The following is a 41,930-nucleotide window of genomic DNA, read 5'->3' on the forward strand; positions in this document are numbered from 1 at the left end:
GAGGTTATTTTAGGAAACAGGAGAAATTGAAGGAGAAGGAGTGAGTAGTGAGTAGTGAGTAGTGAATGGGGAATGGGGAATGGTGTTGAGGTTATTTTATAGCCTTTTAATAATTTTAAAATAAAGAACAATATGAAATTTAAAAGTGTAAATCCTTATAATAATCAAGTAGTAGGTGAGTATAGCTCTCTTTCTGAAGAAGCCTTAAAAACAAAGTTAGAGATAAGCCAAAAGGCCTTTACTACTTGGAAAAAAGTATCTTTAGCCGAACGTTGTCAGTTAATTCAAAAAGCCGGACAAGTGCTTAGAGACAACATAGAAGAATATGCCAAAATGATTACTTTGGAAATGGGAAAACCCATTAAAGAATCTAGAGCCGAAATTAGCAAATGCGCTGTAGTATGTGATTATTATGCAGCAAACGCAGCAGCCTTTTTAGCCGATGAAATCATAGCATCGGATGCTTCAAACAGCTTTGTTCGTCATAATCCAATAGGAACCGTTTTTGCCATTATGCCCTGGAATTTTCCTTTTTGGCAAGTCTTTCGTTATGCTGCTCCAACACTAACTGCTGGAAATGTAGGCTTGTTAAAACATGCGGCTAATGTGTTGGGTTGTGGTCAACTTATAGAAGACGTTTTTACCAAAGCAGGTTATCCAGCAGGTGTTTTTCAAACTTTAATTATAGCGCATGAGGCTGTAGAAACAATTATAGCCCACGAAACCGTAAAAGCAGTCACTTTAACAGGAAGTGAAAAGGCAGGGGCGTCAGTAGCCGCTATAGCCGGAAAACATCTAAAAAAGACAGTTTTAGAACTAGGCGGCAGCAATGCTTTTATAGTTTGGGAGGATGCCGATATTGATAAAAGCGTACAAGTAGCTTTAACCGCTCGAATGCTTAACACGGGACAAAGTTGTATTGCTGCCAAGCGTTTTATTCTTGTAGAAAGCATTCACGATGAATTTGTAGAGAAGTTTACCGAAGCCGTAAAAACACTAAAAACAGGGGATACAATGGACGAAGAAACAACTGTTGGTCCTTTAGCCCGAAAAGACTTAGCCGATCAATTGGATAAACAAGTCCAAAACGCTATCCAACATGGAGCAAAATTGGTTTTAGGAGGAAAACAAAACAATTGCCATTACGAACCAACCATTCTAGTAGGTGTAAAACCAGGAATGGATGCTTTTGACCAAGAAACCTTCGGCCCTTTAGCAGCGATGATTAAAGCAAAAGATATTACTCATGCGTTCGAACTTTCCGAAAAATCACAATACGGTTTGGGGGTTACAGTGTGCACAGAAAATATCGAAAAAGCATTAGAATATGCTAATGAAGTAAGTGATGGAGCCTATTTTATAAACGAATTGGTAAAATCAGATCCAAGATTACCTTTTGGAGGTACCAAAAAATCAGGGTACGGAAGAGAATTATCAAAAGATGGGATGATGGAATTTGTAAATAGAAAAACCATTTATGTGAAGTAATGAGTTTTATTGAGGTTCTTTAATTTATCAAAACGGTTTTATTACAAGGTTTAGCCAATTATTTCCCAATACAGAAATTAGCAAAAATATTACCAAGTAGCTCATCATTAGATACTTGACCTGTTATTTCTCCAAAATGAAACAAGGCTTGTCGGATATCAATTGCCATTAAATCAGAAGATAAGTTTTGGTCTAATCCAAAGCGGACTTTAGTTATTTCTTCCAAAGCTTTTAGTAACGAATCATAATGACGGGTATTGGTTACAATCGTTTCATTATTTCTTAAAGCACCTGTGTTTACAAAAGAGAGTAGGGTAGTTTTAAGTTCTTCGATGCCGGTTTTTTGTTTAGCAGAAAGAGTTATCAGTTTTCGGTTGTCTGCTGTCTGTTGGTTATCGGTTAATTGAGAAATATAGTTATTTGTCTTTTCTTCATCTAAAACATCCACTTTATTTAAAACAATAACCAAAGGTTTTATAGGGAATTTGTTCTTAATCTTCTCAATTTCAATTTTAACATTAGGCAGACTGCTATTTGACAACTGAGAACTGTCAACCAAAAGTAAAACTACTTGTGCTTGTTCAATTTTCTCAAAGGTCTTTTGAATTCCGATGCTTTCTATTACATCTTTGGTTTCTCTAATTCCGGCAGTGTCTATAAATCGGAAGCCAATTCCTTCAATGACTAATTCGTCTTCTATCGTATCACGTGTTGTACCTGCAATATCAGAAACTATGGCACGTTCTTCGTTTAATAAAGCGTTTAGTAAAGTCGATTTTCCCACATTAGGTTCCCCAACAATCGCTACCGGAATTCCGTTTTTGATTACGTTTCCAACTGCAAAAGAATCAATTAAGCGTTTTAATACGAATTCAATTCGGTTTAGTAATTCGGCAAATTGCGTTCTGTCGGCAAATTCTACATCTTCTTCAGCAAAGTCAAGTTCTAATTCGATTAAGGAGGCGAAGTTTAAAAGTTCCTCTCTTAATTTAGCAATTTCATTACTAAATCCACCACGCATTTGTTGCATAGCAATTTGGTGAGAGGCTTCATTGTCAGAAGAAATTAAATCAGCGACTGCTTCTGCTTGTGATAAATCGAGTTTACCGTTTAAAAAAGCCCTTAAGGTGAATTCACCTGCTTGAGCCATTTTAGCTCCTTTACGAAGCAATAATTGTATGATTTGTTGTTGTATGAAGGTAGAACCATGGCAAGATAGTTCCACAACATCTTCACCCGTATACGAATGAGGGTTTTTGAAGATGGAAAGTAAGACTTGATCATAGATTTTTCCGTTATCAATTATATGACCAAGGTGTATGGTATGTGTTTTTTGCTTTGCAATATCTTTTCCAGAAACCGATTCAAATACACTTGATGCAATTGATATAGCTTCATTTCCAGAAAGACGAATTATGGCAATAGCTCCAGCTCCTGAGGGTGTAGCTAGGGCTACTATAGTTTCTTGGTTTATCATTTTAAAGGGTAACAATTGAAAGGATTATGCACTAGTAGGTCAAAACCCCTAAGTTTCTGCAAAGATAAAAATAGAATCTAATAGTTATTGTAAATAAATTTTTAAATTTGTTAAAATAAAACCAAATTAATGAGACTACTTAGTTTTTTTTTGATTTTCTTCTCAGTGCTACTTTCTTTTGCTCAAGAGCGAAATGATTTATCAGCAGCGCATGCCAATTCTTATGTTAAATATGCTTCCTATAAAGCTATGCTTAAGAGTGATCGCTTTACAGTTGATTCCATCGGTTTTTTCATAGATAAAAATAAAGATACACTGATTAGGGTTTCGGGAAACAATTTTACAAAAGGGGTAAGGGTTGCTTATGAAGAAAAAGACTCTGTTTTTTTGAATCGTTACAAAGCGCTTGTTTTTAATGCTACGCACGGCAATGCCAATGATGTTAAAAAGGCAAGAATGCGCTACTGGAAAGATGAAATTAAGGTTTACTTTGATTCAACTGTTCCCAGTAAAACGGTTCGAGAAATGAAGAAAGTTTTTAAACTTTTAGACAAAGAAGTTGATTCTCTTAAAATAAAAACGGTTAATAGACGAAATCAATCAAATTATTTCATCTATTTTGTTAATAGACCAGACGCTATTGATTGGGACAAAAGAATAACTGGTAAAAGTGATGGTGGTTTTTTATCGTGGAATGGGAAGCAACAAATTTACAATACTTCTATAAAAATTAATTCTCAAATGATTTTTAATGAAGAGGAACAATTGATGACTCTTAAAAAGCATTTCTTTTGGTCGCTCGGTTTTTTTTACATTCAACCGAATAAAGAGTGTGAGAGTTTCTTTTCGAGTTGTGTTTATGTTGATAAGGTCTTGACCGAAGAAGACTTAGCACTTATTAAATATCATTATTCGTATGGAATCTGCAAAGGAACCGATATGGAAACATTCGAAGAGCAGCACAAGAGTGCTCAAAAATCTAAAAGAGGAAACTCAAAAAGCGAACATTATTTTATTCATTACAACTAAAATAAAATCATCTTTAGCGAACTAAATGTGATTTTATTCTTAATTTGTTTGTGGTGTTACATGTGGGTTGGAACGCAGATGACACGGATTGACTTTGTCAAACGCTGATGGTTATGGATTTTTTGTTTGTGGGTATAGTTTTGAGGTACTGTTTATTAATTTACTGAAAACATGATAGTTATCATGTGGTGTAAAAGAATTATTTTGTAATTTTATGGTGGATAATCTTCTAACATTTAACATTACTATTATGAAACGAATTCTTTTCCCAACTGATTTTTCTGATGTGGCTACAAATGCATTTGTTTATGCTTTAGAATTGGCAAAAATTATGGATGCTGAAATTATAGTTTTACATACTTTTCAAATGCCAATAATAGATTATCAATATTTTCCCCAAAATTACAGTCAATTATTTGATTCTTTTGAATTGGCAACCTTTGAAAGGTTTAAAGATGAAATTCCAAAATTAAGAACCCTTGCAGCTGAACGTAAGTTAGAGCACATTTCGCTATCGCATAAATTAATGGATGGCGATTTGATAAGCAATATAAAAGATTGTATTGTGGAAGAAAAAACAGATTTTGTTGTAATGGGTACAGCTGGTGCAAGCGGATGGAAAGAGTTTTTTATTGGAACGAACACTGGTGATGCTTTAACCTCTGTCAGTGTTCCTTTGTTGAGTGTTCCTTTAGAGGCTAAATATAAAAAGATAGATAATATATGTTTTACTACTCGCTACAGAGATAAAGATATCAAAGCACTAAAAAGTGTGTTGCAAATTGCAAAATTAATGAAGGCAGAAGTTAAATGTTTATATGTTCAGTCTTTGACTTCAGATGTTAACGAGGAGAAAATTGAAGCTTGGAAGAAACTTTTTGCCGATGAACAAGTTACTTTTTTTATAGAATCAAGTGAATATATTGAAGAAACTATTATTGAATTTTTAGATTTTCATGAGATTGATATTTTAGCCATGGCTAATTACAAGCGCTCTTTCTTTGTGGAATTATTTACAACTCATTTAACCGAAAAATTATCGTATAAAACCGATATTCCGATTTTAGTAATTCAAGAAGAATCATAAAATGAAAAAACCGTCTTGTTTCTACAAACAAGACGGTTTACTATATACTAGTGTTAAGGGAATTCTAGCTATTTAACATAACAGGCATTACTAACATAGTAACTGTTTCTCCTTCATCTAATCCATCAATTGGTGTTAAGATTCCAGCTCTGTTTGGCATAGACATTTCTAATTGAATTTCGTCTGATGTCAAGTTAGTCAACATTTCGGTTAAGAAACGTGAGTTAAATCCAATCTGGATGTCATCACCTTGGTAATCACAAGTTAAACGTTCGTCAGCTTTGTTAGAGTAATCTATATCTTCAGCAGAAATGTTTAATTCTGTTCCTGCAATCTTTAAACGAATTTGGTGTGTAGTCTTGTTAGCAAAAATAGCCACACGACGTACTGAATTCAAAAACTGAACTCTATTGATAATTAATTTATTTGGATTTTCCTTTGGAATTACGGCATCGTAATTAGGATATTTACCGTCAATTAAACGACAAGTCAATATGTAATTTTCTAAGGTAAATGTTGCGTTAGAATCGTTGTATTCAATTTTAACTTCAACATCTGTTGCTCCTAAAATTCCTTTTAAAATGTTTAAAGGTTTTTTGGGCATGATAAAATCGGCTACTTCAGAAGCTACTACATCTGTACGAGCATATTTTACTAATTTGTGAGCATCTGTTGCTACAAATATTAAGCTTTGCGGTGAAAACTGAAAAAAGACACCACTCATTACGGGTCTTAAATCATCATTACCAGCAGCAAAAATAGTTTTGTTGATAGCTGTTGATAAAACATCTGCAGGTACTAAAGTAGAAGAAGGATCTTCTAAAGCTACTGATTTAGGAAATTCGTCTCCTGGTGCAAATGCTAAAGCATATTTTCCAGAATTTGAACTAATTTCAACAGTATTATTATCTTCAACAGTAAAAGTTAAAGGTTGTTCTGGAAACGTTTTTAAAGTTTCTAATAGTAATTTTGCTGGTAAAGCTACACTTCCAGTACTTGTAGAATCAATTTCTAAAGAGGCTGTCATGGTAGTTTCTAAATCGGATGCAGAAACTTTAAGAGAATTATTGTCTAATTCAAATAAAAAATTATCTAAAATAGGTAAGGTGTTACTGTTGTTAATAACACTACCTAATACTTGTAGTTGCTTTAATAAATAAGAGCTCGATACGATAAACTTCATCTTCTGGGTTTTAAAAATCCTTATTAATTTTAAGGACTACAAATATAATTTTAAATTTTGAAAATACAATCTTTATTTCTTTTAGATTTTCGGATAGTCAGATTTTGGATTTTCGGATAATTGAAATTCTATTTTACGTATTTTCTTTTTCTTAAGTAGGTAAACAAAAAACCAAACAATCCAAGAAGGGCTAATGGTAATCCAATTGTAATAATTTGGGCAAAAGTGTAGTTTTCATATACTTTTTCTTTGTCTAACAAAGGTAAATCTACATCTTTACTTCTTATGTTAATTAAGCCGTTATCGTCTAGTAAATAGTTGACACAATTCATTAAAAATTCTTTGTTTCCGTAAAGTTGATTGGTAAATTTATCAAAACCAAGTTCCATTGGATAGCCGTCTTTATCTACTTGATTTTTAATAACATCACCATCTGAAACAAAAATGATTTTAGATTCTTTATTATTATCTTTAAAGTTAGGATCTTTTATAGGAAGGACTCTGTTTTTATAAACGGATTTGAATTTTCCTTCTAATAAAATAGCCATTGGCAGTAAACCTCCATTTGGATAATCTGTAGGTTTTGTTTCTTCTGTTACTAAATCTAATGCAATAGGTAATGGTGTTCCAACAGGCTTAGAATAAGCTGAACTTGTTAAAAGTACCGTTTTCTTAATGTCGTTTTTAAGGATTTCTATAGGATTTGCAAACTCAAATTTAATACCTTCCATATTCTTAACAATTGGATGGTTTGAAGCTGGATAAACAAACGGAGAAAAACGCCAAGAAAATTCTTGGTATTGGGTTTGACTTCCTTCTTGCCCTGTAGCCAATTTTATAGGTGTAGCTTGTTCGTCTTTGACTAATTGACCGTTAACGCGAATTCCATATTGAAACAATTGATCCGTTAAATTCAAATCTAAGGGATAAGCTAATATTTGGGGTTGTGTTAATAAACTATCCATATCAGCTTTAACAGCATCCACTAACCAAAGTGTTTTTCCACCATTTACGATAAATTGATCGATGACTTGTTTTTCCTCATCAGAGAAGGCTATTGTTGGCTTTGCTATGATTGCCATGTCGTATTTTTGCAAAGCTTCAATGGTCTCAATAGGCTTGTTTGCAAGAGAATCTAAGGTAAAAGTCCCAATATAATAACTCTCACGAACTGTTTTTAAGAAATCGGCTATATAAAGATCATCTAATTCACCATTTCCTTTTAAAACGGCAATTTTCTTTTGTTTTTGTTTGGTGATTTTATTCAGTGCATCTGCAAAAGCAAATTCCATGTGTTGCACAGAACTGATTACTTTTTCTTCTGTGGTAGCACCCATTAAGTTTTTTAGCAAACCTACTTTTGTACTTTTATCTCCATAAGTGGCTACTGCCCAAGGAAAAACTACTTCTTGTGATTGTTTTCCTTTATCTTCAACAGTAATACTCAAGGGCATTAAACCTCTTTCGTAAAAGTTTTTCATTACTTCCACACGTTCTTCTTCTTTTTCGATTGGATTAACAAATTGAAAAATAATGTTTGAATTGTAAGCCGTAAATTCTTCTAAAAGTTGTCTGGTTTCGTTTTGTAAGCGTTTGAATTCAGGAGGGAACTTTCCTTCTAAAAACACATCAATATATAAAGGTGAATCTACTGATTCTATAATACCTAAAGTCGTTTCTGATAAAGTGTATCGTTTGTCTTTGGTTAAATCAAATCGTTTGAAAAAGTAATTTCCAAAAATATTGATTGCCAATAAAATGGCAGCTGTGATTCCTAATTGTTTAAGGCTATTTTTTTTATTTGCTTCCATTAGCCTTTTAAAGATTTAAGTTGATAAACAGTTGCTGCTAAAAATAAGATGGTGACACTAATAAAATATAAAACATCTCTAGTATCAATAACACCGCGACTCATACTTTTAAAATGATAATCCATTCCGAAAGAGGCAAAAAGAGCACTAAATTCGCCCATAAAACTTGCAATTCCGTCAAAGCCAAAATAGAAAAAGAAACACAAGAAAACTGAAATAATAAAAGCTACAATTTGATTTTCAGAAAGGGTAGAAGTAAAGACTCCAATAGCAGTATATCCAGCAATTAGAAATAAAAGGCCAAAATAAGAACCCATTGTGCTTCCCATATCAATATTCCCTTCTGGATTTCCAAAATAGGAAATCATAACAACGTAAATTAAGGTTGGAATGATAGCAATAATAATTAGCACTAAAGCACCAAAGAATTTTCCGTTTACAATTTCCCATATAGAAAGAGGTTTTGTAAATAACAATTCAATAGTTCCTTGTTTTTTTTCATCTGAAAAACTGCGCATGGTTACAGCTGGAATCAAGAAAATTAAAATCCAAGGAGCTAATTTAAAAAACGGACTCATATCGGCAAAACCTGAATTTGGAATATTGAAGTCTCCTTCAAAAACCCATAAAAATAAGCCGTTGAGTACTAAAAAAATGGCAATCACCAAATACCCAATCGGTGAACCAAAAAAAGATTTTATTTCTCTTAAAAGTAATGCTTTCATATTTATGCTGAACTTGTTTCAGTATCGTTTTTGTTGAATTTTCGATTGTTTGATATTTCGAAAAATCTAATAATCTAAAAATCGAGTAATCGAATTGCAAATGTACTATATTAGTTTAGAAAGTTAAAACAACTTTTAAACTCTTAACCCTTTAAACTTTTAAACCAAAGATTCTAATTTGTCTACACTCCAAGCTTCTGGTTTATCACTAAATAAGGCCTTTGTGAATTTCCAAACTCCTCCAAAAAGTTCGGACTTTCTATAGTTTTCTAGATCTGATTCGTTTTCCCAATAACTATAGGTAAAGAAAATACGTGGATCATTTTTATCTTGATATAATTCTAATAAACGGTTTCCTTCGAAATTTCGTATGTGGTTTTTAACTTCTTCAAAATTTTCTAGGAAAGTTTCGATTTTATCTTCTTGAAAACGCATTTTTACAATTCGTACAAACATAAATAGTCTTTTTTTTTTCCACGAAAGTGGAAGTCTACAATATTTAATTTTTAAATTTTATAGTTACTAAATCCCTGAATCTTAATCCAATTAGCGAAGTAGCTGTTCCTAACGAATCTGGAGTTCCATTGTAAATGGCGATTTCTAAATAACCAGCTTCGTTAAATATGGCCAAATAATCACCTTCATACTTTTTTAAGGATTTATTTGGGTTAACTATAAAATCAGAATAATTTTTATGAACCCGATTAAGGGTTTTATTTTTGAATTTAATTTCAAAACTTCTGTTTTTAGCGACTTCATCAAATGCTTTTTTAGTAATGTTAGTCACGCAATTCCCAAAATGATCAATGTATATAATAGTCCCTTTTATTTCTTCAAAGGTATCAGAAATAGTCAGTTTTTGGGTATAAAATTCGCTTAAAGCTTCAATCTCTTTTCCAATAACGCTAATATTTCCTCCTTTTGCTAAATGACAGGCAACCGTTGCAAAAACATTCATATCAGAAGCATCTTCTAATCTGTCATGTATAGTAATGATGGCTATTTTTTGGGCTTTTTTCTTTTGGATTAAAGCATTTAATATGCCATTATCAGCTGCAATAAAAAATTGATCTTCCCATTGCATTACTATATGCTTTATGGTTTCAATTCGTTCGGCATTTACGCAAACGATATGCACAGTGTTTTTTGGGAAGTTTTTATAGGAAGCTTCAATTATGTAACTGGTTTCAAATATATTAAAGTAATTTATTTGATGGGATAAGTCAACTATTTTTGCTTCTAAAAATTGAGAGAGTATTTTCCCTTTCAAAGCACCAACATAATGGTCTTTATATCCAAAATCAGATGTAAGGGTAATTATTGACATAAATTTGTTTATAACTTAAAATAAAACAGGCATTATTTTGCTTAAATTTGAATGCAAAGCTAATGTATTTTTTAGCGTACCAAAAATAATTTAAAAAAGAAAGCCCTTGAACGAAAGAATCATTGAATTAATCGACATTGCTCCAAAAGAATTTTGGGGAACACAAGATGCCAATCTTGAAGCTATCAAAAAATATTATCCAAAACTTAAATTAGTTGCTCGAGGAACTATTTTAAAAGCCTACGGTGAAGAAGAGGTTTTAAACGAGTTTGAGGTGCGTTTTAGGCGATTAATGCAACATTTCACCCGATACAACAGAATAGATGATAACGTTATTTTACGTGTCTTAGAAAGTGACGCACAGGAAACTCAAGTCATGGATAACAAAGATAAAATTCTGGTACATGGAATTGGTGGAAAATTGATAAAAGCCATGACACCAAATCAGCAAAAATTAGTTGATTTAGTGTATAAAAACGATATGGTTTTTGCCATTGGTCCAGCTGGAACAGGTAAAACCTACACTGGTGTTGCTATGGCTGTAAAAGCTTTGAAGGAAAAACAAGTCAAACGAATTATCTTAACCAGACCAGCTGTGGAAGCCGGAGAGAACTTAGGTTTCTTGCCTGGTGACATGAAAGAAAAATTAGATCCATACATGCAACCTTTGTATGATGCATTGCGCGACATGTTGCCTCCACAAACTTTAGAAGATTATATTTTAAAAGGAATCATTCAAATTGCCCCTTTGGCTTTTATGCGTGGACGTACATTAGATCATGCTTTTGTAATCTTAGATGAAGCACAAAACACAACCCATAACCAAATGAAGATGTTTTTAACCCGTATGGGTAAAAATGCAAAATTCATGATAACAGGTGATCCAGGTCAGGTCGATTTACCTAGAAGAACAACTTCTGGATTAAAAGAAGCTATACTTGTCTTAAAAGATGTAGAAGGTATTGGAATTATCTATTTAGATGATAAAGATATTGTTAGACATAGATTAGTTGGAAAAGTAATTGAAGCTTATAAGAGTATTGAGAATCGTGATTAGATGAAAGATGCAAGATGTAAGATGAAAGATGAAAGATATTTAGAATTAACTTTAAAAACCATTTATGAAAATAGATGGTTTTTTTTACGGCTTAACCGTATATGTGACAAACTTATGAACACGAAAACGTTTTCGTTATTGTTTTCGTAATTAATCAATTATTTTTTTGATGATTTTATATTAATTTAGGATAATTAATAGCAAAATAATAAATCATGAAACAAAAAATTCAATTAGGCTTTTTGACATTAGGTATTGTTTTTTCTTTAACTTCTTGTGAAAAAAATGATGAAGCTTTAAACACACCTAGTTCATCTTCTAAAGATTTTAAGGTTATAAATGTTACTAAACATGACGGAAAACCATTTAGCACAGGAACATCGAGTAATGTTGAAAAATTTGTAGCTGGCCCAGGTGGTGGAGTTATGATGCAAGCTTTCTATTGGGATGTACCAGCTGGAGGAACTTGGTGGAATGTAGTAAAAGGTAAAGTTACGGCTTGGGGAAATGCTGGAATTGAATCTATTTGGTTGCCTCCTGCTTCAAAAGCACAAAATGGCCCTTTCTCAATGGGTTATGATCCAACGGATTATTATGATTTTGGTAATTTTAACCAAAATGGAACTACCGAAACTAGATTTGGCTCAAAAACAGAGTTGACAAGTTTAATTACTGCTGTTCATGGGCAATCAATGAAAGTTTATGCCGATATTGTGCTTAATCATAATAGTGGTGGTCAGTCAGAAGCTAATCCATTTACAGGAACCAATACATATACAAAATTTAATGTTGCTTCTGGGAAATTTAATCGGACTTATAATGATTTTTATAAAAATGGCTATGGTAATAATGATGAAGGAGCATTTGGAGGTTTCCCCGATTTGTGTCACGCAAATCCTTATGTCCAAGATTGGTTGTGGGTTAGGTCAGATGCTGTTGGGAAATATTATAAAAATACCATGAAATTTGATGGTTGGCGTTTTGACTATGTAAAAGGATTTGGTCCATGGGTTGTAAATCAATGGAATGCTAATGTAGGAGGATTTTCTGTTGGTGAATATTGGGATTCAAATGTAAATACCTTAGAATGGTGGGCAAATAATGCAAATAGTTCTGTTTTTGATTTTGCTTGTTATTATAAAATGAATGATGCTTTTGACGGCAATAATTTAGCTTTACTTAATGATGATATGATGTGGAAAAGAAATCCATACAAAGCTGTAACCTTCGTCACAAATCATGATACGGATGAAATTTATAATAAAAACTTGGCTTATGCTTACATTTTAACTCACGAGGGTTATCCAACTCTTTTCTATAAAGATTATGAAGAATGGTTGGATAAAAACAAATTGAATAACCTGATTTGGATTCATAACAACAAAGCTACGGGAACAACATCTATTCTATATTCAGATAACGATGAATATATAGCAAGAAGAAATGGGTATAATGGAAATCCAGGATTAGTAGTTTATTTGAATAATTCTGACAACTGGCAAGAACGATGGATTCAAACCAATTGGAGTAATGCTCAAATTAAAGATTTTACTGGAAGTTCAACTTGGCTTCCTACAACTCAAGGGGATAAATGGGTAAAAATTCAATGTGCCCCTAAAAGCTATTCAGTTTGGTCCATAAATATGTAAAATTCAAAGAGCCATTACTACATTGAAATGGCTCTTCTGTTTTTTAACCATAATTTATTGTATTTTGCGGCTCATTTAAAATCATAAAATATTGAAAACTGTTCTTATAACAGGAGCTTGTGGTGGTTTAGGTAATAAAATGTCAATGTATTTTGCGGAAAAAGGGTGGCAAGTAATTGCAACTGTGCATCATTTTGACTTGGTTGAAGGCTTAACTATTCATCCAAATATAAAGTTTTATGCTTTAGACGTTACTTCAACTGAAAGCATTGAAACAGCCAAAAAAGAAATCCTTAAAGATTATAAAACTATTGATGTTATTATTAACAACGCAGGAAAAGGATACAGGAGTTTTGTAGAGCTTTCAACAGATTCTGAAATAGACTCTATTGTAAATGTTAATTGGTTAGGAGTTGTAAAAACTTGTAGGGCTTTTATTCCAGTATTTAGAGCACAAAATTTCGGACAATTTATTAATATTACTTCTGTAGCGGGTTTAGTAAATTTACCATTAGGAAATTTTTATCATTCTACAAAACAAGCGGTTGAAAGCTTTTCTGAATGTATGTCTTATGAATTAATTGATTTTAACATTAGTGTTTGTACGGTTCAATTTGGAAATGCGCCTACTAATTTTCAAAAAAACGTCATAAAATCTAAACCAACCAATAATGTACATTATAATGCTATGATGCTTAAAATTGATACCATATTGGCTAACAAAACATGCAAGAATAATGATTTGATCGACACAATTGTAGAGAAAATATACAAAATATCCGAAAACCCGAAAAAAAGTTTTAGAAGATATGCCATTGGTTTTGATGCTAATTTTATGAAATATTTCAGAAGACTTTTATGTTACAGAGCTTTTAATTTTGTGATTAAGAAAAAGATTTTATAACAATAGAGTAAATTTAAACAGCTCTATAGTCTAAAGCCAATTAGTAATTTAATTGGCTTTTTGTTTGGTATTCAGTTATATAAACCATTTTATCCTTTAATTCTATAAATCTTAGCGAAAATCTTGTAAATCATTCTTGCTTGACCGGCCTACATTTGTCTCATTAACTAAAAGAAAAAATTATGAAAAAATTATTTTTAATTATTGGATTATTAGGCTTAAGTCCAATTTTCGCACAACAAACAGAAATTGATATTACTCCAAGTAACTCTTGGCTTAAAGCAGGATTAACTGCCGGAATTCCATTGGGAGATGCAAGTGATGTATCGTCTTTTAACTTAGGATTAGATCTTAGAGGTCAATATTTATTCAATCCTAATTTTGCAATTGGTGTAGCTTCTGGTTACAGTCATTTCTTTGCAAAAGATAATTTAGAAGATTTTGGAATTGTACCAGTTGCTGGATTCTTACGTTATTATTTTACACCTAGTGGAATTTTTATTGGTTCTGATTTAGGGTATGGATTTTTAACTAATGTAGAAAATAATGAAGGTGGTTTATATGTAAACCCACAATTAGGGTACCATAACAGAGATTGGAACATTTACGCTTTTTACCAAAATACATTTGCAGAAAACGATGTTGATTTGCAAACTGTTGGTTTAGGTGTTACGTACAATATTCGTTTTAAATAAGCGATTTTGTTTAATTTAGTTGGAAAGGAGAAAGTAATTTCTCCTTTTTTTATTTAGATATTGTTTGGCATTGGTAAACAAATTACATTTGCATATCAAACAACACACTAGTTTAAATGAATACAATTACTACTACCAATTTCAATTTTCCAAATCAAAAATCGGTTTATCACGGAAAAGTTAGAGAAGTTTATAACATCAACGATGACTTATTAGTTATGGTTGCTACAGATAGACTTTCAGCTTTTGACGTGGTTATGCCAAAGGGAATTCCCTATAAAGGTCAAATTTTAAACCAAATTGCTACACGATTTATGGAGTTGACTTCAGATATTGTGCCGAATTGGTTAATTGCAACTCCTGATCCAAGTGTTGCAGTTGGACATTTATGTGAACCTTTTAAAGTTGAAATGGTTATTCGTGGTTATTTAGCTGGACATTCAGCTAGAGAATATGCTTTAGGAAAAAGAATGCTTTGTGGCGTTGCTTTACCTGAAGGATTGCAAGAAAATGATAAATTTCCAACACCAATAATTACACCTTCAACAAAAGCGGCTAATGGTGAACACGATGAAGATATTTCTCGTGAAGATATTTTAGCTAAGGGAATTGTAAGTGAAGCTGATTATCTAGTTTTAGAAGAATACACAAGAGCTTTATACCAAAGAGGTACTGAAATTGCTGCTTCTCGCGGATTAATTTTAGTAGATACAAAATACGAATTCGGAAAAACTAAAGACGGTCAAATCGTTTTGATTGATGAGATTCATACTCCAGATTCATCGCGTTATTTTTATGCTGAAGGCTATCAAGAAAGACAAGATAGAGGTGAAGCTCAAAAACAATTATCTAAAGAGTTTGTACGTCAATGGTTAATTGCCAATGGTTTTCAAGGAAAAGATGGACAACAAATTCCAGACATGTCAGATGAATACATTGCAACCGTTTCTGAAAGATATATTGAATTATATGAAAATATTTTAGGTGAAAAATTCGTAAAAGCAGATATTTCTAATATCAATGATAGAATTGAAGAAAATGTTTTGGCTTATTTGAAAAAATAAGTTGTAACACTTTTAGATTTAAACCATTAAGAGATTTAGAAAGTTAAGTTTAGCTTAATGAAACTTAATTTCTTAATGGTTTAACTTTTCTAAGTACTTGTTCTGAAATTTACTCATAAACACCAAAGCACAAACAGCACCAATCGTTGCATAAAGCATATCCGATTGTGTGTCCCAAATATAGCCTTGAGTTCCTAAAAAAGCATCACCACCTTCACCAGTCATAAGTGAAACCGCCCATTCAATCCATTCATAAGCAGCACTTATAGCTAAACAAATGGAAACAATTATAAAGTTGAAAAAGCTTTTATTTGAAATTACATTTTTTCGAATAAACAATTCACGTATAATCAAAGCGGGTACAAATCCTTGTGCAAAATGGCCAACTTTATCATAATTATTTCGACTTTGATCAAAAACTTCTTTAATCCAATCAAATAAAGGAACTTCAGCATAGGTATAATGTCCTCCAATAAAGAGAATGATACAATGAATTAAGATAAAAAAGTAAGTGAAATTTGTAAATCGAAAGCGTTTAAAAGTCAAAACTAAAATCGCTAATCCAATAATGGCTGGAATTATTTCCAAAAAGCAAGTAAACCCTTCATTTGGATTTATGATGGTCCAAATTAAAGTTCCAAAAAACACAACCAACATTATATAGATGTTTTTCATAAAGTTTAAAAAGTTTAAGTGGTTAAAAGTTAAAAAGGGATTGACGAAAAACTAGTTTCAAAAATCCCTTTAATCTTTTGTCTGAAAATCCATTATCTGAATATCCGAAAATCTTAATTATTTAAAATAAGAAAACGTTTCATTATTTTCAATCTTCAATAATGATTCATAAATCAATTTAATTACGTTTTCAACATCATCTCTGTGAACCATTTCTACAGTTGTATGCATGTAACGTAAAGGTAATGAGATTAATGCAGAAGCAACACCACCATTGCTGTAAGCAAAAGCATCCGTATCTGTTCCAGTTGCTCTAGAAGAAGCATTTCTTTGGAATGGAATTTTATTTTCAGTTGCTGTGTCCACAATCATTTCACGTAGAACGTTTTGAGTGGCTGGTGCATAAGCAATCACAGGACCTTTACCCATTTTTAAATCACCTTCGATTTTTTTGTCAATCATTGGAGTAGAAGTATCGTGACAAACATCTGTAACAATAGCAACATTTGGTTTGATGCTTTGTGTTATCATTTCAGCACCACGAAGGCCAATTTCTTCTTGCACTGAATTCACGATATATAATCCAAAAGGTAAAGTTTTTTTATTTTCTTTCAACAAACGAGCTACTTCAGCAATCATAAATCCACCCATTCTATTGTCAATAGCACGACAAATGAATTTGTTTTCGTTCAAAATTTCAAAAACATCAGGATAAGTTATTACACAACCTACATGAACGCCCATTTTTTCAACTTCTTCCTTAGTTTCACAACCACAATCGATAAAAATATTATCAATGCGAGCTGGTTCTTCTTTAGATTTATTTCTGGTATGAATCGCTGGCCAACCAAAAACACCTTTTACGATTCCTTTTTTAGTATGAATATGAACTCGTTTTGAAGGAGCAATCATGTGATCACTTCCACCATTTCTAATTACATAAATAAATCCGTCATCAGTAATATAGTTTACGTACCAAGCAATTTCGTCAGAATGTCCTTCAATTACTACTTTATATTTTGCATCTGGATTAATAATTCCAACAGCTGTACCATAAGTATCAGTAGTAAAAGTATCCACATATGGTTTTAAATAATCCATCCAAATTTTCTGTCCTTCCGATTCATAACCAGTTGGAGATGCATTGTTTAAATATTTTTCTAAAAAAGTAAGCGAAGCTTTGTTTAAGATAGATTTTGTACTCATAAAGTTTTAATTTTTTGCTAAATTAAGAATTAGTAAGTAGACTTACACATTAATTCTATATTTTTGGTCTATTATTTGATTCAAAAAAAACAAATAATCATTTGCATGAAAAAATTAACCTACTTATTATTCCTTTTCATTCCTTTTTTGTCTTTTGCTCAAGATAAAGATTCGATAGTGACTACAACAGATACAATTCGTTATACCATAGAATTAGAAGAAGTTATTTTAACAGAAAATGGAGCTTATACCATGACTGAAGAGCAGAAGCGAATGGCAATTTTAAAACGAAGGGTTTATAAAACATATCCTTATGCTAAGATGGCTTCTGAAAAATTAGTGGCTATGAATAGTGTCATGGAAAAATTAAAAACCGAAAAAGAAAAAAAGAAATATTTTAAAATCGTTGAAAAATTTTTGACAGAAGAATTTGAAGCCAAACTAAAAAAACTTTCTAGAAAAGACGGACAAATTTTAGTAAAACTAATTAATAGACAAACAGGAAGTACAACGTTTGATTTGATTAAAGATTTAAAAAGTGGCTGGAAGGCTTTTTGGTCTAACAGTACCGCAAGATTGTTTGATATAAATCTAAAAACAGAATATCAACCTTACTCCGTATTGGAAGATTTTAATATTGAAAGTATTTTATTGACTGCTTTTGAAAACCATCTTTTACCAAGACAAGAAGCAAAAGATCCAATAGATTTAGCTAAACTTATTAGTATTTGGAAAGAAAAAACAGTTGAAATGAAAGCCGAACAAACTAATCAATAAACTCATTGATTTGATGAATTACTTCATCACTTCCTAAAATTTTTCTGTGTCCCAGTTCTTCGGTTAAAAATAAAATACTGTTTTTAGAATGTTTATGAATATTTTCTGCACAATAAGCACCAACTTCTACATCATCTTTATCGTGTATTATTAAATGAGGAATATCAAAATTTTGGATTACAGTATTAGAGTCATAATCTGACATTTTATCATTTAACTTCTTTTCAAAATAAGCCGTTAGTTTTGGAGCTAAAGTAGGTTTTAATTGTAATTGTTTAACAAAATCCTTTACAATATCAGAAATTTTATCTCCACTTCCAATCGTCACGATTTTTTTGGTTTTAAATCCTTTTTTCAACGCATTTATTATTGCCATTCCACCAAGCGAGTGTCCAATGGAATAATCAAAAGGGCCAAACTTTTTTTCTAGTGTCAAAATGCATTCAATAAATTCTAGCATCATGGATTTGTTGCCATTAGATTTACCATGACCAGGAGCATCAAAACTAATTACTTCATATCCCTTTGCAACCATTGCATCAGCAATTTTGTATAATTGAGTGCCTCTTCCAGACCAACCGTGAACTAATAATATCGTTTTCTCTCCTTTTCCATAATGATAAACGACAACTGTTTTATTTAGGCTTTCAATAAATATATTTTCTTGAGTACTTTCATCAAGCATTGGTTTTTCTCTTTTCGGAACTTTATATTTTATTGGAGTTGTGAATAATTTGGCTGCAAATCTTAAAGTTAATGCTGTTGAAATGCTTTGAAGTAGTTTACCCGTTTTAATTATGAAGGAAGGAATCTCAATTCCTTGTTTATTTTTAGAAGGCTTTTTTGACATTTATTGTAGGTTTTGAATGCAAATTTAGTATTAATTTATCAGATAAAAGTTAGATTAACGTTGTTTTAAAACTCTTTATCTATTTTTTTTTAAATTTACTTTAGGCATTATTTTTGTTAGTATTAATTTGTATTTTTATACCATTAAATTAAAACATTATGAATAATAGAATTAAAATTAGTTTGGGATTATTATTACTGGTAGTAATATCGTGTGCTAAAAATCCGTTTACAGGTAAAAGCACTATGGCATTTGTACCTAACAGTCAAATTTTCCCCATGGCTTTTCAAGAATATGATGCTTTTTTAACTGAAAATAAAGTTGTAAAAGGAACAACTGATGCTAAGCGTATTGAAACGATTGGAATGAAAATTAAAACGGCTGCTGAACGTTATTTAACAGCAAATGGAAATGCAGGATATTTAAAAGATTACCAATGGGAATATAATTTAGTAGATGATCCAACTGTAAACGCTTGGTGTATGCCAGGAGGGAAAATAGTTTTTTACACTGGAATACTTCCAATTTGTAAAGATGATGCTGGAATTGCAGCTGTAATGGGGCATGAAGTTGCTCACGCTTTAGCAAATCACGGTCAACAACGAATGAGTGCTGGTTTATTACAACAAGTAGGTCAAGTTGGAGCAGCAATAGCTGTTGGAAATAAAAGTGCAGAAACACAAGCATTAGTAATGCAAGCTTATGGAGTAGGTTCTCAAGTGGGTGCGATGTTGCCTTTTAGTCGCTCTCACGAAAGTGAAGCGGATATGATTGGTTTAACCTTAATGGCTATTGCAGGTTATGAACCGATGAACGCTGTTTATGTTTGGGAAAGAATGTCTGCAAACTCTAGTGGAGGTGCTCCACCAGAAATATTAAGTACGCATCCAAGTAATGAAACAAGAATTAGGGAGTTAACAGCTCTTGTTCCTGAGGCAAAAAAAGAAGCTGCTAAATTTGGCGTTACTTTTAAATAGTTTAAAATAAAAATGTATATTCGAAGTCCCATTTATATGGGACTTTTTAATTATATATATATGGCAAACTTAGAGAAAGGAAATAAAAAATTAGGAACCGCATGGGCTTTTTATGATTGGGCGAATTCTGTTTATAATTTAGTAATTTCATCAGCAATATTTCCTATATATTATGGTGCTTTATTTAAAATCAAAGGAATTACTTCAGTAGATTTTCTTGGATTTGAAGTAAAAAATACAGCTTTAATTAGTTTTGTAACAGCCTTTGCTTTTTTAATAGTTGCCATAATGTCACCTTTACTTTCTGGAATTGCAGATTTTGCAGGAAATAAGAAACGCTTTATGCAATTCTTTTGTTATTTAGGTGCTTTGCCTTGTATTGGACTATCCTTTTTTACTTTAGATAATTTGTATTTTGGAATTCTATGTTTCTTTTTTGGTTTAATAGGTTTTTGGGGAAGTTTAGTGTTTTATAATTCCTATTTACCAGATATTGCATATCCAGAGCAACAAGATAAGCTAAGTGCAAAAGGATATTCGTTAGGTTATATAGGTAGTGTTGTTTTACTGCTGTTAAATTTAGCGATGGTTATGAAACCTGAATGGTTTGGTTTTGATTTATCAATTTCAGAAGAGTTACTGAAATCGGGTACACCATTAGAAATTGATACAGCTTTAGAAGCAGTCAGAAATGCAGCCTCTTTTAAAGCCATGCAATATTCGTTTATTTCTGTTGGAATTTGGTGGATAGTATTTAGTCAATACACATTCTATTATTTACCAAAAAACACAGTGAATAACAAGGTTACAAAAAATGTTGTTTTCAATGGCTATAAAGAATTGAAAAAAGTTTGGCATCAACTAGAAGAAAATATAATTTTAAAGAAATATTTACGCAGTTTTTTTGTTTATAGTATGGCTGTTCAGACCGTTATGTTGGTTGCGACTTATTTTGGAGAACAAGAAATTAAATGGGAATCAGATAGTCAAAGAACAACTGGACTGATAATTAGTATTCTTGTGATACAAATTGTAGCTGTTTTTGGTGCGATTATCACTTCAAGAATATCAGAAAAAATAGGGAATATAAAAACTTTGATAATTATAAATTCGATTTGGTTTGTAATTTGTATTTATGCTTTTTTTGTAGTTAGTCCAGTACAATTCTATATTACAGCGGGTTTCGTTGGTTTAGTTATGGGAGGAATTCAATCCTTATCACGTTCCACTTATTCTAAATTATTGCCAGACACAAAGGATACTACATCCTTTTTTAGTTTTTATGATGTTGCCGAAAAAATTGGAATTGTAATTGGAATGGGAATATTCGCAACTATAGATCAAATTTCAGGTTCTATGCGAAATGCTATAGTATTTTTAGCCGTATTTTTCATTATTGGAGTTTTTCTATTAACTAAGGTCCAAAAAATTGTGACAAAAAAATAAAAAGTATATATTTGAAAAAAAATAATAAAAAATGAAAAAATCAATATTTTTTAAAAGTTTAATTGTTCTATTTACAATTGTTTCTTTTATTTCTTGTGAAACGGAACCTTTAGATCCAGCTATCGATTTAACAGCTTTAAACCCAAACAACCCTAATAATCCAAACAATCCAGTTGGATCATTTACAGCAAAAATTGACGGTCAATTATGGACAGCTCAGTCTACAGCTGCACTTATTGGAGGTAATTTAATGGCTATAAATGCAACTATTGGAGGAGACACTGGTGAAAGTTTTTCTTTCTTAATTGATGGAGTAGCTACAGGAACTTATCCTGCAAATGAAAATATATTAACATACTCTCCTGCTGGAACTGATTTTGGATGGTCTTCATTAAATTTTAATAATCCTACAGAAAATACAGGTTCAATAACTATTACTTCTATAAATACTGTAAATAAAACTATTTCTGGGACATTTTCTTTTAAAGGATATTGGTCAGATGATACTCCTAATATTGCTCCAAAAAACATTACCGAAGGTGTTTTTACAAACATTACATATGAAGATTATTTGGATACAAACAACGATACTTTTTTTGCAAAAATTAACGGAACTGAGTTTGTTGAAACTGATATTTTAGCTGTAACAGTTAATGGAGTTATTGGTATTGGAGCTGCTAACACAAATGATCAAAGCATAACCATTGGAGTAGATGAGAATATAACACCTGGTACATATACTATTACAGGTGATATTGCAACTGATATGGTTCAGGCAACCTATAAATTAAATAATACAACTTCTTTAATGTCAAATTCTGGAACGGTTACAATTACTAGTATTACCTTGGATAGAGTAATTGGAACTTTTAGTTTTAATGTAGTAAATGGTTCAACACCTTATGTTATTACTGAAGGAGCATTTGATGTAGAATACTAAATAAGTTAATTCAAAAATTAAGTCCGTCTAAGTTTTATTTAGACGGATTTTTTTATGGCATAAAACTTGACTTTATAAAGTGAAGTACTATAAATTATAAAATTTATGATTTGATATTCAGTTCTTTATGATATGCTCATAGAGAATGATTATTTCATAAACATGAAGTTTAATGACAAAATGACCTAAAATAACTATGTCGAAACAAAAAATATTTTCAATTGACAACTTGTCACTACAAGAAATTCAATCTGATGCAGAATTAATACCATTAATGACTCCAGAAGATGAGGAGGAAATGAATAATGAATCTTTACCAGAAGATTTAGCTATACTTCCTTTGCGTAACACTGTTTTATTTCCAGGTGTTGTAATTCCAATTACAGCAGGAAGAGATAAATCCATCAAACTTTTAAATGATGCTAATGCCAAAGGAAAAATAATTGGAGTAGTATCACAAATAGACGAAGACGTTGAAGAACCAACAGCAAAAGATGTCCATAGAGTAGGAACAGTGGCTCAAATAATGCGAGTTCTAAAAATGCCTGATGGAAATACAACTGTAATCCTTCAAGGGAAAAAACGTTTTGAAATAGATAAATTCACACAAGAAGAACCTTATCTAAGAGCAACAATTAAAGAAGTTGTAGAAAAACGTCCAGACCCAACAGATGACGAATTTAAAACTATTGTTGATTCAATTAAAGAATTGGCAATTGAAATTATAAATGAGAGTCCAAATATTCCTTCGGAAGCTACTTTTGCTATAAAAAACATTGATAGTAATCCTTTTTTAATCAATTTTGTTTCTTCAAACATGAATTTGAATGTTAAGGAAAAACAAGATTTACTCCAAATTGGAGATTTAAAAGAAAGAGCCCTAGAAACGCTTCGTTACATGAATTTAGAGTTGCAAAAATTAGAACTTAAAAATGATATTCAATCAAAAGTAAGAACTGATCTAGACCAGCAACAACGTGAGTATTTCTTGCAACAACAAATGAAAACCATTCAAGAAGAATTAGGTGGCGTTTCGTATGAGCAAGAAATCGAAGAAATGCGTACAAAAGCTAAAACTAAAAAATGGAATAAAGAAGTTGAGAAACATTTTGAAAAAGAACTTTCAAAATTGCAACGAACTAATCCAAATGCTCCAGATTTTGGTATACAACGTAATTATTTAGAATTATATTTAGAATTGCCTTGGGATGAAGTTACCAAGGATAATTTCGACTTAAAAAGAGCACAAAAAATCATTGATAGAGATCATTTTGGACTAGAAGATGTAAAGAAGCGTATTATTGAACACTTAGCGGTTTTAAAGCTTAGAAATGATATGAAATCACCAATTCTATGTCTATATGGACCTCCTGGAGTTGGAAAAACTTCTATTGGTAAATCTGTTGCAGAAGCGCTTGGACGTGAATATGTTCGTATTTCATTAGGTGGTTTGCGCGATGAAGCAGAAATTCGTGGACACAGAAAAACATACATTGGAGCAATGCCTGGTAGGATTATTCAGTCCATCAAGAAAGCAAAAACTTCAAACCCAGTATTTGTATTAGATGAGATTGATAAATTAAGTTCTAGTCACAGTGGTGATCCATCATCAGCTTTGTTAGAAGTATTAGATCCAGAACAAAACAGTGAGTTTCATGATAATTTCCTAGAAATGGGTTATGATCTATCTAAAGTTATGTTTATTGCAACATCAAATAGCTTGTCAACCATTCAACCTGCTTTGAAAGATAGAATGGAAATCATAAAAATGTCGGGCTACACGATTGAAGAAAAAATCGAAATAGCTCACAAACATTTATTACCAAAACAATTAAAAGAACACGGTTTAACCAATAAACATTTAACTATTGGTAAAAGAGAACTTGAAAAAATTGTTGTGGGTTACACAAGAGAATCTGGTGTTCGTGGTTTAGAAAAGAAAATTGCAGAAATGGTAAGAAATGCTGCCAAATCTATAGCAATGGAAGAAGAATATAATGTTAAAGTTACGGCTGAAGATATTATAAGAGTCTTAAAATCACCAAGATTAGAAAGAGATAAATACGAGAATAACGATACTGCTGGTGTTGTAACCGGTTTAGCTTGGACATCAGTAGGAGGAGATATTTTATTTATAGAATCACTTATTTCAAAAGGAAAAGGGGCAATGACCATGACAGGAAACCTTGGAACTGTTATGAAAGAGTCTGTAACTATAGCTTTAGAGTATATAAAAGCAAATGCCGATTTATTAGGTATAAAAGATGAAGTATTAGAGAAATACAATATCCATATACACGTTCCTGAAGGTGCAACTCCAAAAGATGGGCCTAGTGCTGGAATTGCTATGTTAACCTCTATGGTGTCTTCTTATACCCAAAAAAGAGTCAAGAAAAACTTAGCGATGACTGGAGAAATTACTTTACGTGGAAAAGTTTTGCCTGTTGGTGGAATTAAAGAAAAGATTTTAGCCGCAAAAAGAGCAAATATTAAAGAAATCATTTTGTGTAATGAAAACAAACCCGATATTGAAGAAATAAACCAAGAGTATTTAAAAGGGCTAACATTTCATTATGTAGATAAAATGAGCGAAGTAATTGATATAGCCATTTTAGACCAGAAAGTAAAAAATGCTAAGAAATTAGATTAATACTTTTAAAAATAAAAAAGAAGCGTTACAGTGAGAATATTCAAACTGTAACGTTTTTTTATTTAATAGCTAACATTGAAATTTCAATGTTTACATTTTTGGGTAAGCAAGCTACTTGAACAGTTTCTCTAGCTGGAGCGGTTTTTTCATCAAAATAAGTTCCATAGACAGCATTTATTTTAGCAAAATCTCCCATATTCATAATAAAAATACTAGTTTTTATTACATTTTCAAAAGTCATTTCGGCAGCTTCTAAAACCGCTTTCCTGTTTTCCATTACTTGTTTAGTTTCATCTTCTATAGAATCTAAAACCAATTCACCCGTTGACGGATTAATAGCAATTTGTCCAGAAGTATATAAAGTATTTCCAACTAAAACAGCTTGATTATAAGGTCCAATAGGAGCAGGAGCTTTGTCTGTAAATATTATTTTTTTCATTTTATGTTGAATTTGGTTCAGCATCTCAATAAGAATACTGAATTTATTTATATTTATCTTAAAATTCTGTCTGGCACTTTATTTTTGTCCCACTTGATGTCACTAAGCATAGAAGAGCTAATACCAATAAAGAATCCCCAATAGGCATTTGTACCATACGGAACCCAGTTGAAACTCATTCGCCAACTTTCCAAATCTCTTTCAAACCTAAACTGCGTAAAAGTAACTCCGTTTTGTGCAAAATCATATCCTGTAGAAATACCAACTTTCCAACGAGGAGCTAATTCTACATTTCCAGAAACCATTAGTGAATTATTACTAATTTCACTTTGTCTATTGCTGTTGTTATAGGTTATAGAATAAGCAAATTGCAAATCCCACGGTAATTTGGAATTGTAATTTTCTGTTGATTTGTTTTCCTCTTTATCGTCTTTATTCTTATCAAAAAGACTTTGTCTGTTGTCATTTAAATCAGACGATTTTCCAAATAAATCATCAGATCTTCCACCATTTAATTCATTTTGAGATTTAGTTTTGTTTTTTCCATCAGACCCACTACTTGTTAATGAATAATTAATTTGCATATTGGCACTTGTCATTCTAAAAAGAGAACCACCATTATCAATATTAAATGTATTTATTCTAGTTCCACTGTTATCAATAGCATATGGATCTAAATTTGTTCCGAAATTAATATTCATTTTATCTTTCAATAATGTCGTACCACCACTAATAGATAATGGTTGTAAGGCTAATGAATCTGCGGTTATATTATAAGCAGTTGAAAGGTTTAAATTACTAAGCAACATTACTTTTTTGATTTCTTCTTTCCCTGTTTTTTCATCAATTTTTTTAACTTTTGCTTCAAATGAATTTCCTACTCCAAAGCCAATGCTGCTTGATTTGTTTAAACCTGGAGCACCATAAATTCCGTTTTCAAAGCGAGTATATTCTGCCATTGTTGTTCCAGTTGCATCAATAGCATAAGTGTCATAATATTGTTCAAAACTTGGATTGTAATTATAAGAAACAGAAGGACGCATTACGTGTCTAATAGCTTGAATCTTTTTATCTTCTCCAAAATCAAAAGTTCCATAAATAGTTGTTCCTAAACTCGAATTAAAATTATAGGTTCTAAAAGCTCCAAATTCATCTACACGGGATGATACTACTCCATTTTCTGTAGAACTATATGATTTTCTAACTGTGTTAAATACCCATGTTTCGTTAAAACTTGAACTTGCACTTACACTAAAATATTTAAATACTTTAAAGTTAGTACTCAACGGAATAGAATGTTGAAACCCTGCTTTACCATCTTTAAACATTTGAGGTTTAAAAAATAAGGAATCAGAAGTCACTATTTCATTTTTACCATTAAGGTTATATTGTAAATTAATATTTTGAAAAACTCCTTTTTTAGTTCCATTTTTTGGAGCAAATGGATAAATTCTATCAACACTACCTTGAAAAGTTGGTAATGTCATATTAATTTGCTCTGTATTTGTATTTTGAGAATGCGTAGCAGTAACCGAAAGATTTACTTGAGGTAAGGTAGGTATTGTTTTAGAGTATGAGACTGAAGACGATAAGTTGTTGTTTAAAGTAGCTCCAATATTGGATAAGTTTAATGAATTTCTAAAATATTGACTACTAGAAACGTTTACCGATGCTGAAAACCTTGAGTTTGCGGCTGCTTTTTGATCTTGGCTATGACTCCACTGAATATTGTATTGCTTCGATTTTACATAATCCGGAAAACCTCTTTCGCTTTGAATCTGATTTTCATATCGAAGATTGATTCTACCACTAAATTTATAGCGCAAAGCATAACTACTTTCTGCCCGTAAACCATAACTTCCATTAGTGTAATAATCTCCTAATACAGCTAAATCATAGAATTTACTCAAAGCAAAATAATAACCACCATTTTGAAGAAAATAACCTTGTGAATTACTTTGTCCAGGAGCTGGTAATATAAAACCTGAAATGCTTTCTTCAGACATAGGAAAATATGCAAAAGGAACTCCAATTGGTGTAGGAACATCAGCAATTACTAAATTTGTTAAACCGGTGACTACTTTTTTTCCGGGAACAAACTTTATCTTTCGTGCTAAAAAATAGTATTCTGGGTTATCTACATCTTTTGCAGTGGTAAAACGGACATCCTTCATGAAAATAACAGAATCATTTTCTCGTTTTGAAATGGCTGCTTTAAAATTCAGTTCTCCTTGTTTCGATTTAGAATTCCAAATGATAGCTTTTTTAGTTTTTGTGTTAAATCGTATAGAATCAGGCTCAATTAAATTTGCACCTTGTTTAAAGGAAGGATATTGAGTATAATTTCCAACACTATCTTTTAAACGGCCAGCATTAACTTCATTAGTCTCATAATTTAGTACAATAATTCCTGCTTTTAATTCGATATCTTTGTAGTAAAGTTCTGCTTCATCATATAAAGTCATTTCTTTTTTTCGTTGATTAATCTTTTCGTAGCCTTTGGCTTTTCGGTTTACAATACCTTCAAGGATTGCTTTCTTTTTCTTAGTCGAATCTACTTTTGTAGTATCTTTAATTGTTAATAACTCATTGGCATTAACTTGTAAAGTCTCTTTTGTAGTAATCTCTTGCGAAAATGACGCAGTCGTTCCAATTGTTAGGAAAATGGAAAAAAAAACGATATGGATAGTCTTTAAATACAATGCTTTTGTGCTATTTTTGTATAATTGTGGCTTAGTTTTTGAAGGGTCAAACTTACATATATTTTTTTTAAAAATTATAGTGTTAGTAAAATTATAACATTCAATATTTTCAAATTATGAAAATTACATATACTAAATCTTTTTTTTCAGTTGTTTTCCTATTTTTTGTTTGCATAAGTTATGCCCAAAATACAAAATTTAAAGTTGTTTTAGATGCAGGTCATGGAGGAAAAGATTATGGTGCAACTTATCATGGTAATGTAGAAAAAAACATTGCCCTAAAAACTGTTTTAAGAGTTGGTGAGATCTTAGAAAAAGATCCTAATATTACAGTTGTTTATACAAGAAATAAAGACGTTTTTGTTGAACTAGACGATAGAGCTACTATTGCTAACAAATCAAAAGCAAATATTTTTGTTTCAATGCATTGCAATGCTAATGCTAATATTTCTGCTGCTGGAAATGAGACGTATGTAATGGGTATAACTAGAAATGCTTCTAATTTAGAAGTTGCAAAGAAAGAAAACTCTGTTGTAACCTTAGAAGATGATTATGAAATAAAATATGAAGGTTTTGATCCAAATTCACCTGAATCTGTAATCGGAATTTCTATTTTACAAGAAGAATATCGTGAATTAAGTGTTGAATTAGCCGCTAAAGTACAACAAGCTTTTACAAAAAAAACTACATTTAGAAACAGAGGCGTAAAGGAAGCAGGCTTTCTTGTACTAAGAAAAATAACCATGCCTAGAGTTTTAATTGAAATGGGTTTCGTTTCTAATAAAGAAGAAGGAGCTTTTTTAAATTCTGATAGTGGTCAAGGTAAATTAGCAGAAGCTATTGCTAATTCAATTTTAGACTATAAAAAAGAATACTTTATTTCATCTTTAAATACTGCTGATAAAAATAAAACACAAGAAAAGGAAGAAGAAAAGCCAAAAGAGATTATTGTCAAAAAAGAAGAATCAAAAGTTGTACGCTCGGACTCAAATAATGATATTGTTTTTAAAGTTCAAATATCGGCAAGTAGTAGAAATTTAGAAACATCTCCTTCAAATTTTAAGGGACTAAAAAATGTTACCAAAGAAAAAGGTGCTGTTATTTATAAATATTTTTATGAAGAAGCAAAATCATACGATGAAGCTAAAAAAAACTTAGAAGTAGCTAAAGAAAAAGGATTTGATTCTGCTTTTATAGTTGCCTTTAAAAATGGAGAAAAAATAAATATTTCAGAAGCCCTAAAATAAACTTGGCTTTATAGTTTATAAATAATAAATTTGCTAAAAAAGAAACATTGAAACTATCAAGAGAAATTAAAACAGCCATATTAGTTATTTCCTCTATATTATTATTTATATGGGGTTATAGTTTTTTAAAAGGAAAAGATTTATTTGTCAATTATAAAACGTTATATATTAAATACGATAATGTTGAAGGTTTAGAAACGTCTTCTATGGTTTCTATTAACGGAAAAACAGTTGGAAAAGTTATCGCTATTAATTTAGATAAAAACTGGAAATCTATTGTGGAAATCCAGATTGATGGGGACTATGATATTGCAAAATCTAGTATTGCTCAAATATATGCTCCAAGTCCTATTGGTGGCAAGCAAATTGCAATTTTACCGGGTGAAGGAACTCCTACAGTAGAAGATGGAGATTTTTTACAATCTTCTTCAAAATTGGGATTGACTGAAGAATTATCTTCACAATTAATTCCATTAAAAAACAAAATTGATGTTCTTTTAGATAATGCTAACAAGATGTTAGTTAACATGAATCAATTATTAGATGTAACAACTCAAGCAAATCTTAAAAGTAGTATTTCTGAATTAAATAAAACACTGATTGAATTTAGTCAAATGTCAAAATCGGCTAATCAAATGTTAGCAGAAAATAAAAGCAAACTAAGTTCTACACTTACCAATTTTGATAAAACTTCTTCAAATTTTGCAGCCATGTCAGATTCTTTAGCGAAAGCTAATTTAGGACAAACTGTTAAAAACCTAGAAAAAACACTTTCCTCAGTTGATAAAATAATGTCAGATGTTGAATCAGGTAAAGGAACAATGGGTAAATTGATGAAGGACGATAAAATGTACACTAATTTTACGAATGCTTCAAAAGAGTTAGAACTGTTGTTAGAAGATTTACGATTACACCCAACGCGATATATTAATGTTTCTGTTTTTGGAAAGAAAAACAAACCATACGTAGCACCAATAGAAGAAGAATTAACTAAAGAGTAAACATCATTTAAAATGAATTATATAGACAATATTTTATTTGCAATTATTTTATGTATTGGAATTGGTTATTTTGCAATGAATGTAAAAAAACTAGTTCGCAACATAAAACTAGGTAACGATGTAAACCGAAAAGATAATCCGTCAGCTCGTTGGAAAAATATGGCTATGATTGCTCTAGGTCAGTCAAAAATGATTAAAAGACCAATTGCAGGTTTTCTTCATGTTATTGTTTATGCGGGTTTTATTATTATTAACCTTGAAGTTTTAGAAATTGTAATTGATGGTTTATTTGGAACGCATCGAATATTTTCTTTTTTAGGAGGTTTGTACGGTTTCCTAATTGGTTCCTTTGAAATTTTGGCTTTACTTGTTTTAGTAGCAGTAATTATTTTCTGGGCAAGAAGAAATGTGATCAAATTAAAGCGTTTTTGGAATTCAGAAATGAAAGGTTGGCCTAAGAATGACGGAAATATTATTCTTTATTTTGAAATAGTCTTAATGACATTATTTCTTGTGATGAATGCAACAGATACCCATTTTCAAGCTAATAATTCAGGAAATGTAATTTCTCAATTTATAGCTCCATTATTTTCAAATTTTTCAGAATCTACATTACATATTATTGAAAGAACGGCTTGGTGGATACATATTTCAGGAATTTTAGTGTTCTTAAATTACTTATATTTCTCTAAACATTTACACATTTTGCTTGCTTTTCCAAACACTTACTTTTCTGATTTAAATCCAAAAGGGGAATTAGATAATTTAGAAAGTGTAACAAATGAAGTTAAATTAATGATGGATCCAACAGCTGATCCTTATGCTGCACCGGCTAATCCGGATGCTGTTCCAGCTAAATTTGGAGCAAGTGATGTAGAAGATTTAAACTGGGTTCAGTTACTTAATGCATACACTTGTACAGAATGTGGTCGTTGTACTTCAGTTTGTCCAGCCAATCAAACTGGAAAAAAATTATCTCCACGTAAGATAATGATGGACACAAGAGATAGATTAGAAGAAGTTGGTAAGAATATTGATGCAAATAAAGGTGTTTTTGTTCCCGATAACAAATCGTTATTAAACGATTATATCACTGCTGAAGAACTTTGGGCTTGTACGTCATGTAATGCTTGTGTAGAAGAATGTCCCGTAAATATTAATCCTTTATCAATTATTATTGATATGAGAAGATACTTGGTAATGGAGCAAAGTGCTGCTCCTATGTCATTAAATGCAATGATGTCAAACATTGAAAATAATGGTGCACCATGGCAATATAATCAACAAGACAGGTTAAACTGGAAAGACGAAAACTAAAAACTAACAATATTTTCATAAACGTGAGCCTTGGAAATGTTAATATAAATTTGAAATAATTAATTAACAAAAAATGAAATCAGAAGAAATCGACAAGAATTTAAAAGAATTAACTATTAATGGTGAAAAATTAAGCCCAGTTTTAGCAGACGGAATTAAAAATTACTTAATTGATATAGACGGAACTATCTGCGATGATATTCCAAATGAAGAACCAGAAAGAATGGCAACAGCAGCTGTTTATCCTGATGCTTTAAAAACATTGAATAATTGGTTTGATGAAGGTCATATTATTTTCTTTTTCACATCACGTACAGAAGCTCACAGAGAAGTTACAGAAGAATGGTTAAAAAAATATGGTTTCAAATATCATGGTATGTTAATGGGTAAACCTCGTGGAGGAAATTACCATTGGATTGACAACCACTTAGTTAAAGCAACTAGATATAGAGGTAAATTTACCGATTTAGTAGATAAAGAAGTTACGATTCAAGTTTTTGATGACGAACATCACGAATAGTTTATAGTCGAAAGTCTTAAAAAAAATAAAGTTGAAAGTCGTAATATTTAACAATTAAACGATTAAACCTATAAAATAATATGTCAGAAAATATAGTAGTACCAACAATGGCAGAAATGCTTGCTCAAGGCAAACAACCAGAAGTTTTATTTTGGGTGGGTTGTTCTGGAAGTTTTGATGATAGAGCCAAAAAAATAACTAAAGCATTTGTTCGAATTTTAAATCGTGCTAATGTTAATTTCGCTGTTTTAGGAACTGAGGAAAGTTGTACTGGTGATCCAGCAAAACGTGCCGGAAATGAATTTTTGTTTCAAATGCAAGCCATGATGAACATTGAAGTTTTAAATGGTTATGAAGTTGGAAAAATAGTAACGGCTTGCCCACATTGTTTTAATACCATTAAAAATGAATATCCAGAATTAGGTGGAAAATACGATGTTATGCATCATACAGAATTTCTAAAATCATTATTAGATGATGGAAGATTAACTATTGAAGGTGGACAATTTAAAGGAAAACGAATTACTTTTCATGACCCATGTTATTTAGGTAGAGCAAATAACGTTTATGAAGCTCCTAGAGAATTAATTCAAAAATTAGATGCAGAACTAGTCGAAATGAAACGTTCTCGTGCCAATGGCCTTTGTTGTGGTGCTGGTGGAGCACAAATGTTCAAAGACGCTGAACCAGGAAACAAAGAAATAAACATAGAACGTACAGAAGACGCAATGGAAACAAAACCAGATATTATTGCAGCCGGTTGTCCTTTTTGTAATACAATGATGACTGATGGCGTTAAAATTAAAGAAAAAGAGGGTTCAGTTAAAGTTATGGATATAGCTGAATTAATCGCAAATGCTCAAGATTTATAATAATTATGAATTTTAGTTATGAATTATTATTAGTAAATCTTTCATAACTCATAACTCATAACTCATAACTAAAAAGAATGTATATTCCTTTCGAAGATTTACCAGGGCACTCCAAAATATGGATTTATCAAGCCAACAGAAAATTGTCTGATGATGAAGTAACAGAAATAACTGAAGCCACAAAAGAATTTGTAGAAAATTGGGCTGCACATGGAACTTCACTTGAAGCTTCTTTTATAATGAAATATAATCGCTTTGTTATTTTAGCCGTAAATCAAGATTTTCATGCTGCAACTGGTTGTTCTATTGATAGTTCTGTTCAGTTTATTCAAAATCTAGAAGCTAAGTATGAAATTGATTTGTTAGATAAAATGAATGTAACCTATAAAACAGGTGAATTTATTGCTTTTAAAACCCTTATTGAGTTTAAACAATTAGCTAAAAGTAAATCCGTTTCAGAAAATACTATTGTATTCAATAATTTAGTCAATACAATAGAAGAATGGCAAGATTTTTGGGAAGTACCCGCTAATGAGAGTTGGCACAGTAGATTTTTCTAAAAAAAAAATACTTATACAATCATCATTATCCTTTAATTAATGATGATTTTTAATTTATAACTATGTTAAAATATAATTTAGTCCTTTTATTTATTCTAGTTTCACTTTTTAATTATAATAGACCTATTAATTTTTCTGATAAAGATAAAATGGAGGTTAAAGATATTTATGAAGAACAACGCTGGATTGATAGTGTCTATAAAAAAATGTCTTTTGATGAAAAAGTAGGACAATTATTTATGGTTGCTGCCTATTCAAACAAAGATGAAGCTCATTATAGAAGCATAGATAAATTAGTTACTGATTATAAAATTGGAGGTTTAATATTTTTTCAAGGTGGTCCAGTTCGTCAAGCTACATTAACTAATAGGTACCAAAGCAAATCAAAACTACCAATGATGGTCGGTATTGACGCTGAATGGGGTTTGAGTATGCGCTTAGACTCTACATATAAATATCCTTGGAATATGACACTTGGAGCTATTAAAGACAATTCACTTATTGAGAAAATGGGAGAACAAATGGCCGAACAATCTAAACGCTTAGGTATTAACTTTACTTTTTCTCCGGTTGTTGATATTAATACAAATCCAAATAATCCTATTATTGGAAATCGCTCTTTTGGTGAAACTAGAGAAAACGTTGCAGAAAAAGCTTTAGCTTATATGAACGGACTTCAAAATAATGGTATTTTTGCAACAGCAAAGCATTTTCCAGGACATGGAGATACTTCATCTGATTCTCACCATACTTTACCAACAGTAGCTTTTTCTAAAGAGAGAATTGATAGTGTTGAAGTATATCCATACAAAAAACTAATTGAAAAAGGTTTAGCAAGTGTAATGGTTGCGCATTTGAATGTTCCTAGCTTAGAATCTCAACCCAATTTACCGTCATCTCTTTCCAGTAAAGTTGTAACCGATATTTTAAAAAATGATTTAAAATTTGAAGGTTTAATTTTTACAGATGCTTTAAACATGAAAGGGGCAAGTAACTTTAAACAACCTGGAGATATTGATTTAGCTGCTTTTTTAGCTGGAAATGATGTATTGTTATTTTCGGAAGATGTTCCTAAATCTGTGTTGAAATTCAAGGATGCTTTTAAAAAGAAAATACTTACTGAAAAACGTTTGGCTTATTCTGTAAAAAAGATTTTGAAATACAAATTCAAAGCTGGTCTAAAGAATTACAAACCTATTGCGTTAGAAAATTTATATGAAGATTTAAATAAACCTGAATATGATGCTTTAAACAAAAAACTATTTGAAAATGCTATTACCACGGTAAAAAATGAAGGTGATATTATTCCAATAACATCATTAAAAATTGAAAAAATTGCTTACGTGAAAATTGGTGATGATTCAAATGAAGCATTTATAACATCTTTAAACGAATATACTCAAGTTGATGAAATTACTGGAAATTCAATTGAGGCTATTCTATCAAAATTGCAAGATTATACCAAAGTGATTATTGGTTTTCATAAAGTAGATAATATCTGGAAAAAAAATAATCCAACAAGTGAAGAGGTTCGTTGGATTAACTCAATTTCAAAGCAAAAGAAAACTATTTTAACTTTTTTCACAAGACCTTATTCTTTGCCTTCAACCATTGACTATACAACGCTTGATGGAGTTATTATGGCGTATCAAAACAATAATTTTACACAGAAAATTGTTTCAGAGATTATTTTTGGTTCAACAAGTTCTAAAGGTAAATTGCCGGTTTCAATCAATGATAGTTTCCTTGTCAATACGGGGTTTGACACCAAAGAAATCAAACGTTTAGGATTTGATAGTCCAGAAAATGTAGGCATGGATGGTTCAAAATTAGCCCAAATTGACTCAATAATTAATGGAGCTATAAAAGATAATATGACACCTGGTGCTCAAATTGTTGTAGCTAGGAGAGGAAAAGTTATTTATCAAAAATCCTTTGGAAATCATACTTATAATGATAATATTCCTGTAAAAGATAATGATTTATATGATGTGGCTTCTTTAACTAAAGTGCTTTCAACTTTACCTAATTTAATGCAATTATATGATAAAGGTCAAGTTGCTTTGAGTGATAAACTTGGTGATATGTTACCTGTTTTTAAAGGCTCAAATAAAGAAGACGTTACCTTAATTGATATGTTGACACATCAAGCTCGTTTTCAACCTTGGGAAGCTTTTTATTTAAAAACATTAGACGCTACTAAGCACCCTGATTCAAAATACTATAGAAAAACACCTTCAAAAGAATTTCCTTTTAAAGTTGCAGAAAATCTTTATATTAGAAAAGACTTTAATGATACTATAATTAATACGATTGCTAAAAGTAAATTACGTGCTACTAAAGAATATAAATACAGTGATTTTTCATTCATACTGTTAAAAGAATATTTAGAATTAAAAACGCAAAAAAAATTAGATATTCTTGCTAATGAAAATTTCTATAGTTTAATCGGAATGAATCATACTTCATACAAACCATTAGAAAAGTTTTCTTTGGGACAGATCATTCCAACTGAAGAAGATAATTATTATAGATATCAAACCGTTCAAGGAAATGTTCATGATATGGCAGCAGCTATGCAAGGAGGAGTTTCGGGTCACGCTGGATTATTTTCAAATGCTTTAGATGTAGCTAAAATGATGCAAATGTACTTGCAAAAAGGAGTTTATGGTAACAACAGATTCTTTTCAGAAAAAACAATGAACGCTTTTAATACTTGCTATTATTGTGATGAAGATAATAGAAGAGGCGTTGGATTTGACAAACCGCAATTAGGTAATGCTGGTCCAACTTGTGGATGTGTTTCTATGACAAGTTTTGGTCACACTGGATTTACAGGCACAATGGCTTGGGCTGATCCTGAAAAAGAAATAGTATATGTATTTTTATCAAACAGAACTTATCCAGACTCAAATGCAGCTAATCGTTTGTCTAGAGCTAATATTCGCGAAAATATTCAAAAGATTATTTATGAAAGTATTAGGGATTAATTGTTTCTTCAATGAAAAATGAAATTGAGATAATTCCTTATTCAGATGAATATAAAGAGTTTATAAAGACACTAAATTATGAGTGGTTATTAAAATATTTTCATGTTGAAATTGGAGATGAAATAGCATTGTCAAATCCAAAAGAAGAAATTATTGATAAAGGAGGATTTATATTTTATGCAAAATACAATCAAGTAATTGTTGGAACCGTTTCATTGTTAAAAAAAGACGAAACTACTTACGAACTTGCAAAGATGGCTGTTCGTGATTCGTATCAAAGTTTTGGTATTGGAAAAAAAATAATTGATTTTTGTCTAAAATTTGCTCAAGAACAACAAATAAAAAAAATAATTTTATATTCAAACACAAAATTAGAGTCTGCAATACATTTATATAAAAAATATGGCTTTACCGAAGTTGAATTAGAAAAGGGTCTTTATGAAAGAGCTAATATAAAAATGGAATTTAAATTAAATAAATGACATCAAAAGCCACAACACCAGAACAATATATTCAAGAATTACCGGAAGATAGAGTAGAAGCTATTACTAAATTAAGAAAAGTAATTAATGATAATTTACCAAAAGGTTTCAAAGAAGAAATGAGTTATGGAATGATTGGTTATGTTGTCCCTCACGAAATTTATCCAGCAGGTTATCATTGTACGCCAAGTTTGCCATTGCCTTTTATGAGTTTTGCCTCTCAAAAAAATAGTGTTAATTTCTATCATATGGGAATTTATGCTAAACCTGAATTGCTAAATTGGTTCTCGACTGAATATCCAAAACATTGTAAACTAAAACTAGATATAGGTAAAAGTTGTGTTCGTTTCAAAAAATTAGATCAAATTCCGTTTGAATTAATTGGAGAATTAGTCCGAAAAATGACTGTTGAAGATTTGATAAATTGTTATGAAGCTAACCTAAAACGATAATTTAACAAAGTTTTATTTTCAGTTCTTTTTATTAATGTTAATTTTATAAAAAATAAAACGAAGAATGAAAATTGCTATAGTTTGTTATCCAACCTTTGGTGGTAGTGGTGTTGTTGCAACCGAATTAGGTTTAGAATTAGCCAAAAAAGGTCACGAGATACATTTCATTACATATAGTCAGCCCGTGCGTTTAGCACTTTTAAACAGCAACTTGCATTACCACGAAGTTCACGTCCCAGAATATCCATTGTTTCATTATCAGCCTTATGAATTAGCCTTATCAAGTAAATTAGTTGATATGGTAAAGTTGTATGATATTGATGTTTTGCATGTGCATTATGCTATTCCTCATGCCTATGCAGGATATATGGCTAAGAAAATGTTAGAAGATGAAGGAATACGAATACCAATGATTACAACACTTCACGGAACGGATATTACTTTGGTAGGAAATCATCCTTTTTATAAACCAGCAGTGAGTTTTAGTATAAATAAATCTGATATTGTTACAAGTGTTTCAAGCAGTTTAAGAGATGATACTTATAGACTTTTTGATATAAAAAAAGAAATTGTAGTTATTCCAAACTTTATTGAGCCTAACAAGTCATCTTCTGATGAAGTTAAAAAATGCGATAGAGGTATGATGGCTTCTGAAAATGAAAAAATCATTACACATATTTCAAATTTTAGAAAAGTAAAACGAATTGATGATGTTGTAAAGATTTTTTATAACATTCAAAAAGAAATTCCATCAAAAATGATGATGGTAGGAGAAGGTCCAGAAAAGCAAATGGCAGAAGATTTGTGTTATTCTTTAGGTATTCAAGACAAGGTAATCTTTTTTGGAAATAGTTCTGAAATCGATAAAATTTTATGTTATTCAGATTTGTTTTTATTGCCTTCAGAAACCGAAAGTTTTGGGTTAGCAGCTTTAGAAGCAATGGCTTGTGGAGTTCCTGTAATATCTAGTAATTCTGGAGGTTTACCCGAAGTTAATATTGAAGGTTATTCGGGATATTTAAGTGATGTTGGAGATATTGAAGCCATGAGTAAAAATGCCGTTTCTATCTTAAAAGATGATAATAAACTTAAAATATTTAAGAAAAATGCAAAAGAAGTTGCCTCACGATTTGATATTTTAAACATAGTTCCTATGTACGAAAAAGTATATAAGGAAGCCATTGAAAAATATAAAGAAAAAGTATAGTTATAAAAAAAGCCACTCGTCGAGTGGCTTTTTTTTATGATATTAATTAAAATTAATTAAATCTATATCTTATTCCCAAAGCGATGTCTGGTCCAAAATTATCTTCTCTATAATTATCAGAGTTAAAATAAATTTCTGGTCTAATATCTAATGATAATTGAATTGGAGCTTCGCTAAAGTTATATTCGATACCTAAATCTCCAGCTACAAATAAAATGGTTCCGTTGTCTTTATATCTATCGTTACCAATTTTTCTATCATAACTCCAGCTACCAATTCCTCCACCAACACCAGCATACCAATTAAATCCACCTTCAATATTCCAAACCCATTGGTATATCCCAGTTAATTTAAAAGCATCATAATCATTACTGTTTCTAAATCCTAAGTCTAATTCTAAACGATTGTTATCGGATAGACCTCTTTGGTAAGATATTTCACCACCAAAACCATCGTTATCACCTAATCTAAGACCTAATGCATTTTTAGAAATGTCTTGAGCTTTGGCACTAAAAGCTATTCCAAATAGCATAATTGCAGATAAAAGTACTTTTTTCATATTATTAATAAAGTTTAAAATTTATAATACAAATGTAAATGAAAAATTGAAATTAAGATTATATAATTTCATGGCAACTTTTCATAATTAACATATTTATATTTTAATTAATTTACCTGATATACATCCAAAAACTCTTCTTGTGTTTGGCTTCCAGTTTGAGGAATTGGTAATTGATATCCTGCAGGCAAAGTACTTAATGTATAATTAATATTAGTTAGGTTATATACCATTCCTATGTTTTTACTATAATATTGAGTAGATACTAAAACATCTTGGGCAGGCATTACTGTTATCGGTAAGCCAAAGTCAGCTGTAATTCTAAGATTTAAAATTACTTTAGTTTTTGTTATATCTGAATAATTATTTCCACTAGAAGCTAATGAGTTTTGTGAACCATCAGCAACTGATCTAAGTGAATAATAGAATGTCAATGGAGTACTGTTAAAGTCTTGAGTGAATGAACCAGTTGTTGAGCTAAGTTCTTCACCAATTGAAGCATTTTCTTTTAAAACAATAAAATCTGAAACTGAAAATGTTAAAGCAGCAGGTAAACCAGCGCTAAAGTTTACTGATCCTGAAATTCTCATTTTGTTTCCATCAATACGTAATCCATTATCTTTCAATGTTCCTGAATAGAAACCATTTGCAATTGTTAATGTTTTTATTTTTTTAAATGTAACAGTATTTATAAGCGTGTCATTACCAACATAAACTGAATCTCTTGCAAAAGAGGCTGGAGTATTTGCTGTTTCATGATTAAAGACATCATAGGTCCAATAATTTCCAGAAATAATAGGTAATGATGTAGCTGGATCTCCATTGTCAGAAGAATCATCTGAACTACAAGATAAAATAAAAATAGACAGTCCTAAAAGAAGAAATAATTTTGATTTCATTATATTTATTTTTTGCTAATATAATTAAAAATTAGTTCCTAGAGTAAGGATGACCAATTACTACTATTATTTTTTTACTTTTGTTTATAAATAACATAATTATGTCGGGAAATACTTTTGGAAAACTATTTAAGCTAACCACTTTTGGAGAATCTCATGGCGAAGCGCTTGGCGGAATTATTGATGGATGTCCTGCAGGAATAGAACTTGACTTTGAGGCTATACGAATAGAGATGCAGCGAAGAAAGCCAGGACAATCAGCAATTGTTACACAAAGAAAAGAAGAAGATGATGTGCAATTTTTATCTGGAATCTTTGAAGGAAAAACTACCGGAACACCAATTGGTTTTATAATTCCTAATACCAATCAAAAATCAAATGATTATTCAGAGATAAAAGATACTTATCGTCCGAGTCATGCTGATTATGTTTATGAAAAAAAATATGGCATTCGAGATTATCGCGGTGGTGGAAGAAGTTCAGCCAGAGAAACGGCAAGTAGAGTAGTTGGTGGTGCCATTGCAAAACAAATTATACCTGAAATTAAGATTACAGCTTTTGTCTCTTCAGTAGGAGAAATTTTTATTGATAAACCATATCAAGAATTAGATTTTTCTAAAATTGAAAATAATGCTGTTCGTTGTCCGGATGAAGCTACGGCTTTAAAAATGGAAAATTTTATCAAGGAAATAAAAAAACAAGGTGATACAGTTGGTGGAACAATTATGTGTGTTATTCAAAATGTGCCAATTGGTCTTGGTGAACCTGTTTTTGATAAGTTACACGCTGATTTAGGAAAAGCCATGCTATCTATTAATGCAGTAAAAGGTTTTGAATTTGGAAGCGGTTTTTGTGGTGCAAAAATGAAAGGTAGCGAACACAACGATTTATATAACGAAGACGAAACTACAAAAACCAATCTCTCAGGAGGAATTCAAGGAGGAATTAGTAATGGAATGGATATTTATTTTCGAATTGCTTTTAAACCCGTTGCAACATTAATCCAAAAACAAGAAGTATTGACTAATTCAAATGAAATAATTGAACTACAAGGAAAAGGAAGACATGACCCTTGTGTATTACCAAGAGCAGTGCCTATTGTTGAAGCTATGGCAGCTTTAGTGATAGCTGATAACTTTTTGTTAAATAAAGTTTACAATTAAAGAAAAAAGAAAACGACTCCTACTAGTCGTTTTCTTTTTTCTTTTTATCTGTATTCATCAATAAGAAAACTACACCTACTAATCCTAAAATAACTAGGGTAAAGATTACTACCATTATAAATGCTCCATTTCCCCAATTAACAAGTGGCAAAGCTAAATTTCTCATTTTTTAAGTTTTAATTGATTATTGGGACAAAAATAATTATTTAACATTTGTTTAAATATGATAAATATCATAACTGTTAAAAAAATGATAATTGATAATTCTTACATTTCTTTTTAATATATTTACACTATATAAATTTAAATAAAACTACACTATGATGAAAAAATTACTTTATTTACTATTGATTGTGCCATTTATTTCTAATGCACAATTTTGGACGGAGAAAGCTACTACTTTTGCAACTGCTAGTAGAGGTATAAGTGGTATTTCTATTGTTGATGCTAATAACGTTTGGGTTAAAGCTTACGATGGTTCTGGAGCAGCAGTTACAACTATT

At 31.0% G+C, this 41,930-nt stretch carries 38 protein-coding genes and 1 pseudogene; 25 read left to right on the forward strand and 14 right to left on the reverse strand.

What is annotated here, in order from left to right:
- The first annotated feature begins 132 nt into the window (after positions 1 to 132).
- Positions 133 to 1,488 carry an NAD-dependent succinate-semialdehyde dehydrogenase gene (locus AACZ53_RS02295; protein ID WP_339834305.1) on the forward strand — a complete coding sequence of 452 codons (1,356 nt, stop codon included), beginning with the start codon at positions 133 to 135 and terminating at the stop codon, positions 1,486 to 1,488.
- Positions 1,489 to 1,546: 58 nt separating this feature from the next.
- On the opposite strand, the gene mnmE is transcribed toward AACZ53_RS02295, so the two are convergent.
- Complete coding sequence (gene mnmE / locus AACZ53_RS02300; RefSeq protein WP_339834308.1) at positions 1,547 to 2,965, reverse strand: tRNA uridine-5-carboxymethylaminomethyl(34) synthesis GTPase MnmE; 1,419 nt, start codon at positions 2,963 to 2,965, stop codon at positions 1,547 to 1,549.
- Between the two features lie 129 nt (positions 2,966 to 3,094).
- On the opposite strand from mnmE, the gene AACZ53_RS02305 reads away from it, so the two are divergent.
- Entirely contained in the window at positions 3,095 to 3,994 is a 900-nt protein-coding gene (locus AACZ53_RS02305; protein WP_339834310.1) for a hypothetical protein, read from the forward strand.
- A 250-nt stretch (positions 3,995 to 4,244) separates the two neighbouring features.
- On the forward strand, positions 4,245 to 5,081 hold the full coding sequence (locus tag AACZ53_RS02310; protein WP_339834312.1) for a universal stress protein: 837 nt from the start codon (positions 4,245 to 4,247) through the stop codon (positions 5,079 to 5,081).
- A 64-nt stretch (positions 5,082 to 5,145) separates the two neighbouring features.
- On the opposite strand, the gene dnaN is transcribed toward AACZ53_RS02310, so the two are convergent.
- The 5 genes from dnaN to AACZ53_RS02335 all read right to left on the reverse strand — a co-directional run bounded on the left by dnaN (position 5,146) and on the right by AACZ53_RS02335 (position 10,127).
- Entirely contained in the window at positions 5,146 to 6,264 is a 1,119-nt protein-coding gene (gene dnaN, locus AACZ53_RS02315; RefSeq protein WP_339834314.1) for a DNA polymerase III subunit beta, read from the reverse strand.
- Between the two features lie 128 nt (positions 6,265 to 6,392).
- Positions 6,393 to 8,075: a gliding motility-associated ABC transporter substrate-binding protein GldG gene (gene gldG / locus AACZ53_RS02320; RefSeq protein WP_339834316.1), complete on the reverse strand. Its 1,683-nt coding sequence runs from the start codon at positions 8,073 to 8,075 to the stop codon at positions 6,393 to 6,395.
- Positions 8,075 to 8,800, reverse strand: coding sequence for a gliding motility-associated ABC transporter permease subunit GldF (gene gldF, locus AACZ53_RS02325; protein WP_339834318.1), 726 nt, complete (start codon positions 8,798 to 8,800; stop codon positions 8,075 to 8,077). The genes gldG and gldF overlap by 1 nt, the downstream gene beginning before the upstream one ends.
- A 159-nt stretch (positions 8,801 to 8,959) precedes the next feature.
- Positions 8,960 to 9,256, reverse strand: a complete 297-nt coding sequence (locus AACZ53_RS02330; protein WP_339834321.1) for an antibiotic biosynthesis monooxygenase family protein — start codon at positions 9,254 to 9,256, stop codon at positions 8,960 to 8,962.
- Between the two features lie 43 nt (positions 9,257 to 9,299).
- A complete protein-coding gene (locus tag AACZ53_RS02335; RefSeq protein WP_339834323.1) occupies positions 9,300 to 10,127 on the reverse strand; it encodes an SAM-dependent chlorinase/fluorinase in 828 nt (275 codons plus the stop codon).
- Positions 10,128 to 10,233: 106 nt separating this feature from the next.
- On the opposite strand from AACZ53_RS02335, the gene AACZ53_RS02340 reads away from it, so the two are divergent.
- From AACZ53_RS02340 to AACZ53_RS02360, 5 genes are all read left to right on the forward strand, one after another.
- On the forward strand, positions 10,234 to 11,184 hold the full coding sequence (locus AACZ53_RS02340) for a PhoH family protein (protein WP_339834325.1): 951 nt from the start codon (positions 10,234 to 10,236) through the stop codon (positions 11,182 to 11,184).
- A gap of 215 nt (positions 11,185 to 11,399) precedes the next feature.
- A complete protein-coding gene (locus AACZ53_RS02345) occupies positions 11,400 to 12,833 on the forward strand; it encodes an alpha-amylase (RefSeq protein WP_339834327.1) in 1,434 nt (477 codons plus the stop codon).
- 91 nt (positions 12,834 to 12,924) lie between these two features.
- Entirely contained in the window at positions 12,925 to 13,737 is an 813-nt protein-coding gene (locus AACZ53_RS02350; protein WP_339834329.1) for an SDR family NAD(P)-dependent oxidoreductase, read from the forward strand.
- A 182-nt stretch (positions 13,738 to 13,919) separates the two neighbouring features.
- On the forward strand, positions 13,920 to 14,432 hold the full coding sequence (locus AACZ53_RS02355) for a hypothetical protein (protein ID WP_339834331.1): 513 nt from the start codon (positions 13,920 to 13,922) through the stop codon (positions 14,430 to 14,432).
- A 116-nt stretch (positions 14,433 to 14,548) separates the two neighbouring features.
- Positions 14,549 to 15,496, forward strand: coding sequence for a phosphoribosylaminoimidazolesuccinocarboxamide synthase (locus AACZ53_RS02360; protein ID WP_339834332.1), 948 nt, complete (start codon positions 14,549 to 14,551; stop codon positions 15,494 to 15,496).
- A gap of 72 nt (positions 15,497 to 15,568) precedes the next feature.
- On the opposite strand, the gene AACZ53_RS02365 is transcribed toward AACZ53_RS02360, so the two are convergent.
- Complete coding sequence (locus AACZ53_RS02365; RefSeq protein ID WP_339834334.1) at positions 15,569 to 16,171, reverse strand: DUF2238 domain-containing protein; 603 nt, start codon at positions 16,169 to 16,171, stop codon at positions 15,569 to 15,571.
- Between the two features lie 117 nt (positions 16,172 to 16,288).
- Positions 16,289 to 17,377: a M42 family metallopeptidase gene (locus AACZ53_RS02370; RefSeq protein WP_026715671.1), complete on the reverse strand. Its 1,089-nt coding sequence runs from the start codon at positions 17,375 to 17,377 to the stop codon at positions 16,289 to 16,291.
- 105 nt (positions 17,378 to 17,482) lie between these two features.
- On the opposite strand from AACZ53_RS02370, the gene AACZ53_RS02375 reads away from it, so the two are divergent.
- Entirely contained in the window at positions 17,483 to 18,154 is a 672-nt protein-coding gene (locus AACZ53_RS02375) for a DUF4294 domain-containing protein (RefSeq protein WP_339834339.1), read from the forward strand.
- Here the strand turns inward: AACZ53_RS02375 and AACZ53_RS02380 are convergent.
- Entirely contained in the window at positions 18,144 to 19,004 is an 861-nt protein-coding gene (locus tag AACZ53_RS02380) for an alpha/beta hydrolase (protein ID WP_339834340.1), read from the reverse strand. The genes AACZ53_RS02375 and AACZ53_RS02380 overlap by 11 nt on opposite strands.
- 158 nt (positions 19,005 to 19,162) lie before the next feature.
- On the opposite strand from AACZ53_RS02380, the gene AACZ53_RS02385 reads away from it, so the two are divergent.
- The 4 genes from AACZ53_RS02385 (at position 19,163) to lon (ending at position 25,017) form a co-directional block, all read left to right on the forward strand.
- Positions 19,163 to 19,981 (forward strand): M48 family metallopeptidase, encoded by an 819-nt coding sequence (locus AACZ53_RS02385; RefSeq protein ID WP_339834341.1) that lies wholly within the window; start codon positions 19,163 to 19,165, stop codon positions 19,979 to 19,981.
- A 60-nt stretch (positions 19,982 to 20,041) separates the two neighbouring features.
- Positions 20,042 to 21,427, forward strand: coding sequence for an MFS transporter (locus AACZ53_RS02390; protein WP_339834342.1), 1,386 nt, complete (start codon positions 20,042 to 20,044; stop codon positions 21,425 to 21,427).
- A gap of 31 nt (positions 21,428 to 21,458) precedes the next feature.
- Entirely contained in the window at positions 21,459 to 22,367 is a 909-nt protein-coding gene (locus tag AACZ53_RS02395; RefSeq protein ID WP_339834343.1) for a DUF6252 family protein, read from the forward strand.
- Between the two features lie 196 nt (positions 22,368 to 22,563).
- Positions 22,564 to 25,017 carry an endopeptidase La gene (gene lon / locus AACZ53_RS02400; RefSeq protein WP_339834345.1) on the forward strand — a complete coding sequence of 818 codons (2,454 nt, stop codon included), beginning with the start codon at positions 22,564 to 22,566 and terminating at the stop codon, positions 25,015 to 25,017.
- Between the two features lie 58 nt (positions 25,018 to 25,075).
- Here the strand turns inward: lon and AACZ53_RS02405 are convergent, their stop codons facing one another.
- Both AACZ53_RS02405 and AACZ53_RS02410 read right to left on the reverse strand, forming a co-directional pair.
- Positions 25,076 to 25,456 carry a RidA family protein gene (locus tag AACZ53_RS02405; RefSeq protein ID WP_339834347.1) on the reverse strand — a complete coding sequence of 127 codons (381 nt, stop codon included), beginning with the start codon at positions 25,454 to 25,456 and terminating at the stop codon, positions 25,076 to 25,078.
- 53 nt (positions 25,457 to 25,509) lie between these two features.
- Complete coding sequence (locus tag AACZ53_RS02410; RefSeq protein ID WP_339834348.1) at positions 25,510 to 28,158, reverse strand: putative LPS assembly protein LptD; 2,649 nt, start codon at positions 28,156 to 28,158, stop codon at positions 25,510 to 25,512.
- Positions 28,159 to 28,274: 116 nt separating this feature from the next.
- Between AACZ53_RS02410 and AACZ53_RS02415 the strand changes: the two genes are divergently transcribed.
- The 10 genes from AACZ53_RS02415 to bshA all read left to right on the forward strand — a co-directional run bounded on the left by AACZ53_RS02415 (position 28,275) and on the right by bshA (position 38,806).
- Complete coding sequence (locus AACZ53_RS02415; RefSeq protein WP_339834350.1) at positions 28,275 to 29,405, forward strand: N-acetylmuramoyl-L-alanine amidase; 1,131 nt, start codon at positions 28,275 to 28,277, stop codon at positions 29,403 to 29,405.
- Positions 29,406 to 29,452: 47 nt separating this feature from the next.
- Positions 29,453 to 30,406, forward strand: a complete 954-nt coding sequence (locus tag AACZ53_RS02420; RefSeq protein ID WP_339834352.1) for an MlaD family protein — start codon at positions 29,453 to 29,455, stop codon at positions 30,404 to 30,406.
- A gap of 12 nt (positions 30,407 to 30,418) precedes the next feature.
- Positions 30,419 to 31,723: a (Fe-S)-binding protein gene (locus AACZ53_RS02425; protein ID WP_339834354.1), complete on the forward strand. Its 1,305-nt coding sequence runs from the start codon at positions 30,419 to 30,421 to the stop codon at positions 31,721 to 31,723.
- Positions 31,724 to 31,796: 73 nt separating this feature from the next.
- Positions 31,797 to 32,243 carry an HAD family acid phosphatase gene (locus AACZ53_RS02430; protein WP_339834356.1) on the forward strand — a complete coding sequence of 149 codons (447 nt, stop codon included), beginning with the start codon at positions 31,797 to 31,799 and terminating at the stop codon, positions 32,241 to 32,243.
- An 80-nt stretch (positions 32,244 to 32,323) separates the two neighbouring features.
- Positions 32,324 to 33,115 carry a (Fe-S)-binding protein gene (locus AACZ53_RS02435; protein ID WP_339834359.1) on the forward strand — a complete coding sequence of 264 codons (792 nt, stop codon included), beginning with the start codon at positions 32,324 to 32,326 and terminating at the stop codon, positions 33,113 to 33,115.
- A 77-nt stretch (positions 33,116 to 33,192) separates the two neighbouring features.
- On the forward strand, positions 33,193 to 33,675 hold the full coding sequence (locus tag AACZ53_RS02440) for an ABC transporter ATPase (protein ID WP_339834361.1): 483 nt from the start codon (positions 33,193 to 33,195) through the stop codon (positions 33,673 to 33,675).
- Between the two features lie 62 nt (positions 33,676 to 33,737).
- The gene (locus AACZ53_RS02445; RefSeq protein ID WP_339834363.1) at positions 33,738 to 36,665 is read left to right on the forward strand and encodes a glycoside hydrolase family 3 N-terminal domain-containing protein; all 2,928 of its coding nucleotides are present in this window, start codon (positions 33,738 to 33,740) and stop codon (positions 36,663 to 36,665) included.
- Between the two features lie 11 nt (positions 36,666 to 36,676).
- Positions 36,677 to 37,147: a GNAT family N-acetyltransferase gene (locus AACZ53_RS02450; RefSeq protein ID WP_339834365.1), complete on the forward strand. Its 471-nt coding sequence runs from the start codon at positions 36,677 to 36,679 to the stop codon at positions 37,145 to 37,147.
- Entirely contained in the window at positions 37,144 to 37,599 is a 456-nt protein-coding gene (locus tag AACZ53_RS02455; RefSeq protein WP_339834367.1) for a DUF1801 domain-containing protein, read from the forward strand. Before AACZ53_RS02450 ends, AACZ53_RS02455 begins: the two co-directional genes overlap by 4 nt.
- 64 nt (positions 37,600 to 37,663) lie before the next feature.
- Complete coding sequence (gene bshA, locus AACZ53_RS02460; protein WP_339834369.1) at positions 37,664 to 38,806, forward strand: N-acetyl-alpha-D-glucosaminyl L-malate synthase BshA; 1,143 nt, start codon at positions 37,664 to 37,666, stop codon at positions 38,804 to 38,806.
- 52 nt (positions 38,807 to 38,858) lie between these two features.
- On the opposite strand, the gene AACZ53_RS02465 is transcribed toward bshA, so the two are convergent.
- A complete protein-coding gene (locus AACZ53_RS02465) occupies positions 38,859 to 39,365 on the reverse strand; it encodes a hypothetical protein (RefSeq protein WP_339834371.1) in 507 nt (168 codons plus the stop codon).
- 107 nt (positions 39,366 to 39,472) lie between these two features.
- Positions 39,473 to 40,264, reverse strand: a complete 792-nt coding sequence (locus AACZ53_RS02470) for a hypothetical protein (RefSeq protein WP_339834374.1) — start codon at positions 40,262 to 40,264, stop codon at positions 39,473 to 39,475.
- A gap of 101 nt (positions 40,265 to 40,365) precedes the next feature.
- On the opposite strand from AACZ53_RS02470, the gene aroC reads away from it, so the two are divergent.
- Positions 40,366 to 41,427 (forward strand): chorismate synthase, encoded by a 1,062-nt coding sequence (gene aroC / locus AACZ53_RS02475; RefSeq protein WP_339834376.1) that lies wholly within the window; start codon positions 40,366 to 40,368, stop codon positions 41,425 to 41,427.
- A gap of 22 nt (positions 41,428 to 41,449) precedes the next feature.
- Here the strand turns inward: aroC and AACZ53_RS02480 are convergent, their stop codons facing one another.
- The gene (locus AACZ53_RS02480; protein WP_339834379.1) at positions 41,450 to 41,593 is read right to left on the reverse strand and encodes a hypothetical protein; all 144 of its coding nucleotides are present in this window, start codon (positions 41,591 to 41,593) and stop codon (positions 41,450 to 41,452) included.
- Between the two features lie 157 nt (positions 41,594 to 41,750).
- Between AACZ53_RS02480 and AACZ53_RS02485 the strand changes: the two are divergent.
- Positions 41,751 to 41,930, forward strand: a pseudogene (locus AACZ53_RS02485) (hypothetical protein); the annotation flags it as partial.

Source organism: uncultured Flavobacterium sp. (assembly GCF_963975005.1).
GTDB lineage: Bacteria > Bacteroidota > Bacteroidia > Flavobacteriales > Flavobacteriaceae > Flavobacterium.

Bases quoted from the DNA above. Each gene is read 5' to 3' on its own strand.
- AACZ53_RS02295 (WP_339834305.1), top strand. From the start codon at position 133: ATGAAATTTAAAAGTGTAAATCCTTATAATAATCAAGTAGTAGGTGAG.
- mnmE (WP_339834308.1), bottom strand. From the start codon at position 2,965: ATGATAAACCAAGAAACTATAGTAGCCCTAGCTACACCCTCAGGAGCT.
- AACZ53_RS02305 (WP_339834310.1), top strand. From the start codon at position 3,095: ATGAGACTACTTAGTTTTTTTTTGATTTTCTTCTCAGTGCTACTTTCT.
- AACZ53_RS02310 (WP_339834312.1), top strand. From the start codon at position 4,245: ATGAAACGAATTCTTTTCCCAACTGATTTTTCTGATGTGGCTACAAAT.
- dnaN (WP_339834314.1), bottom strand. From the start codon at position 6,264: ATGAAGTTTATCGTATCGAGCTCTTATTTATTAAAGCAACTACAAGTA.
- gldG (WP_339834316.1), bottom strand. From the start codon at position 8,075: ATGGAAGCAAATAAAAAAAATAGCCTTAAACAATTAGGAATCACAGCT.
- gldF (WP_339834318.1), bottom strand. From the start codon at position 8,800: ATGAAAGCATTACTTTTAAGAGAAATAAAATCTTTTTTTGGTTCACCG.
- AACZ53_RS02330 (WP_339834321.1), bottom strand. From the start codon at position 9,256: ATGTTTGTACGAATTGTAAAAATGCGTTTTCAAGAAGATAAAATCGAA.
- AACZ53_RS02335 (WP_339834323.1), bottom strand. From the start codon at position 10,127: ATGTCAATAATTACCCTTACATCTGATTTTGGATATAAAGACCATTAT.
- AACZ53_RS02345 (WP_339834327.1), top strand. From the start codon at position 11,400: ATGAAACAAAAAATTCAATTAGGCTTTTTGACATTAGGTATTGTTTTT.
- AACZ53_RS02355 (WP_339834331.1), top strand. From the start codon at position 13,920: ATGAAAAAATTATTTTTAATTATTGGATTATTAGGCTTAAGTCCAATT.
- AACZ53_RS02360 (WP_339834332.1), top strand. From the start codon at position 14,549: ATGAATACAATTACTACTACCAATTTCAATTTTCCAAATCAAAAATCG.
- AACZ53_RS02365 (WP_339834334.1), bottom strand. From the start codon at position 16,171: ATGAAAAACATCTATATAATGTTGGTTGTGTTTTTTGGAACTTTAATT.
- AACZ53_RS02370 (WP_026715671.1), bottom strand. From the start codon at position 17,377: ATGAGTACAAAATCTATCTTAAACAAAGCTTCGCTTACTTTTTTAGAA.
- AACZ53_RS02375 (WP_339834339.1), top strand. From the start codon at position 17,483: ATGAAAAAATTAACCTACTTATTATTCCTTTTCATTCCTTTTTTGTCT.
- AACZ53_RS02380 (WP_339834340.1), bottom strand. From the start codon at position 19,004: ATGTCAAAAAAGCCTTCTAAAAATAAACAAGGAATTGAGATTCCTTCC.
- AACZ53_RS02385 (WP_339834341.1), top strand. From the start codon at position 19,163: ATGAATAATAGAATTAAAATTAGTTTGGGATTATTATTACTGGTAGTA.
- AACZ53_RS02390 (WP_339834342.1), top strand. From the start codon at position 20,042: ATGGCAAACTTAGAGAAAGGAAATAAAAAATTAGGAACCGCATGGGCT.
- AACZ53_RS02395 (WP_339834343.1), top strand. From the start codon at position 21,459: ATGAAAAAATCAATATTTTTTAAAAGTTTAATTGTTCTATTTACAATT.
- lon (WP_339834345.1), top strand. From the start codon at position 22,564: ATGTCGAAACAAAAAATATTTTCAATTGACAACTTGTCACTACAAGAA.
- AACZ53_RS02405 (WP_339834347.1), bottom strand. From the start codon at position 25,456: ATGAAAAAAATAATATTTACAGACAAAGCTCCTGCTCCTATTGGACCT.
- AACZ53_RS02415 (WP_339834350.1), top strand. From the start codon at position 28,275: ATGAAAATTACATATACTAAATCTTTTTTTTCAGTTGTTTTCCTATTT.
- AACZ53_RS02425 (WP_339834354.1), top strand. From the start codon at position 30,419: ATGAATTATATAGACAATATTTTATTTGCAATTATTTTATGTATTGGA.
- AACZ53_RS02430 (WP_339834356.1), top strand. From the start codon at position 31,797: ATGAAATCAGAAGAAATCGACAAGAATTTAAAAGAATTAACTATTAAT.
- AACZ53_RS02435 (WP_339834359.1), top strand. From the start codon at position 32,324: ATGTCAGAAAATATAGTAGTACCAACAATGGCAGAAATGCTTGCTCAA.
- AACZ53_RS02440 (WP_339834361.1), top strand. From the start codon at position 33,193: ATGTATATTCCTTTCGAAGATTTACCAGGGCACTCCAAAATATGGATT.
- AACZ53_RS02445 (WP_339834363.1), top strand. From the start codon at position 33,738: ATGTTAAAATATAATTTAGTCCTTTTATTTATTCTAGTTTCACTTTTT.
- AACZ53_RS02450 (WP_339834365.1), top strand. From the start codon at position 36,677: ATGAAAAATGAAATTGAGATAATTCCTTATTCAGATGAATATAAAGAG.
- AACZ53_RS02455 (WP_339834367.1), top strand. From the start codon at position 37,144: ATGACATCAAAAGCCACAACACCAGAACAATATATTCAAGAATTACCG.
- bshA (WP_339834369.1), top strand. From the start codon at position 37,664: ATGAAAATTGCTATAGTTTGTTATCCAACCTTTGGTGGTAGTGGTGTT.
- AACZ53_RS02465 (WP_339834371.1), bottom strand. From the start codon at position 39,365: ATGAAAAAAGTACTTTTATCTGCAATTATGCTATTTGGAATAGCTTTT.
- AACZ53_RS02470 (WP_339834374.1), bottom strand. From the start codon at position 40,264: ATGAAATCAAAATTATTTCTTCTTTTAGGACTGTCTATTTTTATTTTA.
- aroC (WP_339834376.1), top strand. From the start codon at position 40,366: ATGTCGGGAAATACTTTTGGAAAACTATTTAAGCTAACCACTTTTGGA.
- AACZ53_RS02480 (WP_339834379.1), bottom strand. From the start codon at position 41,593: ATGAGAAATTTAGCTTTGCCACTTGTTAATTGGGGAAATGGAGCATTT.